At 72.9% G+C, this 57,553-nt stretch carries 51 protein-coding genes and 1 tRNA gene (1 of these 52 only partly in view); 37 read left to right on the forward strand and 15 right to left on the reverse strand.

All coding sequences use genetic code 11. From position 1 onward, the window contains the following. Window positions 1-1,336, forward strand: partial view of a cellulose binding domain-containing protein gene (locus tag O7606_RS25300; protein ID WP_281596489.1) — the 3' portion only. Its footprint begins 74 nt before the window's first position; 1,336 of the gene's 1,410 nt are visible here — the last part of the coding sequence; its start codon lies off the left edge, out of view; the stop codon is at window positions 1,334-1,336. A 92-nt stretch (window positions 1,337-1,428) separates the two neighbouring features. On the opposite strand, the gene O7606_RS25305 is transcribed toward O7606_RS25300, so the two are convergent. Together O7606_RS25305 and O7606_RS25310 are read right to left on the reverse strand one after the other, a co-directional pair. Continuing rightward, entirely contained in the window at window positions 1,429-2,100 is a 672-nt protein-coding gene (locus O7606_RS25305; protein WP_281596490.1) for a DedA family protein, read from the reverse strand. Window positions 2,101-2,375: 275 nt separating this feature from the next. Continuing rightward, window positions 2,376-2,957 carry a ricin-type beta-trefoil lectin domain protein gene (locus tag O7606_RS25310; protein ID WP_281596491.1) on the reverse strand — a complete coding sequence of 194 codons (582 nt, stop codon included), beginning with the start codon at window positions 2,955-2,957 and terminating at the stop codon, window positions 2,376-2,378. Window positions 2,958-3,386: 429 nt separating this feature from the next. On the opposite strand from O7606_RS25310, the gene O7606_RS25315 reads away from it, so the two are divergent. After that, on the forward strand, window positions 3,387-5,027 hold the full coding sequence (locus O7606_RS25315) for an alpha-amylase family protein (protein WP_281596492.1): 1,641 nt from the start codon (window positions 3,387-3,389) through the stop codon (window positions 5,025-5,027). 82 nt (window positions 5,028-5,109) lie between these two features. Beyond that, complete coding sequence (gene fabG / locus O7606_RS25320; protein WP_281596493.1) at window positions 5,110-5,868, forward strand: 3-oxoacyl-ACP reductase FabG; 759 nt, start codon at window positions 5,110-5,112, stop codon at window positions 5,866-5,868. Between the two features lie 97 nt (window positions 5,869-5,965). On the opposite strand, the gene O7606_RS25325 is transcribed toward fabG, so the two are convergent. Then, window positions 5,966-6,385 (reverse strand): hypothetical protein, encoded by a 420-nt coding sequence (locus O7606_RS25325; protein ID WP_281596494.1) that lies wholly within the window; start codon window positions 6,383-6,385, stop codon window positions 5,966-5,968. Continuing rightward, complete coding sequence (locus O7606_RS25330; protein WP_281596495.1) at window positions 6,378-6,773, reverse strand: hypothetical protein; 396 nt, start codon at window positions 6,771-6,773, stop codon at window positions 6,378-6,380. The genes O7606_RS25325 and O7606_RS25330 overlap by 8 nt, the downstream gene beginning before the upstream one ends. Before the next feature lie 224 nt (window positions 6,774-6,997). Here O7606_RS25330 and O7606_RS25335 point away from each other — a divergent pair, with 224 nt between their 5' ends. The 5 genes from O7606_RS25335 (at window position 6,998) to O7606_RS25355 (ending at window position 11,895) form a co-directional block, all read left to right on the forward strand. Further along, on the forward strand, window positions 6,998-7,897 hold the full coding sequence (locus tag O7606_RS25335) for a Gfo/Idh/MocA family oxidoreductase (protein ID WP_281596496.1): 900 nt from the start codon (window positions 6,998-7,000) through the stop codon (window positions 7,895-7,897). Between the two features lie 130 nt (window positions 7,898-8,027). Further along, window positions 8,028-8,681 (forward strand): ECF RNA polymerase sigma factor SigK, encoded by a 654-nt coding sequence (sigK, locus tag O7606_RS25340; protein ID WP_281596497.1) that lies wholly within the window; start codon window positions 8,028-8,030, stop codon window positions 8,679-8,681. Between the two features lie 11 nt (window positions 8,682-8,692). Next, window positions 8,693-9,433 carry an anti-sigma factor gene (locus tag O7606_RS25345; protein ID WP_281596498.1) on the forward strand — a complete coding sequence of 247 codons (741 nt, stop codon included), beginning with the start codon at window positions 8,693-8,695 and terminating at the stop codon, window positions 9,431-9,433. A gap of 87 nt (window positions 9,434-9,520) precedes the next feature. Further along, on the forward strand, window positions 9,521-10,162 hold the full coding sequence (locus tag O7606_RS25350; protein WP_281596499.1) for a fasciclin domain-containing protein: 642 nt from the start codon (window positions 9,521-9,523) through the stop codon (window positions 10,160-10,162). A gap of 86 nt (window positions 10,163-10,248) precedes the next feature. After that, window positions 10,249-11,895, forward strand: a complete 1,647-nt coding sequence (locus tag O7606_RS25355; protein ID WP_281596500.1) for a molybdopterin-dependent oxidoreductase — start codon at window positions 10,249-10,251, stop codon at window positions 11,893-11,895. A 23-nt stretch (window positions 11,896-11,918) separates the two neighbouring features. On the opposite strand, the gene O7606_RS25360 is transcribed toward O7606_RS25355, so the two are convergent. Next, window positions 11,919-12,113 (reverse strand): DUF2795 domain-containing protein, encoded by a 195-nt coding sequence (locus O7606_RS25360; RefSeq protein WP_281596501.1) that lies wholly within the window; start codon window positions 12,111-12,113, stop codon window positions 11,919-11,921. 71 nt (window positions 12,114-12,184) lie between these two features. Between O7606_RS25360 and O7606_RS25365 the strand changes: the two genes are divergently transcribed. Continuing rightward, entirely contained in the window at window positions 12,185-13,441 is a 1,257-nt protein-coding gene (locus O7606_RS25365; RefSeq protein ID WP_281596502.1) for an erythromycin esterase family protein, read from the forward strand. Between the two features lie 53 nt (window positions 13,442-13,494). Here O7606_RS25365 and O7606_RS25370 read toward each other — a convergent pair whose 3' ends face one another. Together O7606_RS25370 and O7606_RS25375 are read right to left on the reverse strand one after the other, a co-directional pair. Further along, window positions 13,495-15,720, reverse strand: coding sequence for an MMPL family transporter (locus O7606_RS25370; RefSeq protein ID WP_281596503.1), 2,226 nt, complete (start codon window positions 15,718-15,720; stop codon window positions 13,495-13,497). Between the two features lie 34 nt (window positions 15,721-15,754). Continuing rightward, the gene (locus tag O7606_RS25375; protein WP_281596504.1) at window positions 15,755-16,300 is read right to left on the reverse strand and encodes a TetR/AcrR family transcriptional regulator; all 546 of its coding nucleotides are present in this window, start codon (window positions 16,298-16,300) and stop codon (window positions 15,755-15,757) included. 220 nt (window positions 16,301-16,520) lie between these two features. Here O7606_RS25375 and O7606_RS25380 point away from each other — a divergent pair, with 220 nt between their 5' ends. Continuing rightward, a complete protein-coding gene (locus O7606_RS25380) occupies window positions 16,521-17,501 on the forward strand; it encodes an ATP-dependent DNA ligase (RefSeq protein ID WP_281596505.1) in 981 nt (326 codons plus the stop codon). Between the two features lie 223 nt (window positions 17,502-17,724). Here O7606_RS25380 and O7606_RS25385 read toward each other — a convergent pair. The 4 genes from O7606_RS25385 to O7606_RS25400 form a co-directional block, all read right to left on the reverse strand. After that, window positions 17,725-17,799 (reverse strand) — tRNA-Arg (locus tag O7606_RS25385). 249 nt (window positions 17,800-18,048) lie between these two features. Then, a complete protein-coding gene (locus O7606_RS25390; protein WP_281596506.1) occupies window positions 18,049-18,768 on the reverse strand; it encodes a winged helix-turn-helix domain-containing protein in 720 nt (239 codons plus the stop codon). Window positions 18,769-19,059: 291 nt separating this feature from the next. Beyond that, window positions 19,060-19,734 (reverse strand): DUF305 domain-containing protein, encoded by a 675-nt coding sequence (locus O7606_RS25395; RefSeq protein WP_281596507.1) that lies wholly within the window; start codon window positions 19,732-19,734, stop codon window positions 19,060-19,062. A 13-nt stretch (window positions 19,735-19,747) separates the two neighbouring features. After that, a complete protein-coding gene (locus O7606_RS25400; protein WP_281596508.1) occupies window positions 19,748-20,566 on the reverse strand; it encodes a DUF3105 domain-containing protein in 819 nt (272 codons plus the stop codon). 99 nt (window positions 20,567-20,665) lie between these two features. Between O7606_RS25400 and argS the strand changes: the two genes are divergently transcribed. The 8 genes from argS (at window position 20,666) to rho (ending at window position 34,507) form a co-directional block, all read left to right on the forward strand. Continuing rightward, window positions 20,666-22,330: an arginine--tRNA ligase gene (argS, locus tag O7606_RS25405; protein ID WP_281596509.1), complete on the forward strand. Its 1,665-nt coding sequence runs from the start codon at window positions 20,666-20,668 to the stop codon at window positions 22,328-22,330. 93 nt (window positions 22,331-22,423) lie between these two features. Beyond that, the gene (lysA, locus tag O7606_RS25410) at window positions 22,424-23,809 is read left to right on the forward strand and encodes a diaminopimelate decarboxylase (protein ID WP_281596510.1); all 1,386 of its coding nucleotides are present in this window, start codon (window positions 22,424-22,426) and stop codon (window positions 23,807-23,809) included. Window positions 23,810-23,817: 8 nt separating this feature from the next. After that, window positions 23,818-25,131, forward strand: coding sequence for a homoserine dehydrogenase (locus tag O7606_RS25415; RefSeq protein ID WP_281599873.1), 1,314 nt, complete (start codon window positions 23,818-23,820; stop codon window positions 25,129-25,131). A gap of 170 nt (window positions 25,132-25,301) precedes the next feature. Continuing rightward, window positions 25,302-26,351: a threonine synthase gene (gene thrC, locus O7606_RS25420; RefSeq protein WP_281596511.1), complete on the forward strand. Its 1,050-nt coding sequence runs from the start codon at window positions 25,302-25,304 to the stop codon at window positions 26,349-26,351. 203 nt (window positions 26,352-26,554) lie between these two features. Beyond that, entirely contained in the window at window positions 26,555-29,824 is a 3,270-nt protein-coding gene (locus tag O7606_RS25425) for an efflux RND transporter permease subunit (RefSeq protein WP_281599874.1), read from the forward strand. A gap of 112 nt (window positions 29,825-29,936) precedes the next feature. After that, window positions 29,937-31,181 (forward strand): MFS transporter, encoded by a 1,245-nt coding sequence (locus O7606_RS25430; RefSeq protein WP_281596512.1) that lies wholly within the window; start codon window positions 29,937-29,939, stop codon window positions 31,179-31,181. A gap of 33 nt (window positions 31,182-31,214) precedes the next feature. Further along, window positions 31,215-32,159, forward strand: a complete 945-nt coding sequence (thrB, locus tag O7606_RS25435) for a homoserine kinase (protein WP_281596513.1) — start codon at window positions 31,215-31,217, stop codon at window positions 32,157-32,159. A gap of 296 nt (window positions 32,160-32,455) precedes the next feature. Next, a complete protein-coding gene (gene rho, locus O7606_RS25440) occupies window positions 32,456-34,507 on the forward strand; it encodes a transcription termination factor Rho (protein WP_281596514.1) in 2,052 nt (683 codons plus the stop codon). A 111-nt stretch (window positions 34,508-34,618) separates the two neighbouring features. Here rho and O7606_RS25445 read toward each other — a convergent pair whose 3' ends face one another. Further along, entirely contained in the window at window positions 34,619-35,515 is an 897-nt protein-coding gene (locus tag O7606_RS25445) for an AAA family ATPase (RefSeq protein ID WP_281596515.1), read from the reverse strand. A gap of 207 nt (window positions 35,516-35,722) precedes the next feature. Between O7606_RS25445 and rpmE the strand changes: the two genes are divergently transcribed. Both rpmE and prfA read left to right on the forward strand, forming a co-directional pair. Continuing rightward, window positions 35,723-35,947, forward strand: coding sequence for a 50S ribosomal protein L31 (gene rpmE, locus O7606_RS25450; protein ID WP_281596516.1), 225 nt, complete (start codon window positions 35,723-35,725; stop codon window positions 35,945-35,947). 90 nt (window positions 35,948-36,037) lie between these two features. After that, window positions 36,038-37,126, forward strand: coding sequence for a peptide chain release factor 1 (gene prfA / locus O7606_RS25455; RefSeq protein WP_281596517.1), 1,089 nt, complete (start codon window positions 36,038-36,040; stop codon window positions 37,124-37,126). Window positions 37,127-37,691: 565 nt separating this feature from the next. Here prfA and O7606_RS25460 read toward each other — a convergent pair. Further along, on the reverse strand, window positions 37,692-39,242 hold the full coding sequence (locus O7606_RS25460) for a GGDEF domain-containing protein (protein WP_281599876.1): 1,551 nt from the start codon (window positions 39,240-39,242) through the stop codon (window positions 37,692-37,694). A gap of 158 nt (window positions 39,243-39,400) precedes the next feature. Here O7606_RS25460 and prmC point away from each other — a divergent pair, with 158 nt between their 5' ends. The 4 genes from prmC to O7606_RS25480 all read left to right on the forward strand — a co-directional run bounded on the left by prmC (window position 39,401) and on the right by O7606_RS25480 (window position 43,857). Further along, complete coding sequence (gene prmC, locus O7606_RS25465) at window positions 39,401-40,312, forward strand: peptide chain release factor N(5)-glutamine methyltransferase (protein ID WP_281596518.1); 912 nt, start codon at window positions 39,401-39,403, stop codon at window positions 40,310-40,312. 52 nt (window positions 40,313-40,364) lie between these two features. Continuing rightward, window positions 40,365-41,006 (forward strand): L-threonylcarbamoyladenylate synthase, encoded by a 642-nt coding sequence (locus O7606_RS25470; RefSeq protein WP_281599877.1) that lies wholly within the window; start codon window positions 40,365-40,367, stop codon window positions 41,004-41,006. Next, window positions 41,007-41,618, forward strand: coding sequence for a phosphotyrosine protein phosphatase (locus O7606_RS25475; protein ID WP_281596519.1), 612 nt, complete (start codon window positions 41,007-41,009; stop codon window positions 41,616-41,618). It begins immediately after the preceding gene. Window positions 41,619-41,736: 118 nt separating this feature from the next. Next, window positions 41,737-43,857 (forward strand): transglycosylase domain-containing protein, encoded by a 2,121-nt coding sequence (locus O7606_RS25480; protein ID WP_281596520.1) that lies wholly within the window; start codon window positions 41,737-41,739, stop codon window positions 43,855-43,857. Here the strand turns inward: O7606_RS25480 and O7606_RS25485 are convergent. Then, complete coding sequence (locus tag O7606_RS25485) at window positions 43,832-45,346, reverse strand: SDR family oxidoreductase (RefSeq protein WP_281596521.1); 1,515 nt, start codon at window positions 45,344-45,346, stop codon at window positions 43,832-43,834. The two genes, O7606_RS25480 and O7606_RS25485, sit on opposite strands and share 26 nt — an antisense overlap. Before the next feature lie 111 nt (window positions 45,347-45,457). Here O7606_RS25485 and O7606_RS25490 point away from each other — a divergent pair, with 111 nt between their 5' ends. The 12 genes from O7606_RS25490 (at window position 45,458) to O7606_RS25545 (ending at window position 55,295) form a co-directional block, all read left to right on the forward strand. Beyond that, complete coding sequence (locus tag O7606_RS25490; RefSeq protein WP_281596522.1) at window positions 45,458-45,859, forward strand: hypothetical protein; 402 nt, start codon at window positions 45,458-45,460, stop codon at window positions 45,857-45,859. 163 nt (window positions 45,860-46,022) lie between these two features. After that, the gene (locus O7606_RS25495; protein ID WP_281596523.1) at window positions 46,023-46,238 is read left to right on the forward strand and encodes a hypothetical protein; all 216 of its coding nucleotides are present in this window, start codon (window positions 46,023-46,025) and stop codon (window positions 46,236-46,238) included. A gap of 27 nt (window positions 46,239-46,265) precedes the next feature. Next, window positions 46,266-47,081 (forward strand): F0F1 ATP synthase subunit A, encoded by an 816-nt coding sequence (gene atpB, locus O7606_RS25500; RefSeq protein WP_281596524.1) that lies wholly within the window; start codon window positions 46,266-46,268, stop codon window positions 47,079-47,081. Between the two features lie 127 nt (window positions 47,082-47,208). Beyond that, window positions 47,209-47,433: an ATP synthase F0 subunit C gene (gene atpE, locus O7606_RS25505; protein ID WP_281596525.1), complete on the forward strand. Its 225-nt coding sequence runs from the start codon at window positions 47,209-47,211 to the stop codon at window positions 47,431-47,433. Between the two features lie 67 nt (window positions 47,434-47,500). Beyond that, window positions 47,501-48,028, forward strand: a complete 528-nt coding sequence (locus O7606_RS25510) for a F0F1 ATP synthase subunit B (RefSeq protein WP_281596526.1) — start codon at window positions 47,501-47,503, stop codon at window positions 48,026-48,028. Further along, entirely contained in the window at window positions 48,028-48,849 is an 822-nt protein-coding gene (locus O7606_RS25515; RefSeq protein ID WP_281596527.1) for a F0F1 ATP synthase subunit delta, read from the forward strand. Before O7606_RS25510 ends, O7606_RS25515 begins: the two co-directional genes overlap by 1 nt. A 95-nt stretch (window positions 48,850-48,944) precedes the next feature. Then, window positions 48,945-50,588 carry a F0F1 ATP synthase subunit alpha gene (gene atpA, locus O7606_RS25520; protein WP_281596528.1) on the forward strand — a complete coding sequence of 548 codons (1,644 nt, stop codon included), beginning with the start codon at window positions 48,945-48,947 and terminating at the stop codon, window positions 50,586-50,588. 10 nt (window positions 50,589-50,598) lie between these two features. Continuing rightward, the gene (locus O7606_RS25525; protein WP_281596529.1) at window positions 50,599-51,528 is read left to right on the forward strand and encodes a F0F1 ATP synthase subunit gamma; all 930 of its coding nucleotides are present in this window, start codon (window positions 50,599-50,601) and stop codon (window positions 51,526-51,528) included. Beyond that, entirely contained in the window at window positions 51,528-52,970 is a 1,443-nt protein-coding gene (gene atpD, locus O7606_RS25530) for a F0F1 ATP synthase subunit beta (RefSeq protein ID WP_281596530.1), read from the forward strand. Before O7606_RS25525 ends, atpD begins: the two co-directional genes overlap by 1 nt. A gap of 336 nt (window positions 52,971-53,306) precedes the next feature. Then, window positions 53,307-54,449, forward strand: coding sequence for an LCP family protein (locus tag O7606_RS25535; RefSeq protein WP_281596532.1), 1,143 nt, complete (start codon window positions 53,307-53,309; stop codon window positions 54,447-54,449). A gap of 90 nt (window positions 54,450-54,539) precedes the next feature. After that, the gene (locus O7606_RS25540; protein ID WP_281596533.1) at window positions 54,540-54,824 is read left to right on the forward strand and encodes a F0F1 ATP synthase subunit epsilon; all 285 of its coding nucleotides are present in this window, start codon (window positions 54,540-54,542) and stop codon (window positions 54,822-54,824) included. A 12-nt stretch (window positions 54,825-54,836) separates the two neighbouring features. After that, a complete protein-coding gene (locus O7606_RS25545; protein WP_281596534.1) occupies window positions 54,837-55,295 on the forward strand; it encodes a DUF2550 domain-containing protein in 459 nt (152 codons plus the stop codon). Between the two features lie 197 nt (window positions 55,296-55,492). Here O7606_RS25545 and O7606_RS25550 read toward each other — a convergent pair whose 3' ends face one another. Beyond that, on the reverse strand, window positions 55,493-56,065 hold the full coding sequence (locus O7606_RS25550; protein ID WP_281596535.1) for a cob(I)yrinic acid a,c-diamide adenosyltransferase: 573 nt from the start codon (window positions 56,063-56,065) through the stop codon (window positions 55,493-55,495). Here O7606_RS25550 and murA point away from each other — a divergent pair. After that, the gene (murA, locus tag O7606_RS25555) at window positions 56,064-57,491 is read left to right on the forward strand and encodes a UDP-N-acetylglucosamine 1-carboxyvinyltransferase (protein WP_281596536.1); all 1,428 of its coding nucleotides are present in this window, start codon (window positions 56,064-56,066) and stop codon (window positions 57,489-57,491) included. The two genes, O7606_RS25550 and murA, sit on opposite strands and share 2 nt — an antisense overlap. The last annotated feature ends 62 nt before the right edge of the window (window positions 57,492-57,553 follow it).

The raw sequence follows: 57,553 nt of genomic DNA on the forward strand, positions 1-57,553 counted from the left end.
ATTGCCTGCCTTCGCCGCCGGAGCCACCGCCACGTTCGTCAAGACCGCCGACTGGGGGACCGGCTGGGAGGGGAGGTACACCGTCAGCAACGGCGGCGGCAGCGCCATCTCCGGCTGGACCGTCGCCTTCGACCTGCCCGCCGGGACCACCGTCGGCACCTACTGGGACGCGCTGCTGACGTCCGCCGGCCAGCGGCACACCTTCACCAACCGCTCGTGGAACGGCGTCATCGCCCCGGGGGCCTCGGTGTCGTTCGGCTTCATCGCCACCGGGTCGGGCACGCCGGTCAACTGCGCGCTCAACGGGGCGCCCTGCGGCGGCGGCACCCCGACCACCCCGCCGACGACCCCACCCACCACCGCCCCACCCACGACAGCCCCACCCACGACAGCCCCACCCACCACGGCCCCGCCGACCAGCCCGCCGCCGACCGGGTCGCTGCCGAGGCACCTGCTCACCGGGTACTGGCACAACTTCGACAACCCGGCCGTCGAGCTGCGGCTGCGCGACGTGCCCCACGAGTACGACGTGGTCGCGGTGGCCTTCGCCGACGCCACCGCCACCCCCGGCGCGGTCGCCTTCGCCGTCGACCCCGGCCTGTCCGCCGCCCTCGGCGGCTACTCCGACGCCGACTTTCGGGCCGACGTGCAGACCCTGCGCTCCCGGGGCAAGAAGGTGATCATCTCGGTCGGCGGGGAGACCGGCCGGGTCGCGGTCAACGACGCCGCCAGCGCTGTCGCCTTCGCCGACAGCGTGCACGGCCTGATCCAGCGGTACGGCTTCGACGGCGTCGACATCGACCTGGAGAACGGGCTGAACCCGACGTACATGGGGCAGGCGCTGCGCTCGCTGCGGGCCAGGGTCGGGGCGGGTCTGATCATCACCATGGCCCCGCAGACCATCGACATGCAGAACCCGACCACCAGCTACTTCAAGCTCGCGCTGGACATCCGGGACATCCTCACCGTGGTGCACACGCAGTACTACAACTCCGGCGCGATGCTCGGCTGTGACCAGCGGGCCGCGTACCCGCAGGGCACGGTGAACTTCATCGTCGCGCTGGCCTGCCTCCAGTTGGAGAACGGCCTCCGCCCGGACCAGGTGGCCCTCGGGCTGCCCGCCGGAGCGGGGGCGGCCGGTGGCGGCATCGTCGCGCCCAGCGTGGTCAACGCCGCGCTGGACTGCCTGGCCAGGGGCGTCAACTGCGGCAGCTTCCGGCCGCCGCGCACCTACCCGGGCATCCGGGGCGCGATGACCTGGTCGGTCAACTGGGACGTCAGCAACGGCAACGGCTTCGCCCGTACCGTCAAGCCGCACCTGGCCACCCTGCCCTGACAGCCGCCGTCGTCGCCGGGCGCGGTGGCGCGCCGGCCGGCGGCGTCGGGGTCACCGGCGCCGCCGGCCGGGATGGCGGTGGCACGGCGCGGTCAGCGGCCGGTGGAGACCGGCTGCTGACCGCGTCGCGCCCGGCGACGGCGGGACTTCTTGACCGCCCAACTGGCGATCATGAGCGCGAAGATCGCCAGGATGCCGTAGTCGAACCAACTGCTGTACTTGTCGATCTGCTCCCAGCGCGAGCCCAGCGAGTAGCCGAGACCGACGAAGATGGCGTTCCACAGGCCGCTGCCCAGCGTGGTGAGCACGCTGAACTCCACGAGCGGCATCCGGTTCGCGCCGGCCGGGATCGACACCAGGCTGCGTACCACCGGGGCCATCCGGCCGAACAGCACCGCCCACCGGCCGTGCCGTTCGAACCAGCGGTCGGCCCGTTCCAGGTCGTCCAGATCGACCAGGGGAAGCTTGTCCAGCCACCGTTTCAGCCGGTCCTCGCCGAGCCCCGCGCCGATCCAGTAGAGGACCAGCGCGCCGAGCAGGGAGCCGACCGTGGCGGCCAGCCAGACCACCACCACGTTGAACCGGCCCTCACCGGCCAGATAGCCGGCCAGCGCCAGCACGATCTCGCTGGGGATCGGCGGAATGATGCTCTCCAGGGCGACCAGCAGCGCCACTCCGGGGGAGCCCATCGCCTCGATGACGCCGGCCACCCAGCCGGTCAGGCCACCCAGTTGACCCGGGTCGACGTTGTCGGCGAGCGACATGCGTCTCCCTCCGCCGGAACCTGTTGATCGGATGGTTCTACCCGGTCCCACCATGATCACACCTCGAACCGGGGCCTGACCCCGCTGACCGGCGGATCAGCGGCGGGCCGGGCCGGCAGCGAGCTGGCGGCACAGACGCCGGTGGAGCCCATCGCTCGCACGACAGTGTCCTCGGCGCACCGGCCGAGGACACTGTCGTGCGAGGCTGACCGGCCGCGAAATCCTGCTCACCACAGCGTGGGTTCCAGGAGTCGCGACGAAAGCGTTCGCGCTATCTAGGAAAGGGGCCGCCACTCGGCGTAGTCCCGGCCCCCCGGCGCCGTGGCGCATGCCTTCACGACGACGAGCGTTCCTGCTCCGGGCACGACCCCGTTGCCGGTGTCGAGGACACTGATGCACCAGTTGGGCGACTTGGCGCTCTTCAGCCATCCCCTGCTGGGGTCATAACTCCAGCTCGCGTTTTTTGCGGCTTCGCAACCCCAGCCGACCACGGAACTGCCCTCGCTCAGGCTCGCGTCCCACACGTTCAGGCAGTTGTAAGGCCAGAACTCGTTCTGGACCCAGCCGGTGGACCCCCCGTTGATCTTCCAACTCGTCCCGGCGCTGATGGTGCACGGCATAATGGCCACCGGGGCGCCGTTGAACTGGTTGTTCTTGTAGATGGCGAGGCACATCCCGGTGGCCGGGTTCCTCAACTGGAAGTAGTCGTCGGCCAGCGCGGCCACCTTTTTCTCCGATGTGGCAGCCTCCGGCTGCGCCGCCGCCCCGGTGGATGGCCCCACCAAAAATCCCAGTGCCAGGACGATCACCCCGAACACACTGCTGATGGTGCGGCGATGACGATCACGACGGCTCATACTTAATCCATTCGCAGAAGTGAATGACTTCACCTAGTGTCCAATCGAGGTTGAGATATTGCAACAGCCGCCCCCTGTCGTTTCTGTGGCGTAATCATTGGGTTTGTGGGCGATGCGGCAGGGCGGTGGTACCGTGTAGGTCGATCGTGCTGTCAATAGGAACTTTACGCGCCTATGGTGAACCTTTGGGCATTAGGAATGACCTCGACCGTTGTAAATTTCGCGAAATGCGCGCCGTGTATTCTCGACGAGTTCCGGCGGTCCGGTCCCGGTCGGCGCGGCCATGCGGCGGTTCCCGCCGGACCAACGGACGGGGAACGAGGTCCCCGCCGCCATCTGCCCTCACCTGCCCACTCCGGCCCCGGTTGCCGTCGCCGCCGAGTCGGCTTCACGTTTGCCGATCGCGGCGATCGGAGAAGGTATGCCGGCATGGGTGACCGGTGGTACTCCGAGGCCGTCGTCTACTGCCTCGACATAGACACGTTCGCGGACTCCGACGGCGACGGGGTCGGTGACATCCAGGGCCTGATCGGCCGCCTGGACTATCTGGCCAGGCTGGGCGTGACCTGCCTGTGGCTGCACCCCGTCCACCCGTCGCCGAACCGGGACGACGGCTACGACGTCACCGACTTCTACAACGTGGACCCACGCTTCGGCACCCTCGGCGACTTCGCGGAGCTGCTGCACCAGGCGCGGAACCGGGGCATCCGGGTGATCATCGACCTGGTGGTGAACCACACCTCCGACGAGCACCCGTGGTTCGTCTCGGCGCGCTCCTCGCCCGACTCGCCGTACCGGGACTGGTACGTCTGGGCCGACCACGAGCCGGCGGACCGGCGGCAGGGCATGGTCTTCCCCGGCGAGCAGCACGAGACCTGGACCTACGACCGTGCCGCGAAGGCGTGGTACTACCACCGGTTCTACAAGTACCAACCGGACCTGAACATGGCGAACCCGGCGGTCCGCGCCGAGGTCAAGAAGATCATGTCGTTCTGGCTCCAGCTCGGCGTCTCCGGGTTCCGGATGGACGCCGTGCCGTTCATCATCGAGCTGACCGAGCCGGGCAACCCGAACTCGGCCAAGGACTTCGAGTTCCTCACCGAGCTGCGCCAGCACGTGCAGTGGCGAAGCGGCGACGCCGTCCTGCTCGCCGAGGCCAACGTCGAGCCGGACGAGCTGCCGCAGTTCTTCGGCGACGTCGGCGGCGCCGGCAACCGGGTGCACATGCTCTTCGACTTCATGCTCAACGGGCGGCTGATGCTCGCCCTGGCCCGGCAGGACCCGGAGCCGGTGATCGAGGCGCTGCGCGACACCCCCACCCTGCCCACCGGCGGGCAGTGGGCCACGTTCCTGCGCAACCACGACGAGATCGACCTCTCCCGGCTCACCGCCGAACAACGCAACCAGGTGTACGAGCAGTTCGGCCCGGACGAGAACATGCGGATCTACGACCGGGGCATCCGCCGCCGGCTCGCCCCGATGCTCGGCAACGACCGACGGCGCGTCGAGCTGGCGTACGCGTTGCAGTTCTCGCTGCGCGGCACGCCGGTGCTGCGCTACGGCGAGGAGATCGGCATGGGCGAGGATCTCTCCCTGCCCGGCCGGGAGGCGATCCGCACCCCGATGCAGTGGTCGTACAAGCCGAACGCCGGGTTCTCCGACGCCGACCCCGAGAAGCTGGTCCGCCCGGTCATCGACAAGGGTGACTTCTCGTACGAGTTGGTCAACGTCACCGCCCAGCGCCGGGACCCCCGGTCGCTGCTCGCCTGGTTCGAGCGCATGATCCGGACGCTGCGCGAGGCCCCGGAGATCGGCTCCGGCTCGACCACCCACATCGACGTGCCGATGCCGCCCGGCGTGCTCGCGCACCGGGCCGACGGCAGCACCGGCACCATGGTCTTCCTGCACAACCTCGGCACCGACGACGCCGTGGTGGACCTCAGCCAGCTCCACGCGGAGGCGGACCTGCCGATCGACGTGCTCGCCGACCGGGACTACGGCGACGTCGGCAAGCTCGACGCCCTGCGGGTCTCCGGTTACGGCTACCGCTGGATCCGCCTCTGCCGGTGACACCGCCAGGCCCGACGGGGCCGTGCGGACGGTCGTGCCGGGTTAGGCTGCGCCGGTCGAAGCTGGTTACCGGGAGGTAGGCATGGCTGGGGAACGCCGGGTCGCGATCGTCACCGGAGCCGCGCGGGGGATCGGCGCGGCCACCGCCCGGCGGCTGGCCGCCGACGGTCTGGCCGTCGCGGTGGTGGACCTCGACGAGTCCGCGACGCGGGAGACCGTCGACGCGATCGCCGCGGCCGGCGGGCAGGCGCTCGGCGTCGGCGCGGACGTCGCGGACCGGGCCCGGGTGGAGGCCGCCGTGGCGCGGGTCGCCGCCGAGCTGGGCCCGCCGACCGTGCTGGTCAACAACGCCGGGGTGCTCCGCGACAACCTGCTGTTCAAGATGACCGACACGGACTGGGACACCGTGCTGGGCGTGCACCTGCGCGGGGCGTTCCTGGTCAGCCAGGCCGCCCAGCGGCACATGGTCGAGCAGCGGTGGGGGCGGATCGTCAACCTCTCCAGCACGTCCGCGCTCGGCAACCGGGGGCAGGCCAACTACGCCGCCGCCAAGGCCGGTATGCAGGGCTTCACCAAGACCCTGGCGATCGAGCTGGGGCCGTTCGGGGTGACGGTGAACGCGGTCGCGCCCGGCTTCGTCGTCACCGACATGACCGCCGCCACCGCCGCCCGGATGAAGGTCGACTTCGCGCAGTTGCAGCAGCACGCCGCCGCCGAGATCCCGGTCCGCCGGGTCGGGCGGCCCGAGGACGTGGCGCACACCATCTCGTTCCTGGTCAGCGAGGGCGCCGGCTTCGTCTCCGGTCAGGTGGTCTACGTGGCCGGCGGCCCCCGCGACTGACCCCGTCCGGCTGCCGGACCGGTCCGCCCCGTCCGGCTGCCGGACCAGCCCGCGAAGGGGCGGCGGCGTGGTCCGGCCGTCGGGTCGACCGGCCCGGTCAGGCCGTCGGGTCGCGGCGGGTGCGCCACAACCAGAACAGGCCGAGCGCCGGCAGCGCCAGCGGAATGTAGCCGTACCCGCTGCCGAACCGCGACCAGACCGTGTCGTCCGGGAACAGCTCCGGGTCGACCACGCTGAGCGCGCCGACCCCGAGGACCCCGACCAGCTCCACCGAACAGCAGGCCAACGCGATCAGGCGGCCGGCCCGGCCGCCCCGGGCCAGCCCCACGGTCGCCACGATGTAGATCACCGCGGCCAGGGCGGAGAGGAGGTACGCCACCCGGGCCTCGTCGAACCGGGTGGCGATCTGGAGCCCGGCGCGGGACGTCGCCGCGATGGCGAAGAGCAGGTAGACGGCGACCAGCAGCCGGCCCGGCCCCCGGCTGGTGCCCCGCGTGGACGACCGGACGTCAACCACCGACGACCGCCCAGGTCTGCTGGAGCCGCACCACCACCACCGGGATCACCAGACAGACCACCCCGACGATCGCCGCGCCCCACCGGGTCGGCTCCATCCGGGCCAGCACCCCGGCCAGCGGCGGCAGGAAGACCAGCGTCACCAGGTAGCCGGCGAACGCGCCCGGCTCGCCCGGGCGTTCCCCGCCACCGAGGGCGACCAGCGCGACCACGGCCAGCGCCAGCAGCGCCGCCTCCAGGACCACCAACCCCACCAGGTGGGTACGGTCCGGCGGCCGGTTCCGCGCCACGGTCACCAGACTCCAGGCGGCCAGGACGAGCGACAGCACGATCACCACGGTCGGGAGGACGCCGTCCACCGGCGAGCCGGCTGCCGCGGCGCTGGTCATCGAGGGCTCCCCGTCGTCGGCTCGGTCACCGGCACAGCGTACTGAGCCGACCGCGCGCCGGGCCGACCGACCGGCCCACCGCGCGGGCGGCCGACCGGGTGGTCGTACCCGGTGGTGGTGGCCCGGGTGGTGGTGGCCCGTTGGTCACCGCGCCGGAGCCCCGGGCCGGCACTAGTCTGCGGAGACGACCGGGTGACCCGCCCGGCGACGGGCGAGGGGGCGACGTGCTGCGGTTCGGGTTGTTCGGCACCGGTCACTGGGCCGCGGAGACGCACGCGGCGGCGCTGGCCGCGCACCCCCGGGCCGAGCTGGCCGGGGTCTGGGGGCGCGACCCGGAGCGGGCCGGCGCGCTGGCCGCCCGGTACGGCGTGCCCGCCCACGACGACGTGGACGCGCTGATCGACGCGGTGGACGCGATCGCGGTGGCGCTCCCGCCGGACGTGCAGGCCGACATCGCCGTCCGGGCCGCCACCGCCGGCCGGCACCTGCTGCTGGAGAAGCCGTTGGCGTTGAGCCTGCCGGACGCCGACCGGGTGGTGGCCGCCGCCGAGGGGTCCGGGGTCGCCTCGGTGGTCTTCTTCACCCAGCGCTTCCACCCGGCTGTGGCGGGTTTCCTCACCTCGGCGGCCGCGGCGGGCGGCTGGCGGCACGCCCGGGTCACCATGTTCGCCTCGATCTTCCAGCCGGGGCACCGGTACGGGGAGTCCGCGTGGCGGCGGGAGCGGGGCGCGCTGTGGGACGTCGGCCCGCACGCGCTCTCCGTCGTGCTGCCGGTGCTCGGCCGGGTGACCCGGGTGTCCGCGACGGACGGCCCGCGCGGGCTGGCGCATCTGCTCCTCACCCACGACGCCGGCGCGACCAGCGCGCTCTCGCTCACCCTGGACGCCCCACCGGCGATGACGATCCAGGAGACGGTCTTCTTCGGCGACGACGGCGCGCAGGCGTTGCCCCGCGTCGAGCGCGCCCCGCTCGTCGCCTTCGGCGCCGCGCTCGACCAGTTGCTCGCGGAGGTCGACGCCGGCGCCCGCGACCACCGCTGCGACGTCCGCTTCGGCCGGGAGGTGGTGGCCGTGCTGGCCGCCGCCGAGACGGCCCGCGCGCAGGCCCGCGCCGTCGACGTCTGACCGGCCGGGCCGGGTCGGGCCGGCTCGGGGTCAGGCCGGCTCGGACCGGCACGGGTCGGACCCATCCGGGCCGGTGGCGGCTCCGAACGCCTACCGTGCTGTCGGACGGAAGCGGACGGAGGGCCCGGCGATGACGCAGGGCGGGACAGGTGCCGGGCGGGTCCCACGGGTCGGCGACCGGCCACCGGACGGGTCGGCGCTGCGGGCGGTCCCGTCCGCCGTGCCGGACGCCACGGCCGAGGCGGACCGGCTGCTCAGGGCGGTCGGGCGCGGCGACGAGGCGGCCTTCGAGCGGCTGTACGGGATCGTCGCGCCCCGGGTGTACGGGCTGGTCCGGCGGGTGCTGCGGGACCCGGCCCAGGCCGAGGAGGTCACCCAGGAGGCCCTGGTGGAGGTCTGGCGGACCGCCGGACGGTTCGACCCGACCCGGGGCTCGGCCACCGGCTGGGTGTTCACCATCGCGCACCGGCGGGCGGTGGACCGGGTGCGGTCCGAGGAGTCCCGGGCGGAGCGGACCCGGCGGGTCGCGGCCGGCTCCGCGCAGACCCCGTACGACGAGGTGGCCGAGGAGGCGGCGGTACGGCTGGAACGTCAGCAGGTCCGTCGCTGCCTGGGCGCGTTGACCGAGGTGCAGCGGGAGGCGATCACCCTCGCCTACTACGGCGGGCACACCTACCGCGAGGTGGCGACCCTGCTGGAGGCCGCGCTGCCCACCGTCAAGACCCGGATGCGGGACGGGCTGATCCGGCTGCGTGACTGCCTCGGCGTGGAGCTGGGCCGGTGAGGGGGGAGACCATGACCGACATCCACGCGCTGGCCGGCGCGTACGTCCTGCACGCGTTGGACGACGTCGAGCGGGCCGCCTTCCGCCGGCACCTGGCCGACTGCGGGACGTGTGCCACCGAGGTGGCCGAGCTGCGCGAGGCGGCGGCCAGGCTGGCCGACCCCACCTGGTCGGTGCCGCCGCCCCGGCTGCGGGACGAGGTGCTGGCCGCCGTCCGCCGTACCCCGCAGGAGCGGCCCGGTCGGGCGGCCCGGCCGGGCCGGGCGGGCGGGGCCGGTCGGTGGCGGCGGCGGGTGGCCCTGGCGGTCGCCGCCGGGGCGCTGGTCGCCGGGGGCGGCGCGGTCACCTGGACCGTCCAGGAGCAGCGGGTACGCCACGAACGCGCCACGGTCACCGCGCTGACGGCGGAACGGGACCGGATCCGTGCCGTGCTGACCGCCCCGGACGCGGTGGTGCGCACCCGGGTGCTGCCGGGTGGCGGTCGGGTCAGCGTGGTGATCTCGTCGACCCTGGACCGGGGCGTGGTGACCCTGGGCGGGTTGCCCCGTCCGGCCGGCGACCGGACGTACCAGCTCTGGCTCTTCACCGGGACCACCCCCGGCTCGGCGGGGGTCCTGCCGGCCGGCGCGGACGCGGGCACGGTGCTGGTCGCCGGGGTGCGGGACCGGACGCTGTTCGGGGTGACCGAGGAGCCGGCGGGTGGCTCGGCCCGGCCCACCACGCCACCGTTGACTGTGATGTCGCTCACCTGAAAAGTCCCGGAAGGGCCCATCCGGTGGGGCTTCGCGGAACGAATCCCGTTCAGACAGCAACGATGCTTTTTCGAAGGGATTCGTGTGATGCGTACCAGGAACCTCGCCACCGTCGCCGCGGTCGCCGCCCTCGCGCTCGCCCTCGCCGCCTGCGGGGGCGAGTCGACCGAGGAGGACACGGCCGCGCCGGCCCCGAGCGCGTCGAGCACGACCTCCGACATGGCCGGCCCGAGCTCCGGGGCGATGGCCGACGGCGAGTTCGGCCCCGGCTGCGCGGCGGTCCCCACCGACGCGGGCGACCCGGGCAGCTTCGCGGCCATGGCGAAGGTCCCGGTCGCCACCGCCGCCTCCGGCAACCCCGTGCTGAGCACCCTGGTCACCGCGGTCAAGCAGGCCGGGCTGGTCGACTCGCTGAACAACACCCAGGCGGCGACCGTGTTCGCCCCGGCCAACGACGCCTTCGGCAAGATCCCGAAGGCCGACCTGGACAAGGTCCTCGCCGACCAGAAGACGCTCACCGACGTGCTCACGTACCACGTGGTGCCGCAGCGGCTGACCCCGGAACAGCTCGCCGGCACCCACCCGACCCTCCAGGGCGGCGAGGTCACCGTGACCGGCGGCGGCACCGAGTTCACCGTCAACGGCAACTCGATGGTGATCTGCGGCAACGTCCAGACCGCCAACGCCACCGTCTACATCGTGGACACCGTGCTGATGCCGAAGTCCTGACCCTCCGTCCCCCGGGCGCCGCCCGGCCCGCCGGGACGACCCCGGCGGGCCGGACCACCCCGGCCAGCCCACCCCGGGAGGTCCCCATGCGTCCGCGGCCACGCTCCACCGACCCCGGTCCGTCACCCCGGTCGGACGACCAGGGCCCGCCCGCCGGCCCCCGGCCGGTCGCCGCCACCGCCGGGGCGGGGGTTCTGGCCGGCTCCACCGGCGCGAAGGCGCTGGCCGGCGCCGCCGGGCTGGGCGTGCTGGCCGGCGTCGCCGGGGTGGTCGTGGCGGAACTCGTCGCCACGGTCACCGGGCCACGGGGCGCGCCCCTCGTCGCGGTCGGCGCCGCCGTCATCGACGCGACGCCCACCCCGGTCAAGGAGTTCGCCGTGCGTACCTTCGGCACGGCCGACAAGCCGTTGCTGCTCGGCGGCATCGGGGCGCTCCTGGTCCTGCTCGCCGCAACGGCCGGGGCGCTGGCCCGGCGGCATCCACCCGCCGGGCTGCTCGGGGCCGTCGGGTTGGGCGCGGTGGCGGCGGTCGCCGCCCTCACCCGCCCGGACGCCCGTCCGGTCGACGTCCTGCCCGCGCTGGCCGGCGCCCTGGTCGCCGCCACCGTCCTGTCGTTCCTGCTCCGGGCACAGCGCGGGAAGTCGTCCCCCGCGCCCGACGACGGCAGCGGCCCCGTACCCGTGCCACGGCGGACGTTGCTGCGGGACGTCCCGCTGGTGCTGGGCGGCATCCTGCTGGTCGGGTCGGGCGCCGCCGCGCTGCGCCGGCTCACCGCGCGGGACGCGGCCCGCTCCCGCGAGGCGGTCCGCCTGCCGGCCCCGGCGAGCCCGGCGTCCCCGCTGCCGGCCGGTGTCGGGCCCGACTTCCACACCCGCAACGCCGACTTCTACCGGGTGGACACCGCCCTGACGGTGCCCCGGCTCGACCCACGCGAGTGGCGGCTGCGGCTGCACGGCATGGTGGACCGCCCGGTCGAGCTGCGCTTCGACGAGCTGCTCGGCCGGGATCTGGTCGAGCGGGACATCACGCTGAGCTGCGTCTCCAACGAGGTCGGCGGCCCGTACGTGGGGACCGCCCGCTGGCTGGGCGCGCCGCTCGCCCCGCTCCTGCGGGCGGCCGGCATCCGGCCCGGAGCGGACCAGCTCGTGGCCCGCTCGGCGGAGGGCATGACCATCGGCACCCCGCTGGAGACCGTCCTCGACGGCCGGGACGTCCTGCTGGCCGTCGGCATGAACGGCGAGCCGCTGCCGTTCACCCACGGCTTCCCGGTCCGGATGCTCACCCCCGGCGTCTTCGGATACGCCGGCTCCTGCAAGTGGTTGGTCGAGCTGGAGGTCTCCACGTTCGCGGCGTTCGACGCGTACTGGGTGCGGCGGGGCTGGGCCCGGCAGGCGCCGGTGCGGACCGCGTCCCGGATCGACCGGCCGACCCCGTTCGCCCGCCTGGACGCCGGCCCGGTCACCGTGGCCGGAGTGGCCTGGGCACAGCACCGGGGCATCGCCGCGGTGGAGGTCGCCGTCGACGACGGGCCGTGGCGGCCGGCGACGCTGCTTCCGGCCCCGTCCACCGACACCTGGGTCCAGTGGCGCTACCGGTGGGCGGCCCGGCCCGGCCAGCACAACCTGCGGGTACGCGCCACCGACCGGACCGGCGCGACCCAGCCCGAGGAACGCCGGCCCCCCTTCCCGGACGGGGCCACCGGCTGGCACACGATCCGGGTGACCGTCGGCTGAGCCGTCTCCCCCGGGCGGGGCTCTCAGCCGGGGAGCGGGCCGATGGCCTCGGTCAGCTCGGTGGCGGAGCCGAACTCCTCGACCGGCAGCGCCCGGAGCGCCTGGAGCGTCTCCGTGCCCGCGCCGTTCTCCTGGGCCCGCCGGACCAGGTCCTCCCGCGACACCGGGTAGTCCAGCCCGTCCAGGTACTCGCGCAACCGCCCGCCGCCGACCGTCATGTGGCCGGCGTACCCGTTGCCGCGCCGGTCACACCGGGGTTTGTCGTCACCCGCCCCGGGTAGCCCTGGCCATGCAGGTCCAGCGGCTCGGCGCGCCGAGCGACTTCGACGCCTTGCTGGAACGCGCCCGGCACGCCCGGATCGTCATGCTGGGCGAGGCGACGCACGGCACCTACGACTACTACCGGCTGCGGGAGCAGCTCACCCGGCGGCTGATCGCCGAGTGCGGGTTCTCGTTCGTCGCCGTGGAGGGGGACTGGCCGGACTGCGACCGGGTGCACCGCTCGGTCACCGCCGCCCCGGGCGGGGCCGCCGACCCGGTCACCGCGCTGGAACGCTTCGAGCGCTGGCCGACCTGGATGTGGTCGAACGCCGAGGTGGCCAGGTTCTGCCGGTGGCTGCGCGCGTGGAACCTGGACCGGCCGCAGGGCGCCCGCGCCGGCTTCCACGGCCTCGACGTCTACAGCCTCTGGGAGTCGATGCAGGCCATCTTCGACTACCTGGGCGAGGAGGACCCGTCGTCGCTGGAGGCCGCTCAGGAGGCGTACCGCTGTTTCGAGCCGTACGGCAAACGACCCGAGGAGTACGCGTTGGCCAGCCGGTTCGTGTCGGCGCGCTGCGAGCAGGAGGTGGTGCGCCTGCTGACGCGTACCCGGGAACAGGCCGCCAACGACGGCGCGGACAGTTTCTCGGCCTGGCAGAACGCGGAGGTGGTGGCCGGCGCGGAACGGTACTACCGGACGATGGTCGGCGGCGGGGACGACTCCTGGAACGTGCGGGACACCCACATGGCGGACACCCTGGACCGGCTCCTGGACCGGTACGGCCCGGACGCCCGGGGGGTGGTGTGGGCGCACAACACCCACGTCGGGGACGCGCGGGCCACCGACATGGTCGAGGGGGGCGTGGTCAACATCGGTCAGCTCGCCCGGGAGCGGCACGGCGACCGGGCGGTGCTGCTGGTCGGGTTCGGTGGGTGGCGGGGCGGGCTGATCGCCGCGCCGCGCTGGGGTTCGGCGGCCGAGGCGATGACCACGCCGCCGGCCCGGCCGGACTCCCTGGAACACCGCCTGCACGAGCTGCTGCCGGAACGGGCGGTGCTGGTGTTCGGCGGCGCGGACCAGCCGGGCTGGGTCACCGACACCGTGGACCACCGGGCGATCGGCGTGGTCTACGACCCGGGGGCCGAGCGGTGGGCCAACTACGTGCCGACCCGGCTGGGGGAGCGCTACGACGCCTTCGTCTGGTGTGACGAGACCACCGCCCTGCATCCGCTGCCGGCGCTGACCACCGTCGGCGAGCTGGAGACCTGGCCGGCCGGCATGTGAAGGGCCGGTCGGGCAGGGGCCCCTCCGGTTTCGGAGGGGCCCCTGCCGGCTGCTCAGGAGCGCGTCGGGCGCTGCTGCCCGTCGAGGTGGGCGCGCAGGCCCTCACCCTCGATGTCCACGTTCGGCAGCGCCCGCCGCAACCAGCGGGGCAGCCACCAGGCGGTGTCACCGAGCAGCGACATCACCGCCGGGACGATCGTCATCCGGACGACGAACGCGTCGATCGCCACGCCGATGGCCAACGCGAAGCCGATCGACTTGATGACCGGGTCGTCGAGGAAGACGAAGCCGCCGAAGACCGACATCATGATCAGGGCCGCGGCGGTGACCACCCGCGCGCCGTGCCCCATCCCGTTGATGGTGGCCTGGGCGGCGGTGTCGCCGTGCACGAAGTCCTCCCGCATCCGGGACACCAGGAAGACCTCGTAGTCCATGGCCAGGCCGAACAGGATGCCGATGAGCAGGATCGGCAGGAAGCTGATCAGCGGCCCGGGGGTGTCCAGCCCGACCAGGTCGGCGAGCTTGCCCTGCTGGAAGACCGCGACGGTGATGCCGAAGGTCGCCGCGACCGTCAGCAGGAAGCCCAGCGCCGCCTTGACCGGCACCAGGATCGACCGGAACACCAGCATCAGCAGCAGGACGGACAGCCCCACGACGAGCAGCAGGTAGACCGGGAGCGCGTCGGCGAGTTTCTCCGACACGTCGATGCCGATCGCGGTGACGCCGGTCAGCAGCACGTCGACGCCGTCGATGCCGTCGACCGCGCGGCGGATGTCGTGCACGGCGGTCTCGGTCGCCTCGTCGGTCGGGCCGGCGGTCGGGATCACGCCCAGCAGCGCGGTCCGGCCGTCCGGGCTGACCTGCGGCGGGGCGACGGCGAGCACCCCGTCGACGGCCTGGATGTCCTGGGCGACCCGGGGCAGGGCGGCCTGGGTCTGCTGCGGGGAGTCCCCGGAGACGACCACCGCGAGCCGGCCGTTGAAGCCGGGACCGAAACCCTCACTGATCAGGTCGCTGGACGTGCGGGCCGCGGTGCCCACCGGCGCGGTGCTCGGGTCCGGCAGCGCCAACCGCATCTCGGTGGTCGGCAGGGCGAGCAGACCGAGCCCGATCAGCCCGGCCAGGATCACCGGGATCCGGAACCTGGTGACCCAGCCCGCCCAGCGGAAGCCGAAGCCGGCCCGGTCCTCCACGCCGCCCCCTGCGGCGTCGCCGCCCGCCGGGACCTCGCCGCCCGCCGGGACCTCGCCGCCCGCCGGGACAGCGGCGCGCAGCTTGCGGGGGAGCACCCGCCGGCCGGCGAAACCGAGCAGCGCCGGCTGGAGGGTGATGGCGACCAGCACCGCCACGGTGACCGTGCCGGCGGCGGCCAGACCCATCACGGTGAGGAACGGGATGTTGACCACGCTGAGCCCGGCGAGCGCGATCACCACGGTCGCGCCGGCGAAGACCACGGCCGAGCCGGCGGTGCCGACCGCCCGGCCGACGGCCTCCTCGGCGGGAAGCCCGGCGAGCAGGTTCTGCCGGTACCGGGACGAGATGAACAACGAGTAGTCGATGCCGACGGCCAGGCCGAGCATCAGCGCCAGGATCGGGGCGGTGCTGGTCAGGTCCACCACGCCGCTCAGCGCGAACAGCCCGGCCATCCCGACGCCGACCCCGATCAGCGCGTTGAGCATGGTCATTCCGGCGGCTACCAGCGAGCCGAACGTCACCACCAGCACGATCAGGGCGACCAGCACGCCGAGCGCCTCGGTCGAGCCGACCTCCGGCTCGGCGTTGAGCACCTCGCCGCCGGGCGCGACCTGCCATCCCTGGCTCTCGGCCCGCGCGCCGACCTCCGCGTACGCGTCGCGCTGCTCCTCGGTGACCTCATCCGCGCCCCCGGCGAACTGCACCTGGATCAGCGCGTACCGGCCGTCGGGGGTGATCGCGCGGGACTGGACCGGGTCGACCGCGCCGACCACGCCGGGCAGCTCGCCGGCCTCCCGGACCAGCTCGCCGATCACGGCCTGCCCCTCGGGCGTGCCGAGCTGGCCGGCCTCGGGAGCCTTCACCGCGATGGTGCCGGTGGCGCCGCTGGCCGCCGGGAACTCCCGGGCGAGCAGGTCGATGGCCTCCTGTGACTCGGTGCCGCGCATGGTGAAGTCGCTCGACGTGGTGCCACGGAACAGCGCCGCGGTCAGGCCGAGCCCGACGAGCACCACGAGCCAGAGCGCTACGACGAGGCGTCGTCGACGCAGTGAACTCCGGCCGAGCCGGTACAACAGGGTCGCCATGGTCTTCCTTGTCCTCGCAGGTTGGTCGGTCGGATCAGTCGGGTGGGGCAAGCGCCCGCCGGACGACGGTCAACAGGGCGGCCCGCAGCTCGGCGTCGCCGAGATCGGGGAACTCCGCGCAGGCGGCCGGGATACCGGCCAGCACGATCAGCGCGGCGATCCGGTCCTCGGCCCGCCCGGAGCCGCCGGCGAACGCGTCGAGCAGCCGCTCGGAGCAGCGTTGGATGGGCGCGAAGGCGGGATGCTCCAGCAGCTCCGGGAACTCCCCGTGGAGCAGGGCTATCTCCCGGCGGAACCGCAGGGTCAGCTCGACGAAGCCCTCGGTGGCGGTACGGCGCGCGGCCCCGCCGGACAGGCCGGTGAGCTGCGCGTCCAGGGCGAAGAGGGTGGCGATGGCCGGAGCCATCAACTCGGTGAGCAGGCTCTCCTTGTTGGCGAAGTGGTAGAGCACCGCCGCCTTGGAGCAGCCCGCCTCCCGGGCGATGTCCTGCAACGAGGTGCCCTTGAAGCCGCTCACCGCGAACTGTCGCGCCGCGGCGGCGAGGATCTCGTCCCGCGTTCCCGGTACCGCCCGTGCCACCGTCGTCCACCTCCTGCACCGAGCATGCCTGACCGATCGGTCAGCACCTGACCGATCGGTCAGGAGATCATGGTGGTCTTCGCCACATTCCCGTCGGACCGGACAAGCCGTACCACCGTCGACGGGTACCCGGCGCCCTCCGAGTCCGGGCCGGACCGGACACCGGCCACGCCCGGCGGGTCCGGTTGCGCCCGGCCCGCCCGGGCAGGAAGGTGGACGGATGGCCGGCGCCGACGAGACCCGGGACGGGGTGTCCCTGACCAACCTCGACCAACCACTGTTCTCCGGGGCCGGCGTCACCAAACGGGACCTGGTCGACTACCTGGACGCGGCGCGCGACCGGATCCTCCCGGGACTGCGCGGCCGACCGCTCTCCGTGGTACGCGCGCTGCGCGGGCAGGCCCCGTTCATGCAGAAGAACCTGCCGAAGTACGCCCCCGACTGGGTACGCCGGACGGCGGTGTGGGCGGAAGCGTCCCACCGCGAGGTGTCGTACGCCCTCTGCGACGACCGTCGGACCCTGCTCTGGTTCGCCAACCAGCGGTCGGTCGAGTACCACCCGACCCTCACCACCGTCGACGACCCGCACCGCCCCACCCACCTCGTGCTCGACCTCGACCCGCCGGAGGGCGACTCCTTCGCGCTGGTCGTGGCCGCCGCCGAGCTGGTCCGCCAGGCGCTGGCCGACGCGGGGCTGACCGGGGCGGTCAAGACCAGCGGCGCCAAGGGCGTGCACATCCTCGTGCCGGTCGGGGCGGACGTCGACGCGGCCGACAGCGCCGCCGCCACCCGGGCGCTGGCCGCCCGTGCCGCCCGACTCGACCCGGCGCTGGCCACCACCGCCTTCATCCGCGAGGACCGCGGTGGACGCGTCTTCGTCGACTCCACCCGGGCCGGCGGGGCGACCGTGGTCGCCGCGTACAGCCCCCGGCTGCGGCCCGGCGTGCCGGTCTCGTACCCGGTCGACTGGGCCGACCTGGCCCAGGTCACCCCCGCTGACCTCACCATCCGGACGGTGCCCGCGTCGACCGGTCCGGAGGACGACCCCTGGGCGGGGCGGATGCCCGCGCCGCAGCGCCTCCCCGCCGACCTGGTCGCCGAGGGACACACCATCCCGGTCGCCCGGGTGCAGGCCATGCACGAGGGGAAACGCCGCGCCCGCGCCCGCCGCGCCGCCGAGGCGGCCACCCCCGACCAGTGACGCCGGGCAGCGCGTCACTTCCGGTCCCCGAAACGTCAGGAAGGAACCCCCGGTCGGCGCGTGGCGATGGATGCGAGGCCGCGCCGGACGCCGGCACCACTTCGGCACAGACACCAGCCCACAGCAGCCGACACCGGCTGACGGTCGGGATGAGGCCGGACACACGAGTAAGGCCGCTGACCTGGTTTGCCCTGGTCAGCGGCCTTTTCGTGCTGGTCTGCTCTGGTGCCCCCGGCAGGATTCGAACCTGCGCCCCCGCCTCCGGAGGGCGGTGCTCTATCCCCTGAGCTACGGGGGCTCAGCGACGCGAGAAGAGTAGCAAACACCCCCCGGGAGCGCCGAATCGGTATCCGGTGGCGCGCCGTCGCTCGGCCCCGACGCCGCGGCCAAGACCACCGGCTTCCCGGACCGGAGCCGCGGGCCGGCCCCGGTGATCAAGAGCCTTGCGCGCTGCTCAGTGGCGCCGGAGGCTCGAAGCTCCTGATCACCGACCGGGACGTCATCGAGCGGGCCGGCGGGCGCGGTAGCCGGCGGGGCCGGGACGTCGTCAGGCGGCGGGGCCGAGTCGACCCGCTCGGGCGACGAGGGCGCGTCCGCAACTCGGCAACGGGTGCAGCGCGATCCGCCGGGGCAGCCGGCGTGGCCACTCGTTGCGGGGCCAGGAGCCGTCGACGATCACGTGCACCGTCCGCTCGTCCGCGCCGCTGAGCCGGAGCACGAAGTCCCGGGGGAGCGGCGGGTCCACCGACGGCGTGGTGATCATGAAGCGGACCCGGCCCCGGGAGGAGACGGCCGAGACCACGTCCGCGGCCGGCATGGTGCCGCGCAGGCGTACCCGGCCGAGCCAGTAGACCTCGGACAGGTGCTCCTGGGCCGCTTCGGTGATCGCCGGGTACTCGGTGCGGACCCAGTGTTCCACCGCGCCGACGCAGAGCCCGCAGGCGCGTTCCCGGGGTTCCCGGGGGCCCAACCCCCACGCCCGCAGGTACGCCCCGACGGCCCCCGCCTCCAGCGGCAGGTCGTACCGGCGCTGGATGAGGCTGGTCAGGCTCTGTCGGGTCCAGAGCTCCTCGGCCAGGCCGAACGCGTCGGGGTGGACGCCCCGCAGCGCGTCGATCAGGTCCAGTTCCTGTTCGCGGCTGAGCGGTCCCGACTCGCCCGGCCGTTGTCCGCGACGGACGGCTGCCACCGCTCCGTCACCGCCGATCGTGTGGCGTCGGCACCAACTGGTGACCGACCGTCGTGCGTCTCTGAGTGCAACCCCCACACTCTGCGCAACGACCTCCAATCCCCCCGGGTCACGATATCTGGGCACGAAAACCCTGAAATCGTCGAATCGGTCAAAGGGTGCAAGTCTCTTTCTTGATCCACTCAGCTCGGGGAGGTTTCCGGGAAACGGGGTGGTCCGTCCGGCGCGACGCCCCCGTTTCCGCGATGTGAACCAGGCGTCCGCCCCGGCGGCCCCGCCCCGGCCGGGCGGGACGGGTGAGCGGGGGTAGACGACGATCGCCGCCCCGGACACGGGGCGGCGATCGTCGGTGGGCAGGAGGTACGGGAGTCAGCCGCGTAGCCGGTCCCGGGCCGCCCGGAGGTTGTTCAGGTCCTTCTGCTGGGTGTTCTTCATGACCTGGGCGGTGCGCAGGACCTCGGGATCGCCGCCGTGCTCCAGCACCGCGTCGATCATGTGCACGCCGCCGATGTGGTGGTCGATCATCATGTCCAGGAACAGGATGTCGCCCTCGGTGCCCCGGGCTTCGCGCAGCCGGGCCATCTCGTCGGGGGTGGCCATGCCGGGCATCAGCCCGTCCCGCATCATCTTCGTGCCGTCCGGCATCCAGGACATCCGGGGCTGGGAGCCGGTCGGGTCGAGGTCCCAGGACCGCAGCCACGCCTGCATCATGCCGATCTCGCCCTGCTGCCCGGTGGCGATGTCGCCGCCGATCTGACGTACCTCGCCGTCGGCGCCCTGGTCGAACGCGATGAGCCCCATCTCCACCGCCTGGGCGTGGTGGGTGGTCATGTCCCGGGCGAAGCCCGCCTCCGCCGAGGCGTCCCCGGGGCGGGTGAGGCGGGGGGTGAGCAGGCCCCCCGCGTACCCGAGGAGAAGACCGACCACGACGGCGACGGCCAGCGCCAGGGTGCCCCGACGGCGGCCGGCGCCGCCCGTCGGGCCGCCCGCGCCGGCGGCGGTCGTCGCCCCGGGCGTGGTCTGCGTCGTCGTCGGTGCGGTCATCTCCGGTCCGTCCTCACTGCTGCGGCATCTGCTGCTGGAGTTCGCGCGGGGTGGTGCCGGTCGCGGTGATGCCCTGGCCGCAGTTGGCGTTCGGGCCCTCGATCGACGCGTTGATCCGCAGCGTCTTGATGAACTCGTCGATCCGGCTGTCGTCGGCGTTGTCGACCTTGAGCTGGAAGCCCCACGCCTGGAGCGAGATCGGCTTGTCCAGCCCCTCGAACGGGCTGAGCATCGTCTTCTCCTGGCCCTGGACCTTCTCGGCGAGCTTGGCCACCTGGTCGGCGGGCAGGTCGGGACGGTAGGTGATCCAGACCGCGCCGTGCTCCAGGCTGTGCACCGCGTGCTCGTTGGCGATCGGGGCGTCGTAGACGTTGCCCTGGCAGTTCTGCCAGGCGGCGTTGTGCGGACCGGCGACCGGCGGGAGGACCGAGTACTGGATCGCGCCGGTCTTGTGGTCGCCACCCTTGACCAGGTCGGGGTCGCTCTCCCGGAAGTTACTGACGCCGTCGATGTCGCTGGCCCGCTCCTCCCACGGCTTGGAGCCCTGGAACGCGGCCCAGCCGCCGTAGCCGATGATCGCGACGGCGAGCACGGCGACCGCGACGCCGAGGGCGATCGGGCCCCACGCCCGGCCCTGGCTGACCTTCACCGGGGCGATCGGCTTCTTCGGGCCCTTGCCCTTGCCCTTGCCGCCGCCCGCCGGGCGGGCGCCACCGGCGGGTCGCTCGGCGGCGTTCTTCGCGTCGGCCGCGGGCCTGCCGGCCGCCGGCTTCTTGCCGGTGCTGACCACGGACGGACGGCGCTGGTCGCCGCCCGGGGTGCTGATGCTCATGGTGCCTCGTCAGGTCGGTCGGTCAGGGGAGTGTGGCGGGCCGGTTGACGCGCAGGGTCGCCCACGAGTGACCGAGTCTACCCCCGATAACATGGTTAAGTGACTCCCGCAGAACTCGCCGAGGTCGTTCTCTCCGCTGCCCACGCCGTCTTCACCGAGCGCGGGCTGGACCGTGCCGCCCTGCCGGAGCGGACGGCGGTGGAGCGACCCCGTAACCCGGAGCACGGTGACTACGCCTCGACCGTCGCCCTGCAACTGGCGAAGAAGGTCGGGCAGCCGCCGCGGGAGCTGGCCGCCGCCCTGGCCGAGCAGCTCGGGCGGGCCCCGGGGATCAAGTCGGTGGAGATCGCCGGCCCCGGCTTCCTGAACATCCGGCTCGACGCCGCCTCCGCCGGGGCGCTGGCCCGGTCGATCGTCGAGGCCGGCCCGGCGTACGGCCACAGCGACCGGCTCGCCGGCACGAAGATCAACCTGGAGTTCGTCTCGGCCAACCCGACCGGCCCGGTGCACATCGGCGGGGCCCGGTGGGCGGCCGTCGGCGACGCGATGGGCCGGCTGTTGCGGGCCACCGGCGCGCAGGTCGGCACCGAGTACTACGTCAACGACGCCGGCACCCAGATCGACCGGTTCGCCGCCTCGCTGCTCGCCGCCGTCCGGGGCGAGCCGGCCCCGGAGGACGGCTACAGCGGGGCGTACATCGCCGAGATCGCCGAGCGGGTGCGGGCGGCCCGGCCGGAGGCGCCGACCCTGGACGACGCGGCGGCCCACCGGGTCTTCCGGGACGAGGGCGTCGCGCTGATGCTTTCGGAGATCAGGTCGTCGCTGGGGCAGTTCGGGGTGGAGTTCGACCTCTACTTCAGCGAGCAGGGCCTGCACGACCGGGGTGAGCTGGAGCGGGCCCTGACCCGGCTGCGGGCACAGGGCCACGTCTACGACACCGACGGGGCGGTCTGGCTGCGCACCACCGACTTCGGCGACGACAAGGACCGGGTGCTGCGCAAATCCAACGGCGAGTGGACGTACTTCGCCGCGGACTGCGCGTACTACCTGGACAAGCGGCTCCGGGGTTTCGACCGGGCGGTCTACATGCTCGGCGCGGACCACCACGGCTACGTCGGCCGGATGCGGGCGATGGTGGCCTGTTTCGGTGACGACCCGGCCCGGAACCTGGAGATCCTCATCGGCCAGTTGGTCAACCTGGTCCGCGACGGCGCGCCGGTGCGGATGAGCAAGCGGGCCGGCACGGTGGTGACCCTGGAGGACCTGGTCGACGCGATCGGCGTGGACGCCGCCCGGTACGCGCTGGCCCGCTACTCCTTCGACTCCCCGATCGACATCGACGTGGAGCTGTGGACCCGGGCCAGCCGGGACAATCCGGTCTACTACGTGCAGTACGTCGCGGCGCGGACGGCGAGCGTCGCCCGCAACGCCGCCGAGGTGGGCCTGGCGCGGGGCGACGCCGCGGCGTTCCGCCCCGGTCTGCTCGACCACGAGAAGGAGAACGAGCTGCTCAAGGCGCTCGCCGAGTTCCCGGCCGTGGTGGCCACCGCCGCCGAGTTGCGGGAGCCGCACCGGGTGGCCCGCTACCTGGAGGACCTCTCCGGGGCGTACCACCGGTTCTACGACAACTGCCGGATCCTGCCGCGTGGCGACGAGGAGGTCACCGACCGGCACCGGGCCCGGCTCTGGCTGAACGACGCCACCCGTACGGTGATCGCCAACGGGCTGCGCCTGCTCGGCGTCTCCGCCCCGGAGAGGATGTGACATGCGGACCCGAGAAGTGACCCGGCCCGCCCGGTCCACCCGGCCCGCCCGGTCCGCTCCGTCGACCCGGCCGACCTGGAACGGAGGCTGCTGATGCGCGCGCACGAGGCCGGCGCCCTGCACGGCGACATCGGCAGCCGGGGGCCGGCCTGGCTGCGTACCCCGGTCGACGTCAACGACCTGGTGCCGCAGCTCTGGCCGCGGCGGGTGGCGCGCGGCGCGGACGGCGAGCTCACCGTCGCGGGCCTGGACGTCCGTTCGATCACCGCCGAGTTCGGCACCCCGGTGTACGTGCTCGACGAGGACGACCTGCGCTCCCGCTGCCGGGACTTCCGGGCCGCCTTCCCCGACGAGGACGTCTACTACGCGGGCAAGGCGTTCCTCTGCCGGGCGGTGGTGCGGATGATCGCCGAGGAGGGGCTGTTCCTCGACGTCTGCACCGGCGGGGAGCTGGCGGTCGCGCTGGCCGCCGGGATGCCGCCGGAGCGGATCGGCTTCCACGGCAACAACAAGTCGGTCGCCGAGCTGGCCCGGGCGCTGGACGCCGGGGTGGGCCGGATCATCCTCGACTCGTTCACCGAGATCGACCGGCTCACCGCGCTGGCCCGGGACCGCGGGGTCCGCCCCGGGGTGCTGATCCGGGTGACCGTCGGGGTGGAGGCGCACACCCACGAGTTCATCGCCACCGCCCACGAGGACCAGAAGTTCGGCTTCTCGCTGGCCGGCGGGGCGGCGATCGCCGCCGCGCTGCGCGTCCTCGACGAGGACGTGCTGGAGCTGCGCGGCCTGCACTCGCACATCGGCTCGCAGATCTTCGACGCCAGCGGCTTCGAGGTCTCCGCCCGCCGGGTGCTGGGCCTGCAGGCGCAGATCCGGGACGCGCGCGGGGTGGAGCTGCCCGAGCTGGATCTCGGCGGCGGCTTCGGCATCGCGTACACCACGCAGGACGACCCGGCGACCCCGCAGGACCTGGCGAAACGGCTCCGCAAGATCGTCGACGGGGAGTGCGCGGCGGAGCAGCTCGCCGTGCCGCGGCTGTCCATCGAGCCGGGTCGGGCGATCGTCGGGCCGGCGGTGTTCACCGTCTACGAGGTCGGCACGGTCAAGGACGTCGACGGGATCCGCACGTACGTCAGCGTCGACGGTGGGATGAGCGACAACATCCGTACCGCGCTGTACGACGCGTCGTACTCGGCGACGGTGGCCTCCCGGTCGTCGACGGCCGAGCCGATGCTCGCCCGCGTGGTGGGAAAGCACTGTGAGTCCGGGGACATCGTGGTGAAGGATGAATTCCTGCCCGCCGACGTGCAGCCCGGAGATCTTGTCGCGGTGCCGGGCACCGGCGCCTACTGCCGGAGCATGGCCAGCAACTACAACCACGTGCCCCGACCCCCGGTCGTGGCGGTGCGCGACGGTCGGGCCCGGTTGATCGTCCGCCGGGAAACCGAAGCGGACCTGCTCGCATTGGATGTTGGATGACGTCACCCCTGCGCTTGGCGATACTCGGCTGCGGCACCGTCGGGAGCGAGGTGGTGCGGCTGCTGCACGAGCAGTCCGCCGACCTGGCGGCCCGGATCGGCGCCCCGTTGGAGATCGCCGGGATCGCGGTGCGCCGGCTCGGCCGGGACCGCGGCGACCTGCCGGTCGACCCGGAGCTGTTCACCACCGACGCGGTCGGGCTGATCAAGCGTGACGACGTGGACGTGGTGGTGGAGGTGGTCGGCGGCATCGAGCCGGCCCGGAGCTGGCTGGTCGACGCGCTGCGCGCGGGCAAGAGCGTGGTGACCGCGAACAAGGCCCTGCTCGCCGAGGACGGCGCGGCGCTGCACGACGCGGCGGCCGACGGCGGCGCGGATCTCTACTACGAGGCGTCGGTGGCGGGGGCGATCCCGCTGTTGCGTCCGCTGCGCGAGTCGCTGCACGGGGACCGGATCAACCGGGTCACCGGCATCGTGAACGGCACCACCAACTTCATCCTCTCCGCGATGGACGCCACCGGGGCCGGCTTCGCCGAGGCGCTGGAGGAGGCCACCGAGCTGGGGTACGCCGAGGCCGATCCGACCGCCGACGTGGAGGGCTTCGACGCGGCGGCGAAGGCGGCGATCCTGGCCTCGCTGGCGTTCCACACCCGGGTCGGCGCGGCCGACGTGCACCGGGAGGGGATCACCGAGGTCACCGCCGCCGACATGGCCAGCGCCAAGGCGATGGGCTGCACGATCAAGCTGCTCTGTCTGGCCGCCCGGGGCGTCGACGCGGCCGGCCGGGGGTCGGTCAGCGTCCGGGTGCACCCGGCGATGATCCCGCGCAGCCACCCGCTGGCCAGCGTCGGGGACGCGTTCAACGCGGTCTTCGTGGAGGCGGAGGCGGCCGGGCCGCTGATGTTCTACGGCCGGGGCGCGGGTGGCGCGGCCACCGCCAGCGCGGTGCTCGGCGACATCGTGGCGGTCGGCCGTAACCGGCTGGCCGGGGTACGCGCGCCCAGCGAGTCCGCCTACGCGGACCTGGTGGTGCGGCCGATGGGTGAGGCGTTGACCCGCTACCACGTCAGCCTGGACGTGGCGGACAAACCGGGCGTACTGGCCGCGGTGGCCGGGGTCTTCGCCCGGCACGACGTGTCGATCGCCACCGTCCGCCAGGCGCCGGCGGGCGCCGAGCCGGCCGGTCGGGGCGTGGACGCGGTGCTGGTGATCGTGACGCACGTGGCCCCGGACGCCGCGCTGGCCGCCACCGTCGAGGAGCTGCGCGGGCTGGACGCGGTCCGGTCCATCGCCAGCGTGCTGCGCGTGGAGGGCGGCGCGTGAGCCGAAGCGTGCCGCGTGGGGCTGGGCGGCGCGGCACGGGCGGCGCGTGAGCTGAGCCGGCGTCCCGCCAGGTGGGTAAGCCCGGGACCGGTGTCCCGTTGACCGGGATACTGGTCCACGCTGGCCAGGCCCTGCGACTCGGCGGGGTCGCACGACGCGAGGAGAGCGATATGTGGCGGGGTCTGATCGAGGAGTACCGGGAGCGGCTGCCGGTCACCGAGGCCACGCCCGTCGTCACGCTGCACGAGGGGAACACCCCGCTGCTGCCCGCGCCGGTGCTCTCCAGCCGGCTCGGCTGCGACGTCCACCTCAAGGTCGAGGGGGCCAACCCGACCGGCTCGTTCAAGGACCGGGGGATGACCCTCGCCGTCTCCAAGGCGATCGAGGCCGGCAACAAGGCGATCATCTGCGCGTCCACCGGCAACACCAGCGCCTCCGCCGCCGCGTACGCGGCCCGCGCCGGCCTGACCTGCGCGGTGCTGGTGCCGCAGGGCAAGATCGCCCTCGGCAAGCTGGCCCAGGCGCTGGTGCACGGCGCGAAGCTGATCCAGGTGCAGGGCAACTTCGACGACTGCCTCTCGATGGCCGCGAAGCTCGCCCAGGACTACCCGGTGGCGCTGGTCAACTCGGTCAACATCGACCGGCTGCACGGGCAGAAGACCGCCGCCTTCGAGATCGTCGCGGCCCTCGGCGACGCCCCGGACATCCACTGCCTGCCGGTCGGCAACGCGGGCAACATCTCGGCGTACTGGATGGGGTACTCCGAGGAGCTCAGCGCCGGGGTCGCCACCCGGGCCCCCCGGATGTACGGGTTCCAGGCGGCCGGGGCCGCCCCGATCGTCGGCGGCCGGGTGGTCGACCAGCCGTCAACGATCGCCACCGCGATCCGGATCGGCAACCCGGCGAGCTGGACGAAGGCGATCGACGCCCGGGACGCCTCCGGCGGGCTGATCGCCGCGGTGACCGACCGGGAGATCCTCGACGCGTACCGGCTGTTGGCCCGGGAGGTGGGCGTCTTCGTCGAGCTGGGCAGCGCGGCCAGCGTGGCGGGGCTGCTCCAGCAGGGCGCGGCGGGTCGGGTGCCGGCCGGCTCCACCGTGGTCTGCACGGTCACCGGTCACGGCCTCAAGGACCCGGAGTGGGCGATCTCCACCGCCCCGTCCCCGATCACCATCGCCAACGACCCGCTGGCCGCGGCCCGCTCCCTGGATCTGGTCTGACCGGTACCCGCGACAGGCCCGGTCCGGCCGGGTTCCGCGACGTCACGACCCGTCCCGCGCCGGTCGTGACGACGGTGTCGTGACGCCCGGAGAAGGGTGACGACAATCTCGTTTCGCGCGGGCGGGGCAGTGCGGGCGGCGTAACCGGGGTGGGGCAGACTACCCGTACCGAGCCGACCCTTACCCCAGGAGTGAGCCTGCCGATGTCGCTGCTCGCCAGATTGAGCCTCGCCAACCGGGGGCTGGTCGCCCTCATCGCGGTGGTGATCACGGCGTTCGGGGCGTTCGCCGTGCCGTCGTTGAAGCAGCAACTGCTGCCGTCGCTGGAGTTCCCGGCGGCGTTCGTGGTCGCGACCTACCCCGGCGCCGGCCCGGAGGTGGTCGAGTCACAGGTCACCGAGCCGATCGAGAACAGCCTCCAGGGCATCCCGGGGATCGAGAAGATCACCTCCACGTCCCGTGAGGGCTCCGCCAGCATCGTCGTCGAGTACGTCTTCGGCACCGACGTGGACGACGTGGTCAGCAAGATGCAGACCGCGATCGGTCGGCTCGGGAACCAGCTCCCGGCGGACGTCGACCCGCAGGTCATCGCGGGCAGCACCGACGACCTCCCGGCGGTGGTCATCGCCGCCGCCGGCGGCGACGACCCGACCGCGCTGGCCGGCCAGCTCGACCGCGCGGTGGTGCCCGAGCTGAAGGCGGTCGAGGGCGTCCGCGGCGTCGAGGTCACCGGCACCCGGGACGAGCTGGTGGTGATCACCCCCGACCCGGCGCGACTGGCCGCGGCGGGGCTCCAGCCCACCGCGCTCGGCGCCGCGTTGCAGACCAACGGGGTCACCGTGCCGGCGGGCGCGGTGGCCGAGGCCGGCCGGTCGCTGACCGTCCAGGTCGGCACGCCGCTGTCCAGCCTGGACGACCTGCGCGGCATCGTGGTCGCGCCCAGCTCACGGGGCTCGGCGGTGGTCCGCCTGGGCGACGTGGCGACGGTCGAGCAGCAGCTCGCCCCGCCGACCTCGATCACCCGCACCAACGGCCGGGACAGCCTCGGCATCGCCGTCACCGCCGCGCCGGACGGCAACGCGGTGGCCATCTCGCACGACATCCGGGACCTGCTCGCCGAGCTGGAGGAGGCCTCCGGCGCCGAGCTGACCGTGGTCTTCGACCAGGCGCCGTTCGTCGAGAAGTCGATCGAGAGCCTGACCACGGAGGGGCTGCTCGGCCTGGTCATGGCGGTCATCGTCATCCTGGTCTTCCTGCTCTCCGTCCGGTCCACCCTGGTCACCTCGGTCTCCATCCCGCTGTCGGTGCTGGTGGCGCTGCTGGCCCTGTGGTCCGGGGACTACTCGCTGAACCTGCTCACCCTCGGGGCGCTGACCATCGCCGTGGGCCGGGTGGTGGACGACTCGATCGTGGTGCTGGAGAACATCAAACGCCACCTGGAGTACGGCGAGCCGAAACGCGAGGCGATCCTCACCGCCGTCCGGGAGGTCTCCGGCGCGGTGACCGCCTCCACCCTCACCACGGTCGCGGTGTTCGCCCCGATCGCCCTGGTGGGGGGCTTCGTCGGGCAGCTCTTCGCGCCGTTCGCGATCACCGTCACGGTGGCCCTGCTGGCGTCGCTGCTGGTCTCGTTGACCATCATCCCGGTGCTGGCGTACTGGTTCCTCCGGCCGGTCGACGGCGACGTCGACCACGAGGCGGTCCGCCGCGAGGCCGAGGAGAAGGAGCTGCGCAACCCGTTGCAGCGGGCGTACCTGCCGGTGATCGGGTTCGCCACCCGGCGGCGGTGGGCCACCGTGGCGATCGGGCTGGTGGTGCTGCTGGGCACGTTCGCCCTGTCCACCCGGCTGGAGACCAACTTCATCGACGACTCCGGCCAGGACACCCTGAACGTCCAGCAGAAACTGCCGGTCGGCACCGGCCTGGTCGGCACCGACGCGGCGGCCGAGCGGGTCGAGGAGGTGCTGGCCCGCACCGACAGCGTCGAGACGTACCAGGTGACCATCGGTGGCGGCGGGCTGCCCTGGGAGGGCGGCGGCGGCAACAGCGCCGCCAACTACGTCCTGGCCCTCGACGAGGACACCGACACCGACCGGCTCAAGGAGGACCTGCGCCGGGAGTTCGACGCGCTCGGGGACGGCGTCGGCGAGATCAGTTTCCCCAGCGGCCAGGGTGGCGGGTCCGCCAACCAGATCGCGGTGATCGTCCAGGCCGGCGACCCGGAGACGCTGACCCGCGCCACCGAGGAGGCCCGCGCGGCAGTGGCCGGGCTGGCCGGCGTCGAGGACGTCTCGACCAGCCTGGCCGAGCGGGTGCCCCGGGTGGACGTCACCGTCGACCGGGCCGCCGCGGGCCGGTACGGGCTCACCGAGGCGGCGGTGGGGCAGGTCGTGGCCCAGGTGTTCCGGGGCAGCCCGATCGGCCAGGTCACCCTCGACGGTGGACAACGCAACGTGGTGTTGCGGTTCGCCGGTCGGCCGCCGACCTCGCTCGCGGAGCTGCGTGCCCTGCCGATCGGTCAGGTGACCCTGGACGACATCGCCACCATCCAGCAGGTCGAGGGGCTCCAGCAGGTCACCCGGATCGACGGTGAGCGCAGCGTCACGGTCACCGGCACGGCGACCGGCTCCAACCTCGGCGCCACCACGAACGAGCTGCGACAGAAGCTCGCCGACATCGACGTGCCGGGGGCGACCCTGACCGTCGGCGGGGTGAGCGCCGACCAGGAGGAGGCCTTCGCCGACCTGGGGCTGGCCGTGCTGGCCGCCATCGCCATCGTCTTCCTGATCATGGTGGCGACCTTCCGCAGCCTGGTGCAGCCGCTGATCCTGCTGGTCTCCATCCCGTTCGCGGCGATCGGCGCGATCGGCCTGCTGCTGGTCACCGGCACCCCGTTGGGCGTGCCGGCGCTGATCGGCGTGCTGATGCTGGTCGGCATCGTGGTCACCAACGCGATCGTGCTGATGGATCTGATCAACCAGTACCGGGCGCAGGGCATGGGCGTGCAGGAGGCGGTGGTCGAGGGCGGCCGGCGCCGGCTGCGCCCGATCCTGATGACCGCGGTGGCGACGATCTTCGCGCTGCTGCCGATGGCGTTCGGCCTCACCGGCGAGGGCGGCTTCATCTCCCAGCCGCTGGCGATCGTGGTGATCGGCGGTCTGCTCAGCTCGACCCTGCTCACCCTGGTGCTGGTGCCGACGCTCTACACCATGGTGGAGGGCGTCAAGGAGCGGCGGCGGGCCCGGCGGTCGGCCCGCGCCGGCGGGGCCGACACCCCGCCGGCCGGCGACACCCCGCCCGGCGCGTCCGAGCCGGCCACGGTGGCCGCCGGCGGCGCGGCGGGCGAGGCGTCCACCAGCGGCGGTACGGCCACCCGCCCGGCCCCGTCGGCGGCGCTCGTCGACGGCACCGACCAGTTCGAGGTGCTGCGGCTGCCCAGGAGCCGGCAGTCGCCGATCCCGCCGCAGGACTGAACGTCCCGGTCCTCCTCCGGCCGGCCGTGCCCGCCGGAGGAGGACCCTCGTTCGATCGTGGACCCGACTCACGCCCCGCCTCCGGTGATCGTCGCGGGTAGCGTGTGGGTACGTGGCCTCGACACTTTCGGTCCTCACCCGGAACCGCGACTTCCGCATCCTCTTCCTCGCCGAGTTGGTGGTCTTCGGCGCGGACTGGTTCGTCATGGTGCCGCTGCTGGTGCTCCTGCCGGAGTTGACCGGCAGCGGGGTGTGGGGCGCGCTGGTGCTCGCCCTGGACACCGGGGTCCTGGCGTTGCTGCTGCCGTACACCGGCACCATCGCCGACCGCTTCGACCGCCGGAAGATCCTCATGTCGGCGAACGCCGCCGCCCTGGCCGGCGCGCTGCTCCTGCTGGCGGTACGCGGCGCCGGCGCGGCCCTGGTGGCCATGCTGGCGATCTCGGTGATCGCGGTGGCGAAGGCGTTCTACTCGCCGGCCGCCCAGGCGGCCCTGCCGAACGTGCTCGACCCGGACGAGTTGGCCGCCGGCAACGCGGTCGCCGGGTCGGCGTGGGGCACGATGACCGTGGTGGGCGCATCCCTCGGTGGCGTGATCAGCGCCGCCTTCGGCCCGTACGCCTGCTTCTGGATCGCGGCGGTCGGCCTGGTGGTGGCGGCGGGGTTGACCGCGTTGATCCGCCGGCCGTTGCAGGCGCCCCGCGACCGGGCCGAGCCGGCCCAGCGGACCTGGGTGGCGATCGCCGAGGCGCTGCGGTACATCGGGCAGCGGCCCCGGGTGCTGGCCCTGGTCACGGTGAAGTCGGCGGTCGGCCTCGGCAACGGGGTGCTCACCGTCTTTCCCCTGCTCGCCGGCCTGTACGGGGTGGGCGCGATCGGCACCGGACTGTTGTTCGCGGTGCGGGGCGCGGGGGCGCTGGTCGGTCCGATCCTGATGCGCCGGGTGCTGACCAACCGCCGCTGGCTGCTGACCGGGCTGGCGCTGTCCATGTCCACGTACGGGCTGGCCTACGTGGGGGTGTCGCTGACCACCTGGTTCCCGCTGGTGCTGGCGCTGGTGTTCGTGGCGCACTTCGCCGGCGGCAGCAACTGGGTGATGTCGAACTTCGCCCTTCAGGGTGAGGTGCCGGACCGGCTGCGCGGCCGGATCTTCGCCACCGACATGATGCTGGCCACGCTCGCCATCTCGGTCAGCCAACTGGTGGTCGCGGCGCTTGTGGACTCCGTCGACGAGCGGGTGGTGCTGGCCGGGTGCGGGCTGACCACCGTGGTGTACGCCGTCGGCTGGCGGATCGCCACCCGCAGGCTGTCGCTGTCCGACCGGCCCTCGGTGACCGACCCGGTGACCTCCGGCTGAGCCCGGTCACCGGCCGACCCCTAGCATGAACGCGTGCCCGTGAACTTCGCCACCGGCCCGGTCCGTGTCCGGGTGCCCGCGACCAGCGCCAACCTGGGTCCCGGGTTCGACGCGTTGGGTCTCGCGCTCGGCCTGTACGACGACGTGGCCGCCGAGGTGACCGCCGGCGGGGTACGGGTGGGGGTGACCGGTCAGGGCGCCGGCGAACTGCCCCACGACGACGGCCACCTGGTGGTGACGGCGATGCGGGCCGCCTTCGACGTCCTCGGCGACCAGCCCGCCGGGCTGTCTGTGGAGTGCGTGAACCGGATCCCGCAGGCCCGGGGGCTGGGCTCCTCGTCGGCGGCGATCGTGGCCGGGGTCCTGCTGGCCCGGGCGCTGGTGGTCGACGGGACGGACCGGCTCGACGACGCCGGGGCGCTGCGGCTGGCCGCCGAGATCGAGGGCCACCCGGACAATGTCGCGCCCTGCCTGCTCGGCGGCTTCACGGTGGCCTGGACGGAGCCGTCCGGGGCGCGGGCGGTGTCGCTCACGCCGGCCGAGGGGGTGTGCCCGACGGTGTTCGTGCCGGACGAGCGGGGGCTGACCGCGACCGCCCGGGCGGCGCTGCCGTCGACGGTGCCGCACGCCGACGCCGCGCTGACCGCCGGTCGGGCCGCGCTGCTGGTGCACGCGCTGACCGCCGCGCCGGGGCTGCTGCTGCCGGCGACCGAGGACCGGCTGCACCAGCACTACCGGGCGGCCGGCATGCCGGCGACGTACGAGCTGGTCAGCGCGCTGCGTGCGGCCGGTGTGGCGGCCGTGGTCAGTGGGGCCGGGCCGACCGTGTTGGCGCTGGCCGAGCCCCCGGCGGACCTGGAGTCGGGAACAGGATGGCAGGTCTGGCGGTTGCCGGTGGATGTCGGCGGAGCACGGGTCGCACGGGGTAGACTGGGACACGCCGAGCGGGACCCTGTTGCCGCAGGTCGCATGAGTTGATTACGCTCTAGACTTAGCACAGCCGCGAAGCATGCGATCTCTCTGCGGGTCGGCGCACCCCCGAAGCTCTCGGCGGTCAGTCCGTCTCACCCCTGCCTAGGCCTACGCCGCACCGCAGTCTCCACAGGTCGCCGCAGACGGCGAGACCTGCTCACCGGCGTGGGTGAGGCGGGAACCCGACCGGCTGCTGTGTCACACTCCCGCGGCGCGTCATGCGACACGGGTGCACCGAGGCCGCCCGGCCACCTGAGCTTTTCGACTCCGGGCAGCCCCGGCCTATCGAGGGAAGGAATCCATTGAGCGACACCACCGACGTGACGTCGGATGTTTCCAACGTCGCTGGCGAAGCCACCGCCGCCGCCCCCGTCCGTCGTCGGCGCAGTGGCACGGGCCTGTCGGCGATGCTCCTGCCGGAGCTGCAGAGTCTGGCCGCGTCGCTCGGCATCTCGGGCACCGCGCGGATGCGCAAGGGCGAGCTGATCAGCGCCATCACGGAGCGGCAGTCCGGCGGCGCCGCCGCCGGGGCGCCGCGTCCCCGGGCCGAGGTCGCGGCTGCCGCCGCCGCCCCGGTCCGCGAGGAGGTCCGGGCCGAGGTCCGGGCCGAGGCGCCGGCGGAGCCGACCGCCCCGCCGGCCGAGGCCGAGCCCGCCCGCCCGCGTACCCGGCGTGGCCGGACCACGGCCGAGCGGGCCGCGGCGGCTGCGGCTGCCGCGCCGGCGCCGGTCGAGGCGGAGCCGCGCGAGGCGGCTCCCGAGGTCACCGACCGGACCGAGCGGGCGGAGCGCACCGACCGGGCGGAGCGGACCGACCGGGCGGAGCGGACCGACCGGACCGACCGCGCCGAGCGGGGCGACCGCAACGAGCGCGCCGAGCGCGGTGACCGGGGCGACCGCAACGAGCGCGCCGAGCGGGGCGACCGTGGCGAGCGGTCCGACCGCAACGACCGGGGCGACCGGGCCGACCGGGGCCAGCGCGCCGACCGCAACGACCGGGACCAGCGCAGCGACCGGGACCAGCGCGCCGACCGCAACGACCGCGATCAGCGCAACGACCGCGACCAGCGCAACGACCGGGGCGACGACGGGGACGACGACGGCGAGGGCGGCGGCCGGCGCGGTCGGCGCAGCCGCTTCCGGGACCGCCGGCGGGGCCGGGGCGAGCGCAACGAGACCGGCGGCGACACCGGCGGCGGGCGCGAGCCCCAGGTCAGCGAGGACGACGTGCTCGTCCCGGTGGCCGGCATCATCGACGTCCTGGACAACTACGCGTTCGTCCGGACCACCGGCTACCTGGCCGGCCCGAACGACGTGTACGTCTCCATGTCGCAGGTGAAGAAGTACGGCCTGCGGCGCGGCGACGCGATCACCGGGGCGGTGCGGGCGGCCCGCGACGGCGAGCAGCGGCGGGACAAGTACAACCCGCTGGTCCGGCTGGACTCGGTCAACGGCATGGAGCCGGAGGAGGCCCGCCGTCGTCCGGAGTTCTACAAGCTGACCCCGCTCTACCCGCAGGAGCGGCTGCGGCTGGAGACCGAGCCGCACATCCTCACCACCCGGGTCATCGACCTGGTCACGCCGATCGGCAAGGGCCAGCGGGCGCTGATCATGTCGCCGCCCAAGGCCGGTAAGACCATGGTGTTGCAGGCGATCGCCAACGCGATCACCCACAACAACCCGGAGTGCCACCTGATGGTGGTGTTGATCGACGAGCGGCCCGAAGAGGTCACCGACATGCAGCGCTCGGTCAAGGGCGAGGTCGTCGCGGCCACGTTCGACCGTCCGCCGCAGGACCACACCACCGTCGCCGAGCTGGCGATCGAGCGGGCCAAGCGCCTGGTCGAGCTGGGGCACGACGTGGTCGTGCTGCTCGACTCGGTGACCCGGCTCGGCCGGTCGTACAACCTGGCGGCGCCGGCCAGCGGCCGGATCATGTCCGGTGGTATCGACTCGACCGCGCTGTACCCGCCGAAGCGTTTCCTCGGCGCGGCGCGGAACATCGAGAACGGCGGCTCGCTGACCATCCTCGCCACCGCCCTGGTGGAGACCGGTTCGGTGATGGACACGGTGATCTTCGAGGAGTTCAAGGGCACCGGCAACGCCGAGCTGAAGCTGGACCGGAAGATCGCCGACAAGCGGGTCTTCCCGGCCATCGACATCCACACCTCCGGCACCCGTAAGGAGGAGATCCTGCTCGCGCCGGAGGAGTTGGCCATCACGCACAAGCTCCGCAAGGTCCTGCACTCGCTGGACTCGCAGGCGGCGCTGGATCTCCTGTTGGACCGGCTCAAGCAGTCCCGGACCAACATCGAGTTCCTGATGCAGATCGCCAAGTCGACGCCGGGCGAGTAGCCGTCGGACGGACGACACGAGAGGGCCCGGCCGGTCACGGCCGGGCCCTCTCGTCGTGTCGACCCTTCCGTCGTGTCGGCCCGGCAGGCCGCGTCGTGGTGGGAAGCGCCGTCAGAAGTCGCCCTCGGCGACCTGGAAGACGGTCAGCCCGAGCTCCCGCCACATCGTCACCACCTGCCGGCGGTCGTCGAAGACGCCGACGATCCGGTACCGGTCCCGCAGCTCACGGTCGTAGATCTCGCGTTTGACGACCGAGTCCCGACGGTTGTCGCCGACCGCCCGCATGTGCAGCGCCAGGTAGGGCACGTCGACGTGCCGGTCCAGCCAGGCCACGGTGGCGGCGCGGGCCGAGGCGTCCCGGCCGGAGCAGAACACCACCCCGTACCCGGCCCGGTACATGGCCCAGACCGCCGCGATCACCGCCTCGTTGGGGGCGTCCTCGCCGACCCGGGTCATGTCGTACGGGCTGCGGGAGACGGCGAGCGCCACGGTGCCGTCGAGGTCGACCAGGACGATCTCCGTCAGGGCCGGGGCCGACGGGCGGACCCGGGCCGGCCGGCCGGGCGGCGGGCCGGGGACCGGCAGCGGCAGCGGTCGGTCGGCCAGGAACCGGTCGTGCAGCCGTTGGATGACCTCCGCGCCGACCCGGTCGTCGGCCGACCGCGCGGCGTCCCGTCGCAGGCACTCGGCCAGCGGTACGTCGGTGAAGTCGTGCACCTCGAAGGTCGCCCCGTGCCGGGCGGCCAGTCGGGCCCACTCGCGCAGGGCGCGGGCCCGCAGGTTGGTGTCGTCGACGCAGACGTCCACCCGGGCCCGCAGCAGCGCCTCGACCTGTGCCCGCTGGGCGGTGGTCACCTGCGCTTCGGCCCATTCGGTGAAGAGCCGCTCGCCGTGCAGCATCCGCCGCAGGTCGTCCCGGTTGACCCGGACGACGGACGGTTGCAGGGCGCGCGCGAAGGTGGTCTTGCCGGAGGCGGGCAAACCCCGGGTGGCGATGAGACGGGTCACCCCGGTCACGGTAATGGGCCCGGTCGGGGCGGGAATGCGGCTGGTCGGGAGCACGTTGGGGGAGCTGTGCGGCCCGGTTCACGGGTCGGCGCGAGCCCATGGCACACTGGTCAATCGGCCACCGGTTCCGGTTCACGCCGTTTTTCCCGCGTACGGCACAGGCGCGGGCGGCGACCCGGCGACCACCCACGAGAGGACCGAGGCGACATGAAGCCCAACATCCACCCGGAGTACGTGAGCACCGAGGTCACCTGCTCCTGCGGCAACTCCTTCACGACCCGCAGCACCGCCAAGGGCGGCTCGATCCACGTCGAGACGTGCAGCGCCTGCCACCCGTTCTACACGGGCAAGCAGCGGGTGCTCGACACCGCTGGTCGGGTCGCGAAGTTCCAGCAGAAGTACGCCAAGGTTCAGGCGAAGAAGGCCAAGTAGCCACAGGTCCGACGCCCGCGTCCGGTTTCCCGCCGGGCGCGGGCGTCGTCCGTATCTGCCCGATTCGCGCCGACCGCAGGGAGTACGAGCATGAGCAGCGAGCGCCTCGCCGCCCTCCTCGACGAGTACGCCGAGTTGGAGAAGCGGCTCGCCGACCCGGCCATCCACGCCGACCAGGGCACGGCCCGTCGGGTCGGGCGGCGTTACGCCGAGCTGGCGCCGCTGCACAAGGCGGCCGGCGAGCTGGAGCAGGCGCGTGCCGACCTGGCCGCGGCCCGGGAGCTGGCCGCCGAGGACCCGTCCTTCGGCGTCGAGGTGGAGTCGATCGCGGCGACCCTGCCGGCGCTGGAGGAACGCCTCGCCGAGCTGCTGATCCCGCGTGACCCGCACGACGCCAAGGACGTGATCGTCGAGATCAAGGCCGGCGAGGGTGGCGAGGAGTCCGCGCTGTTCGCCGCTGACCTGCTGCGGATGTACACCCGGTACGCGGAGCGGCACGGCTGGCTCACCGAGGTGCTCGACGCGCAGGACTCCGACCTGGGCGGGGTCAAGGACGTCTCGCTGGCGATCAAGACGAAGGGCGTGCCCGAGGGGGGCAACGGGGTGTGGTCGCGGCTCAAGTGGGAGGGCGGCGTGCACCGGGTGCAGCGGGTCCCGGTCACCGAGTCGCAGGGGCGGATCCACACCAGCGCGGCGGGCGTCCTGGTGCTGCCCGAGGCCGAGGACGTCGACGTGACGATCGACCCGAACGAGCTGCGCATCGACGTCTTCCGGTCGTCCGGCCCGGGTGGGCAGTCGGTGAACACCACCGACTCGGCGGTGCGGATCACCCACGTGCCGACCGGCATCGTGGTCTCCTGCCAGAACGAGAAGTCCCAGCTCCAGAACCGGGAGCAGGCGATGCGGATCCTGCGGGCCCGGTTGCTCGCCGCCGCCCAGGAGCAGGCCGACGCCGCCGCCTCCGACGCCCGCAAGGCGCAGGTACGCACCGTCGACCGGTCGGAACGGATCCGTACCTACAACTTCCCGCAGAACCGGATCACCGACCACCGGATCGGCTACACCGCGTACAACCTGGATCTGGCCCTCGCCGGCGAGCTGGACGGCGTCCTGGACGCCCTCGCCGAAGCCGACCGGGCCGCCCGGCTGGCCGGCGACACCGAACTCGCCCGCCGCTGACCCGCCGCTGCTCCTCCCCGACGATCCCGTCGCCCACGAGGCGCCCGACCGTGCTACGCGTGGCCGTGCTGGACGTGGGCCAGGCCGTGCCGGATGGGCGTCGCGCCGGTGAGCCCGGTCCTGCTCGCCCCGCTAGCCCGCCGCCGCAGGTGCCCGCGTGTCATTACTGTGAGTAATGCTATGCCCGGTCGCTGACACCCAACCGCAGACTTTGCTCTGCACCCAGGTACGCGCCAGTCACCATCAGTGGCCGCTGCTCGCCGGGAGTCGGAGCCGACCTGCGAACATCACTCCCTGGTCAGATCTGGTGTCGCGGATATGGGTGCAGAGCAAAGCGTCAGGGAGGCTTGGCCTTTGGTGGGCCGGATGTCACAGAGCGTGAAAGCTAGCTGCCTGGGCGGTGGGCTACCGAACGTGTTTTTCTCCTCGGCTGCCGGCCGGCTCCGGTCGGTGGCGCTGGTCGGTGGCGCTGGTCGGTGGCCTCCCGTCAGCCGGCCCCCGTCAGCCGGCCCCCGTCAGCCGGCCCCCGTCAGCCGGCCCCCGTCGGCCGGCCCCCGTCGGCCGCTCAGTGGGCGCGAGGGCTCGACTTGGCCCGGAGCAGTTGCCGGTCCGCCGCGTCGAAGGCGGCCCGGATGGCGTCGCGGGCCAGCGGGCCGGGCGAGCTGACCTCGGCGAACCCGATGGTGACCCGGACCGGGGTGCCGGGCACCAGGGACTCCCAGTCCTCGGTCCGGATCGCCGCGTCGATCCGGCGGGACACCTCGTCGGCTTCCTCCAGCCCGGTGCCGGAGAGCACCACCACGAACTCGTCCCCGCCGTAGCGGGCCACGAAGTCGCCGCGCCGCATCACCCGGTTGATCACCCCGGCCACCCGTTGCAGCACCAGGTCGCCCGAGTGGTGCCCGTGCCGGGTGTTGACCGCCTTGAAACCGTCGAGGTCGCAGACCCCGAGGACCACGCGTTCGCCCCGGTTGACCATGCCGGCGACGTGCCGCTCCAGCCGCCGCCGGTTGGGCAGCCCGGTCAGCGGGTCGGTGAGCGCCTCACCCTCGAAGCGGGCCGCCTCCCGGCGCATCTGCTCGTGGTCGATGCGGGCCGCGACGCCGTCGATGTAGACGTCGCGTAGCCGGTCCATGCGCTGTGCGGCCAGCCGGAACGCCAACCGGTCCGCCCGGTGGGCCTCGGCGTGCTCCCCGGCGTGGGTCAGCGCGATGCTGCGCAACCGGGCCGGTTCGGCGGCGCCGAGAGTCTCGGTGGAGACCGAGACGGCGTCCAGCCGGGTGAGCGCCTCGATCGGCCGGCCCCGGGAGATGGCCAGGCAGACGTGACCGAGCTGCCGGAAGTCACGCGGCCGGGCGCTGTCCCCGCCGAAGCCGAGCAGCCGGACCGGTTCGTCCTCGGCGTCGCCGGTCAGCCGGTCACCGAGACTGGCCCGGCGGGCGGCGGCGTAGCCGTACGCGGCCAGACTGCTCGGGCGTAGCCGCCCCGCCCGGCCGGTCCGCCGGAACCGGTCCAGGTCGGCGGCGATGTCCCGGAGCACCCGGAGGCAGCCGTCGCTGTCGCCGTGGTGGTCGAGCGCCACCGCGCTGCGCAGCCGGATGCCGGGCGCGGCGAAGATCTCCTCCGGGATGCCCGCGGCCAGGCCCATCTGGCGGGCCTTCTCGATGGCGGTGAGGGCGTACCCGTGGAAGCTGAGGTAGGAGTACGCCATCGCCAGGTCGTGCCAACCCCACGCGGCCTCCCGGTCCGGGTCCTCCACCCGGTCGAGCATCCGGGCGGCCCGGACCAGGTGCGTCACGCACCTGTCGAGCGCGCCCTGGTGGTGTGCGGCCAGCGCGGCCAGCGCGTTGAGGTGCCCGTGCAGGTACGGCTCGGCGAGATCCCGGACCGCGGTGGACGCCTCCTCGATGGCCCGGGTGAACTCGGCAGTCCGACCGAGGTTGATCAGCGCGGACAGCCGTTGGACCCGGGCGTCGGCCCGGGCGTACGGGTCGTCGGTCGTGGCGATGACCTGCTCCAGGAGGACGCACGCCTCGGCGGACCGGCTCGCCTCCATCAGGTCACGCGCCTGCGTGAGAGCGCCAACCTGGTCGGTGACCCGGTCGAGCCAACCCACCCGCAGCCTCCCGTCCGCGCCGGACGCCGGCGCCGCACCATGGTCGCCGGGGAAGACACACCGGCCGGTCACGCGCCCGACCGGGGTCCACCGTCGCGGGCACACCGGAACGGACGCGCGCGTTCGGGGTGCCGTGCGCGACGCTTCATGATTATGTCGTGACCTCCACGCCGCGACAGCCGTCCGAAGGGACGAACAACCGACACCCCGTACCGCCTGCCCTCGTCCGGACGACCCGACTTCTCGCCGCGGCGGGCATCGAGACGGCCCGGCCCGAGGCGGAGCTGCTCGCCGCCCACGTGCTGGGGGTGTCCCGGGGGCGGCTGCTGCTGGTCGACGGGTTCACCGCCGAGCAGCTCGCCCGGCTGGACGAGCTGGTGGCCCGGCGGGCGGGCCGGGAGCCGCTCCAGCACCTGACCGGACGGGCCGGTTTCCGGCGTCTGGACCTCACGGTCGGCCCCGGGGTCTTCGTGCCCCGGCCGGAGACCGAGCTCGTCGTCGAGTGGGGGCTCGGGCAGGCCCGGCAGGTCGCCCGGCCGCTGGTGGTGGACCTGTGCAGCGGTTCCGGGGCGATCGCGCTGGCGGTGGCCCAGGAGGCGCCGACCGCCGTGGTGGTGGCGGTGGAGCGGTCCCCGGCGGCGCTGACCTGGCTGCGGCGCAACGCGACCGAGCGGGCCGCCGCCGGGGACCGGCCGATCCGGGTGGTCGACGCGGACGTCACCGACCCGGCGCTCCTCGACGACCTGGCCGGGCGGGTGGACGTCCTGCTCTGCAACCCGCCGTACGTGCCGCGCGGCACCGAGGTGCCGGCGGAGGTGGCCGGGCACGACCCCGCCGAGGCGGTCTTCGGCGGCGCGGACGGCCTGGACGTGGTCCGTCCGGTGATCGGGCAGGCGGCCCGACTGCTGCGGCCCGGCGGGGCGCTGGCGATCGAGCACGACGACACGCACGGCCTAGTGGTGCCGGAGCTGCTCGCCGCCGACGGCCGCTTCGACTCCGTCGCCGACCGTCCCGACCTGACCGGGCGTCCGCGTTTCGCCACCGCCCGCCGCCGCATGCCACCCGGCTGACCCGCGCCGCGATCCACCGGCGGACCGCGGCGTGGCAGACTGACTCCTCGTGATGCTCTACGACTGCCGGTCGCTGGCCGATCGGGACCGCGGCATCGCCGCGGCCATCGAGGCCGTCAAGAACGGCGAGCTGGTCGTCCTGCCGACCGACACGGTGTACGGGATCGGCGCGGACGCCTTCACCCCGTTCGCGGTGAAGGCGTTGGCGGACGCCAAGGGCCAGGGTCGCCAGGCGCCCCCGGTGCTGATCGGCTCCCGGCACACCCTGGACGGTCTGGTCTTCACCCTGCCCCGGGCCGCCCGGGACCTGGTCGAGGCGTTCTGGCCGGGCGCGTTGACCATCATCGTGGAGCACTCGCCCAGCCTCCAGTGGGATCTGGGGGACGCCGGCGGGGTGGTGGCGGTGCGGATGCCGTTGCATCCGGTCGCGCTGGAGGTGTTGCGGGAAACCGGCCCGATGGCGGTCTCGTCGGCGAACAAGGTCGGGCAGCCGGCGGCGGTCACCGCCGAGGAGGCCCGCGACCAGCTCGGGTACGCGGTTCGCGCGTACCTGGAGGCCGGTCCCTGCCCGGACCCGGTGCCGAGCACGATCGTCGACCTGACCGGTGAGACGCCCCGGCTGCTGCGGGAGGGCGCGATCGGCCTGGCGGCCCTGCGTGAGGTGGCGCCGGACATCGAGAGCCGGGTGGGGTAGGTGCCGCCGTTCACCGTCCTGCACGTCTGCATGGGCAACATCTGCCGTTCCCCGATGGCCGAGCGGCTGCTGACGCTGGCGGTCCGGGAGCGGTTGGCCCGGGCCGGGGCCGATCCGGCCACCGCCGACGAGCTGCTGCACAGCAACAGCGCCGGCACCGGTGGCTGGCACGCCGGTGACGAGATGAACCCGCCGGCCGCCCGGCAGATCACCGCCCGGGGCGGTGACGTCGTCGGGTTCGCCGCCCGCAAGCTGCGCTCGGAGCACATCGACGCCGCCGACCTGGTGCTCACCGCCACCGCCGACCAGCACGAGTACGTGCTGGCGCTGCGCCCGGACGCGGCCGGCCGCACCTTCGTGCTGGGCGAGTTCGGTCGGCTGCTCGGCGTGGTGGAGGCCGCCGCGCTGCCGTCGGCCGGGGTGTCCCCGACGGAGCTGTACGCCCGTGGGGTGGCCCTGGTCGCCGCCGCCGACGCGGCGCGGGAGGGCGCGCACGCGCTGCCCGGTGACGATCTGGACGACCCGTGGGGCCGTGGTGACCAGTGTTTCAGCCGGGTCGCCGACGAGATCGAGGAGACGGTGCAGCCGCTGGCCGCCGTACTGCTGCCCTGAGTTTCCCTATTACTCCCACTCCGCGAGTTTTCTGCGGGTTTGCGGAAAAAGGCGAGTCGGTGGGAGGTTCGGCGGCATGCTGAACGGGTCCTGACCAGGCTCCTGCGGGGGAGAGCTGATGATCCAGGCCCGTCTGCACAAGCTGTTCACCGTGCTGCTCGCCGGCACGCTGGCCGGGCTGGTCCTGGCCGGCGCGGCCCTGCCGCTGGCCCTGGTGCTCGGGTTCGGCTTCGGCGCGCTCGCCACCCCGTACGCGGAGCTGCCGAACAGCCTGCGCACCCCACCGACCGCGCAGCGGTCCGACCTGTACGCCGCCGACGGCGTCACCCTGATCACCTCGTTCTACCTGGAGAACCGGGTGGACGTGCCGCTGGCCGAGGTGGCCCCGGTGATGCGCCAGGCCGTCGTGGCCGCCGAGGACGCCCGCTTCCACCAGCACCGCGGGGTGGACCTGCGGGGCGTGCTGCGGGCGTTCGCCGCCAACCGGGGCGGCGGCGGGGCCCGGCAGGGCGCCTCCACGCTGACCATGCAGTACGTCCGGAACGTGCTCAGCAGCGATCCGACGCTCAGCGACGAGTCCCGGCGGGCGGCCGCCGAGATCAGCGCCGCCCGGAAGATCCAGGAGGCCCGGTACGCCCTGGCGATCGAGCGGGAGCTGAGCAAGGACGAGATCCTCGGCCGGTACCTGAACATCGTCTACTTCGGCGCGGGGGCGTACGGCGTGGCGGCGGCCAGCCGGCGGTACTTCTCCAAGTCCCCGGCCGACCTGACGCTCGCCGAGGCGGCCCTGCTGGCCGGGCTGGTCCGGTCACCGCACACCGACGACCCGATCAACGGCGACGCCGACTCGGCGCTGCGCCGCCGGGCGTACGTGCTGGACCGGATGGTGGCCACCGGCATGGTGCCGGCCGCAGCGGCCCAGGCGGCCGGCGCCGAGCAGCTCGCGTTGCGGCCCAGCGTGGCCCCGGACAACTGCGCGGCGGTGCCGGCCGAGCACGCCGACTGGGGTTTCTTCTGCGACTACTTCCTCACCTGGTGGAACCGGCAGCCGGCGTTCGGCGGCTCGACCGACGAGCGGCAGCGCACGCTGCGCCGGGGCGGCTTCCGGATCGTCAGCTCGCTGGACCCGGACGTGCAGCAGGCCGCCCACGAGCAGGTACGGCGGGTCTACCCGACGGACAGCCGGCACGCCATGCCCACCGCCGTGGTGCAACCGGGCACCGGCCGGATCCTGGCGATGGCGGTCAACCGGAACTACAGCCTCGACGCCAACCCGGACGGCTGGCTCAACCGGCCGAACACGGTGAATCCGCTGGTGGCCGGCGGTGGTGACATCGTCGGGTACCAGGCCGGCTCGACCTTCAAGCTGTTCACCCTGCTGGCCGCCCTGGAGGCCGGGCTGCCGCTGGACACCCGCTTCGACGCGCCGTCGCGCCTGCTCACCCGGTGGCGGATCGACGACCCGGCGGTGAGCTGCGGCGGTTACTGGTGCCCGGGGAACGCGAACCCGCCGTGGATGGACGGCCAGCGCAGCATGTGGACGGCGTTCGGGCGGTCGGTGAACACCTACTTCGCCTGGCTGACCGAGCGGGTCGGCGCGGACCGGGCGGTGGAGATGGCCGAGCGGCTCGGCATCGTGCTCCGCGCCGAGAGCGACGCCCGGCTGGCCCGCTACGGCGCCCGGGAGTGGGGGCCGTTCACCCTGGGCGTGGCCGCCACCACCCCGCTCGACCTGGCCACCGCGTACGCGACGGTGGCCGCCGAGGGGGTCCGGTGCGCCCCGCTGCCGGTCGCGCTGATCGTCGACCGGGCCGGTCGTCCGGTCGACGCCGGCCGACCGGACTGCCGGCGGGTGCTCGACCCGGACGTGGCCCGCGCGGCGACCGACGCGGCCCGCTGCCCGGTCGGTGACCAGTCGACGTACGGGCGCTGCGACGGCGGCACCGCGCCCGGCCTGCGGGACCTGCTGGGTCGGCCGGTGGCGGGCAAGACCGGCAGCTCCGAGAAGTTCGCCACGGAGACCGTGGTGGCGTTCACCCCGCAGGTGGCGGTGGTCTCGATGGCCGCCAACCCGGAGGACCCGGTCCGTGACCCGGTCGGGCCGTACGCGCAGCCCAGCATGGTCGACGCGGTCGGCGGGATCATGGCGGTCGCGCTGCGCGGCGAGCCGGTCCGGGACTTCGTCCCGCCCAGCCAGCGGATCGCGTACCAGCTCAGCCTGCCGCACCTCGGGGAGTAGTCGGGTGACCGGGCGTCGGCCCGGCCGCGCGGGCGGCCTGCTCGGCGGCGCGGGCGATGTTGCGGGCCATCCCGCCGAACACCAGCGCGTGGAACGGGGCGACCGCCGCCCAGTAGGCGTGTCCGGCCAGGCCACGCGGCAGGAAGACGGCGCGTTGGACGTACCGGCTGACGCCGTCGTCGGTCTGGTCGGCGCGCAGCTCCAGCCAGGCCCGGCCGGGCAGCCGCATCTCGGCCCGCAGCCGCAGCAGCGACCCGGGGACGATCTCCTCGACCCGCCAGAAGTCCAGCGCCTCGCCCACGTACAGCCGTTCGGGGTGCCGTCGGCCGCGGCGCAGCCCCACCCCGCCGACCAGCCGGTCCAGCGCGCCCCGCACCGACCAGGCCAGCGGGAACGAGTACCAGCCGTGTTCGCCGCCGATGCCCTCGATCACCCGCCACAGCGCCTCCGGCGGCGCGTCGACCCGGCGTTCCCGCCGGTCGGTGTAGGTGGAGCCGCCGGACCACGCCGGGTCGCTCGGCAGCGGCTCGGCGGGCGCGTCCGGTCCGCTCGCGGTGGACCAGCGGGTCTCCACCTCGGCGTCGCGGACCCTGGTCAGGGCCAGCCGGACGGCCTCGTCGAAGCCGGTCAGGCCGCCGGGCGGGTCGGGCACGTGCCGGGCGATGTCGTGCTCGTGCGCGACCGCCTCGTGGACCAGGCTCTCCACCAGCGGCCGGGCGATCCGGTTCGGCACCGGGGTGACCACGCCGACCCAGTGCGACGACAGCGACGGGGTCAACGGCCGGACCGGCAGGATGAGCCGGCGGCGCAGCCCGGCCACCGCCGCGTACCGCTGCATCGTGTCCCCGAAGGTGAGCACGTCCGGTCCGCCGACGTCGAAGGCCCGGCTCACCTCCGGCGGCAGCGTGGCGCAGCCGATCAGGTAGCGCAGCACGTCGCGGACCGCGATCGGCTGGATCCGGTTGCGGACCCAGCGCGGGGTGACCATGACGGGCAGCCGCTCGGTGAGGTGGCGCAGCATCTCGAACGAGGCCGACCCGGACCCGATGATCACCGCCGCCCGCAGCACCACGGTCGGCACCCCGCTGGCCAGCAGGATCCGCCCCACCTCGGCGCGGGAGCGCAGGTGCGGCGAGGGGTGGTCGTCCGCCGCCGGCTCCGGCCCGCCCAGGTAGACGATCCGGCGTACGCCGGCCGCGCGGGCCGCCGTGGCGAAGTTGCCGGCCGCCTCCCGGTCGGCGGCCTCGAAGTCGGCCTGGCCGAGCGAGTGCACCAGGTAGTACGCCACCTCGACGTCGGCGAACGCGGCCGGCAGCGTCTCCGGCCGGCGCAGGTCGCCCTCGACCACCTCGGCACGCGCCGCCCACGGCACGTCACGGAGCCGACCGGCGGCGCGGACCAGGCAGCGTACGGTGTGCCCCTGGGCGAGCAGGCGCGGCGCGAGCCGCCCGCCGAGGTAGCCGGTGGCCCCGGTGACCAGGCATCTCATGGCTCCAGTCTGCGGCCCCATAGACTCGGGCGCTGTGGACTACGTGACGCCCACCTTCCGGGGGCCGGATTCCGACCAGCTCAGCGCCTTCCTCCCCGGGGCGGACGTCCGGTGATCCGCCGGCGACTGCGGCACCTGGCCCTGCCGCTGCTGACGTCGGCGGCGCTGCTGGTGCTCGCCACGCTGGTGGGGTGGCTGGTCGACGGTGGCGCCGGCGCGGCCGGCGGCGCGGCGGGCGTGGCTCTGGTCACGGTCAGCTACGGGCTGTCGAGCCTGGCGCTCGCCTGGGCGGACTCGGTGCACCCGAAGCTGGTGATGAGCGTCGGGCTGGCCACCTACGTCACCAAGTTCCTGGTGTTCGGCGTGGTGCTGCTCGGCCTGGTCGACAGTGGCTGGGGCGGTCGCCGGACGATGGCCGTCGCGGTGGTGGTGGCGACCGTCTGCTGGGTGTCCGCCCAGGTGTGGTGGACGTTCCGGCGCCACCGCCCCGAGGCGGAGCCCACGGGTGGTTGAGCCCGACTGTCGGGTTGCCGTCGCCACGCCGGGGATGGAGTTCCGTCGGGCGCGGGATAGGCGTAGCCTATCCGCCAGCCGAGGCTTCCCCGACCCACACGACAAGGTTGTGCGGGGGGTGACTCACAGCCTCGTTCCAGCGGCTGATACCGTTCGCTGCGTCATGGCCGACGACCGATCCGACAAGCCTTCCGCACCTTCGGGTGCTGATGCGGGTTGGGCCGCGCTCGGTTACCTCCTCGGCGGCATGACCGTCTGGGGCGGGGCCGGCTGGCTCGTCGACCGTTGGCTGGATCTTCCGGATGTCGGGTTGCTGATCGGGCTGATCGGCGGCACGGCCGCGGGGGTCTACCTGACCATAAAGAGGCTGGGCGCCTGACCATGCCCGACCGACGGAGGGTTCGAGTTGATTGAGCTGCCGACCTATGCCGCCGCGGACATCCGGGCCGCCGAGTTCCCCCCTGGCGTTGACAGCTTCAACTACCGCAGCCTGATCCCGGGGCTGGAGGGGACGGCCTGGGAGCCGGCCTTCACGAAGATCGCTCTCCTGGCCTGGGTCGCGGTCGCGGTCATCATCCTGTTCTTCCTGGTCAGCTACCGGAACCCGCAGTTGGTGCCGACCAAGCGGCAGTGGCTGGCCGAGTCGGTCTACGGCCTCGCCCGGGACAACGTCGCCCGGGACATCATCGGGCACAAGGGCGTCCGGTTCGCGCCCTACCTGGCGACGCTGTTCGTGTTCATCCTGCTGACGAACCTCTGGGGCATCGTCCCGTTCGCGCAGATCTCGCCGAACTCGCACATCGCCTTCCCGATCGTGCTGGCCCTCTCCAGTTGGCTGCTCTACGTCGGGGTCGGCATCCGCAAGCACGGGTTCCTCGGCTACATCAAGGCCAGTTGCTGGGTCAGCGGCGCGCCGCTGTGGGTCCAGCCGATCCTGGTGCCGATCGAGTTCGTGTCGAACCTGCTGCTGCGCCCGGTCACCCTGGCGGTCCGGTTGTTCGCCAACATGTTCGCCGGCCACATGATCCTGCTGGTGTTCACGCTCGGCGGTGTCGCGCTGCTCAACGCGGAGTCCGTCTTCCTCAAGCCGGTCGCGCTGCTGAGCTGGGCCATGGCGATCCTGATGACCTTCTTCGAGCTGGGCATCCTGATCCTGCAGGCGTACGTGTTCACCCTGCTCACCGCCACGTACCTGCAGAGCTCGCTGGCCGACGAACACTGAGCCGTCGCCGGGCGACCGATCAGACCCCCCTGGTACGCACAACTGAAAACCCCCTGTACGCACAACTGAAAAGTTCACCTACACGAACGTGTGACGGTCACGCGTTCCCCGCAGGAGGAAACCAACCATGTTCCTGGCCGAGATCTCAGGCAACGTCAACGTCATCGGCTATGGCATCGCGGCGCTCGGCCCGGGCATCGGTGTGGGTCTGGTGTTCGCCGCCTACATCCAGGCGACCGCCCGCCAGCCGGAGAGCGCCAGCCTGACCCGGGTCTACATGTTCATGGGCTTCGCCGTGGTCGAGGCGCTGGCCCTGCTCGGTCTGGTGCTCGCGTTCGCCCTCGGCGGCTGAGACCCAGCCAGCGCTTAGCTGAACCGGCCGGCCCGTGGTGGTCGGCCGCTGGCGAAGGGGAGTGTCCATGTACCTAGCAGCGGAAGAGGGCGGGAACATCCTGCTCCCGCCCGTGGCGGAGATCATCGTCGGTCTCGTCGCGTTCGGCCTGGTCCTGTTCGTGCTGAGCAAGTTCGTCTTCCCCCGTATGGAGACGATGTACCAGGCCCGGGTCGACGCGATCGAGGGTGGCATCAAGCGCGCCGAGGCCGCCCAGGCCGAGGCCAACCAGCTCCTGGAGCAGTACCGCGCGCAGCTCGCCGAGGCGCGTACCGACGCCGCGAAGATCCGCGACGACGCCCGCGCCGACGCCGAGGGCATCCGCCAGGACATCCTCGCCAAGGCGCGGGAGGAGTCCGACCGGATCATCGCGGCCGGCAAGGAGCAGCTCGCCGCCGAGCGGGCCACCATCGTCCGTGAGCTGCGTGCCGAGGTCGGCGCCATCGCGGTCGACCTGGCCAGCCGGATCGTCGGGGAGTCGCTGGCCGACGAGGCCCGCCGCAAGGGCACCGTCGACCGGTTCCTCAACGACCTCGAGAGCACGGGAGCCCGTTGATGCAGGCCGCCAGCCGGGAGTCGTACCGGGCCGCGAACGAGCGCCTGGCGACGTACGCGCGCGGCGCGCAGCCGGAGGCCGTGGCCGCCACGGCCGACGACCTGCTCGCCGTGGCCGGTCTGCTGGGCCGGGAGCCCCGGCTGCGCCGGGCCCTGTCCGATCCGGCCCGCGACGGCGCGGACCGGGCCGGGCTGCTGGGCGACATGCTCCGCGGCAAGCTCGGCGCCGACGCGCTCGACCTGCTCGCCGGGCTGGTCGCCGGCCGTTGGTCGGCGCCGTCGGAGCTGCTCGACGGCGTCGAGCGGCTCGGCGTGGAGGCGCTGCTGGCCAGCGCCGACGCCGCCGGTGAGCTGGGCGAGGTCGAGGACGAGCTGTTCCGGTTCGGGCAGCTCGTCGCCGGGCAGCAGGCGCTGTCCTCCGCGTTGACCGACCCGACGGCCCCGGCCGGGCAGCGGGCCATCCTGGCCCGGGACCTGCTCGCCGGCAAGGCCCGCCCGGTCACCGTCCGCCTCGTAGAGGTGGCGTTGGGCGGGTTCGGTGGGCGTTCCTTCGCGGGCGCGCTCACCCGGCTGGTGGAGCTGGTCGCCGACCGGCGGGACCGGCAGGTCGCGTACGTGACCGTGGCGGCCCCGTTGACCGACGAGGAGGAGGGCCGACTGGCCGCCCGCCTCGCCGCGATCTACGGTCGGGAGGTCTCCGTCAAGCAGACGGTGGACCCCGAGATCCTCGGTGGCGTGCGCGTCCGGGTCGGTTCCGACCTGTACGACGGCACCGTGCTGCGCCGCCTCAACGAGACCCGAAACGCGCTCGCGAAGCGCTGACCCGCTTCCACCGCTGCGCGCCCCTGAATGACAGACGCCATTCGGACCGGTCGGTACTAGGTATCCCGGGCCCCTGATACTTAAGGAAGCAGAGGATGGCCGAGCTGACCATCTCGACGGAGGAGATCCGCGGCGCCCTGGAGCGCTACGTCTCCTCCTACTCGCCCGACGTCTCCCGCGAGGAGGTCGGCACCGTCGCCGACACCGGTGACGGCATCGCCCACGTCGAGGGCCTGCCCTCGACCATGACCAACGAGCTCCTGGAGTTCGAGGACGGCACGCTCGGCGTGGCGCTGAACCTCGACGTCCGGGAGATCGGCGTCGTCGTTCTCGGTGACTCCGCGAAGCTCGAGGAGGGGCAGCGGGTCAAGCGCACCGGCCGGGTGCTCTCGGTGCCGGTCGGCGACGCCTTCCTGGGCCGCGTGGTCAACGCGCTCGGCCAGCCGATCGACGGCCTCGGCGACATCGCCAACGAGGGCTACCGGGAGCTGGAGCTCCAGGCCCCGAACGTGATGTCCCGGCAGTCCGTCGACGAGCCGCTGCAGACCGGCATCAAGGCGGTCGACGCGATGACCCCGGTCGGCCGGGGCCAGCGGCAGCTCATCATCGGCGACCGGAAGACCGGCAAGACCACCGTCGCGCTGGACACCATCCTCAACCAGCGGGACAACTGGCGCTCCGGCGACCCGAAGAAGCAGGTCCGCTGCATCTACGTGGCCATCGGGCAGAAGGCCTCCACGATCGCCTCGATCAAGGGCATCCTGGAGGACGCGGGCGCGATGGAGTACACCACCATCGTGGCCTCCCCGGCGTCCGACCCGGCCGGCTTCAAGTACCTCGCCCCGTACACCGGCTCGTCCATCGGGCAGCACTGGATGTACGGCGGCAAGCACGTCCTGATCGTCTTCGACGACCTGAGCAAGCAGGCCGAGGCGTACCGGGCCGTGTCGCTGCTGCTGCGTCGCCCGCCGGGCCGTGAGGCGTACCCGGGTGACGTCTTCTACCTGCACTCGCGGCTGCTGGAGCGCTGCGCGAAGCTCTCCGACGAGCTGGGTGGCGGCTCGATGACCGGTCTGCCGATCATCGAGACGAAGGCCAACGACATCTCGGCCTTCATCCCGACCAACGTCATCTCGATCACCGACGGCCAGATCTTCCTGGAGACCGACCTGTTCAACCAGGGCGTCCGGCCGGCGATCAACGTCGGCACCTCGGTCTCCCGGGTGGGTGGCGCCGCGCAGGTCAAGCCGATGAAGAAGGTCGCCGGATCGCTGCGGCTGAACCTGGCCCAGTACCGCGAGCTGGAGGCGTTCGCCGCCTTCGCCTCCGACCTGGACCGGGCCTCCCGGGCCCAGTTGGAGCGCGGCGCCCGCCTGGTCGAGCTGCTCAAGCAGCCGAACTACTCGCCGTTCCCGGTGCAGGAGCAGGTCGTCTCGGTCTGGGCCGGCACCGAGGGCAAGCTGGACGACGTCCCGGTCGGCGAGATCCGGCGCTTCGAGTCGGAGTTCCTCCAGTACCTCCGGCACCGGCACGAGGGCGTGCTGGCGTCGATCGGCGACGGCAAGTGGGGCGACGACATCATCTCCTCGCTCGACTCGGCGATCGGCGAGTTCAAGCAGACCTTCCTCGGCAAGGCCGACGAGCCCCGGATCAACGAGACCCCGGCGCCGGCCCTGGAGGGTGACGAGAACCGCGAGACGGTCACCGCCTACCGCGGCGGCGACGCCGAGAAGCAGTAGGGCTGAGCAGATGGCGGCCCAGGTACGCGTTCTTCGTCAACGGATCCGTTCGGCGAAGGGGATGAAGAAGATCACCAAGGCGATGGAGCTCGTGGCGACGAGCCGGATCGCCAAGGCCCAGGCCCGGGTGGCGGCGTCCCTGCCGTACGCCCAGGCCATCACCGGCGTGCTCACCGCGCTGGCGTCGAACGCGCGGATCGACCACCCGCTGCTGACCCCGCGCGAGCGGGTGCGGCGGGTCGGCGTCCTGCTGGTCACCGCCGACCGGGGCCTGGCCGGTGGGTACAGCTCCAACGCGATCCGGACGGCGGAGTCGCTGATCACCCGGCTGCGGGACGAGGGCAAGGAGCCGGTGCTCTACGTCATCGGCCGTAAGGGCGTCGGTTTCTACCGGTTCCGCAGCCGGCCGATCGAGGCGAGCTGGACGGGCTTCTCGGAGCAGCCGGACTTCGCCTCGGCGCGGGAGGTCGGCCAGACGCTGATCACGGCGTTCACGGCCGGCGCGGACGACGCCGACGGCGGGGCCGGGGCGGACGGGGTGCTCGGCATCGACGAGCTGCACATCGTCTACACCGAGTTCAAGTCCCTGATGACCCAGATCCCGGTGGCCAGGGTCATCGGCCCGATGCAGGTCGAGGACCGGCCGCGTTCCGAGGGTCTGCTGCCGGCGTACGAGTTCGAGCCGGAGGCGGAGGCGCTGCTCGACGCGCTGCTGCCGAGGTACATCAACACGCGGATCTACGCGGCGTTGCTGGAGTCGGCGGCGAGCGAGTCGGCGGCCCGGCGGCGGGCGATGAAGAGCGCCACCGACAACGCCGAAGAGATGATCGAGAAGTACACGCGTGAGATGAACTCGGCCCGCCAGGCCGGGATCACCCAGGAGATCAGCGAGATCGTCGGCGGCGCGAACGCGCTGGCCGCGTCGGGAAGTGAAGTGTGATGACTGTATCCGCAGTGGAGACCAAGACGGCCACCGGTCGCGTGGTCCGGGTCATCGGCCCGGTCGTCGACGCCGAGTTCCCGCGTGACGCGATGCCGGCGCTGTTCAACGCCCTGAACGTGAACGTCAACCTGTCCGGCGGCGAGAAGACGCTGACCCTGGAGGTCGCCCAGCACCTGGGTGACAACCTGATCCGCGCCATCTCGATGCAGCCGACCGACGGCCTGGTCCGGGGCGCCGAGGTGCGCGACAGCGGCTCGCCGATCAAGGTGCCGGTGGGCGACACGGTCAAGGGTCACGTGTTCAACGCCATCGGCGAGTGCCTCAACCTCACCGAGGGCGAGACGCTCGACCCGGACGACCACTGGGGCATCCACCGCAAGGCCCCGGCCTTCGCGGACCTGGAGCCGAAGACCGAGATGCTGGAGACCGGCATCAAGGTCATCGACCTGCTCGCCCCGTACGTCAAGGGCGGCAAGATCGGCCTGTTCGGCGGCGCGGGCGTGGGCAAGACGGTGCTCATCCAGGAGATGATCACCCGGGTGGCCCGGAACTTCGGCGGCACCTCGGTCTTCGCCGGCGTGGGTGAGCGCACCCGTGAGGGCAACGACCTCATCGCCGAGATGACCGAGTCCGGCGTCATCGACAAGACCGCGCTGGTCTACGGCCAGATGGACGAGCCGCCGGGCACCCGGCTGCGGGTCGCGTTGTCCGCGCTGACCATGGCGGAGTACTTCCGGGACGTGAAGAAGCAGGAGGTGCTGCTCTTCATCGACAACATCTTCCGCTTCACCCAGGCCGGCTCCGAGGTCTCCACCCTGCTCGGCCGGATGCCGAGCGCGGTGGGTTACCAGCCGACCCTGGCCGACGAGATGGGCGAGCTCCAGGAGCGGATCACCTCCGTCCGGGGCCAGGCCATCACCTCGTTGCAGGCGATCTACGTGCCGGCGGACGACTACACCGACCCCGCCCCGGCCACCACGTTCGCCCACCTGGACGCGACCACCAACCTGGAGCGGTCGATCTCCGACAAGGGCATCTACCCGGCGGTGGACCCGCTGGCGTCCTCGTCCCGGATCCTTGCCCCCGAGTTCGTGGGCGCCGAGCACTTCGCGGTGGCCACCGAGGTCAAGCGAATCCTCCAGAAGTACAAGGATCTCCAGGACATCATCGCCATTCTCGGTATCGAGGAGCTGTCCGAGGAGGACAAGCTCACCGTGGGCCGGGCCCGGCGGATCGAGCGGTTCCTGTCGCAGAACACCTACGCCGCCGAGCAGTTCACCGGCGTGCCGGGTTCGACGGTCCCGATCAAGGAGACCATCGAGGCGTTCAGGAAGATCAGCGAGGGTGAGTACGACCACTTCCCCGAGCAGGCCTTCTTCATGTGCGGCGGTCTCGAGGACCTGGAGCGCAAGGCCGCGGAGCTGATGAAGGAGGACTGACCTCCGGGTCAGCCCTGACCGTCCGGTCAGCTTTGTCCGAGGCCGTCCCGGTTCACCCCGGGACGGCCTCGGTTCGTTTTTTCCGGACCGGGCCGGCGCCTTTTCTGCAAGTCACGGCCCGGTGTCGCGGTTTTCCGATCCGTTTCGACGGTCCCGGGTCCTTTTCCGTAGAGCATTTGGTCACACGGCGTGTCGAGTTGACAGCCCCACGTCGCTCGATGCGACAGTTGCCCACGCGGCGAGGTACCGTCTATCGCGGCATTCACACATTGAGCCTCACGTCTGCAGTGTTCCGGTGGCTCGCGCCCGTCTCCCCCATGGGCGTGATGAATGGAGATGCTCATGGCTCGCAGGGGTAAACGGGGCGTTCGCCGGTCGGTGTGGACCGGGGTGCCCAGGTGGGCGCGGATCTGCACCGTGTTCGGCACGGTGCTGCTCATGCTCAGCGGGGCGGTGCTGGTGGGCTACGAGGCGCTGCTGTCCCGCTACGAGGGGGCGGTGGGCCGGGGCGACCTCTTCGGCGACAAGGCGGCCGGCGCGCAGGAGCGACGCAACGACATCAAGGGTCCGCTGAACATCCTGCTGGTCGGGGTGGACCCCCGCAAGCCGACCGACGCCCCGCTCGCCGACTCGATCATGATCATGCACCTGCCGGCCGAGCTGGACCGGGCGTACCTCTTCTCGATGCCCCGTGACCTGCGGGTGGAGATCCCCGCCTTCCCGAAGTCCGGCTACGACGGCGGCCCCGACAGGCTCAACGCCGCGATGTCGTACGGCAGCCGGGTGCCGGGGCGCAACCCGGACCAGAACACCGGCTTCGAGCTGCTGGCCAAGACCCTCCAGAAGGAGACCGGCATCGCACGCTTCGACGCCGGGGCGATCATCAACTTCAGCGGCTTCCTGAAGATCGTCGACGCGATGGGCGGCGTCGAGATGTACGTCGAGCGGGAAGTCAAGTCCGAGCATCGCAAGCCGGACGGCACCCACCGCGAGCTGCGCCCCGGCGGCGGCGGCTACCTCGGTCCGCAGGCCGTCTACCCGAAGGGCACCCACCGGCTGGAGGGCTGGCAGGCGCTGGACTACGTCCGGCAGCGGTACCCCAAGAACGGCGTCCCGGACGGCGACTACGGCCGCCAGCGGCACCAGCAGCAGTTCGTCAAGGCGATGGTGAACCAGGCGTTCAGCGCCGACGTGGTGACCAACCCGATCAAGCTCGACCGGGTGCTGCGGGCCGCCGGGCAGTCGCTGGTCTTCAGCGGCCGGGGCAACAGCATCTCCGACTTCGCGTTCGCCCTGAAGGGCATCCGGCCGGATTCGATCACGTTGGTCAAACTGCCGGCCGAGGGCATCGGCACCGGCTCGGGGTACCGGGGGGAGCGGTTCCTGCCCGAGGCGGACGACTTCTTCGCCTCGCTGCGCAACGGGACGGTCGACGCCTTCATGCTCGAACACCCCGACTTCCGGAACACCACCAAGTAGGGCGTGTCGCAGCTCTCCGTACCCGCGTTAGGGAGTCGTGAGGGCCGCGACTAGACTTTCGGCATCCCGCCGCCGCAGCAAGGAGACAGCGTGGCACAGCAGCTTCACGTCGAGCTCGTAGCCGTCGAGGAGAAGGTCTGGTCCGGCGAGGCCGAGATGGTCGTCGCCCGCACGACCGAGGGCGAGCTGGGTGTGCTGCCGGGGCACGCGCCGCTGCTCGGCCAGCTCGCCGAGCCCGGCCAGGTGCGGATCAAGCTGGCCGGTGGCGAGCAGGTCGCCTACGACGTCGCCGGTGGCTTCCTGTCGGTGAGCGCCGAGGGCGTCACCGTGCTCGCCGAGAGCGCGACCCCGGCCTCCGCCGCGCAGAGCCACTGAGCCAAGCCGCCGATGGAGATCGTGGAAGGGATCGGAATCACGGTCGCCGTCCTGATCGTGGCGGCTTTTTTCCTCTTCCTCCGGCGGGCGCTGGTCAGCCGCACCGGTGGCACGATCCGGCTCAACGTCCGGGTCACCACCCTGCTCGACGGCCGTGGCTGGTCGCCCGGCCTGGGCCGGTTCTCCGGTGACGAGCTGCGCTGGTTCCGGATGTTCAGCTTCGCCCTCCGCCCCAAACGGGTGCTCACCCGGCAGACCCTGGTGGTCCGTCGCCGGCGGCTCCCCGAGGGTCAGGAACGCTTCTCGATGCCGGTCGACTGGGTGATCCTGAGCTGCACCAGCGAGCAGACGCCGATCGAGATCGCCATGGCGCGGTCCACGGTCACCGGGTTCCTCTCCTGGCTCGAAGCCGCCCCGCCCGGGGCGGCTTCGCCGCGTCTGGCCACCACCCAGGACTGGCCCGCCGCCTGATCCCGGGTCCGCGCGCCGTACCGGTCACCACCACCCGGCCCGGCCCGCCGCGGGGCGCGCCGACTCCGTGGCCCGGCGGCCGGGGAAGAGCCGGCCGCGCCGACCGTGGCCCGGCGGCCCCGGGAAGAACCCGCCGCGGGGGCGGATGACCGGGGCCAGGCCGGGTATCCACCCGCCGACGTGGCGTCGGCCCTGGGTCAGCGCCTACCGCCCGGCACCCATAGCACATCTCCGTCCGGATTTGCCGTCCTTGACAGGATGAAGAGCAGGTCGGAGAGCCGGTTGAGATACTTTGCCGGGAGGGTGCTGGTTCGTTCGGGGTCGTGGCTCACCAGAGCCCAGGCCGCCCGCTCGGCGCGCCGGGCGACGGTCCGGGCCACGTGCAGCAACGCCGCGCCGGCGGTGCCGCCGGGGAGGATGAAGGAGTCGAGCTTGCCCAGGCGCGCGTTGTACTCGTCGCACCAGCCCTCCAGCCGCTGCACGTACTCCTCGGTCACCCGCAGCGGCGGATACTCCGGCTCCGGCTCGACCGGGGTGGCCAGATCGGCCCCGACGTCGAAGAGGTCGTTCTGGATCGCGGCCAGCACGGCCCGCAGCCCCTCGTCGAGCTGGCCCAGCGCCAGCGCCACCCCGATCGCCGCGTTGCACTCGTCGACGTCGGCGTACGCGGCGATCCGCGGATCGGTCTTCGGCACCTGCTCGTTGTTGCTCAACCTGGTCGTGCCGGCGTCGCCGGCCCTGGTGTAGATGCGCGTGAGGTGGACGGCCATGACGCACAGCCTACGGATACCTGACCTGACTTTTCCCACCCGGCCGGACGAGACGACCCCGTCCCGGCCGGACGCCGCCGACCAGCCGGCCGGGGAACTCGACGTCATCCGGGTCGGCGGCACGGCGCGGCTGACCGGCACGGTGCACGTGGTGGGGGCGAAGAACTCCGCGCTCAAGCTGATGGCCGCCGCGCTGCTCGCCCCCGGGCGGAACGTGATCACCAACGTGCCCCGGATCACCGACATCGCGATCATGGGTGAGGTGCTGCGCCGGCTCGGCTGCGGCGTCCGTTTCGACGCCGACCAGCCGGTCGACCCGATGGCCGCGCGCGGCGGGGTGGCCCGCTCCCGGTCGGTCACCATCGACGTGCCGGAGCGGCCCGGCGCCGACGCCGACTACGACCTGGTGCGCCGGCTGCGGGCCTCGATCTGCGTGCTCGGACCGCTGTTGGCCCGCCGGGGGTACGTCCGGGTGGCGCATCCGGGCGGCGACGCGATCGGTTCCCGGGGGTTGGACATGCACGTCTCCGGGCTCACCCGGATGGGCGCGGAGATCTCCGGCGAGCACGGCTTCGTCGTCGCCGCCGCCCCGCGCGGGTTGCGCGGGGCCGAGATCGTGCTGGACTTCCCCAGTGTCGGCGCGACCGAGAACCTGGTCATGGCCGCGGTGCTCGCCGACGGCGTGACCGTGATCGAGAACGCCGCCCGGGAGCCGGAGATCGTCGACATCTGCGCGATGTTGATCCGGATGGGCGCGCGGATCACCGGCGAGGGGACGTCGACGGTCGTCGTCGAGGGGGTGCCGGAGCTGCGTCCGGTGCGACACGCCACGGTGGGGGACCGGATCGTCGCCGGAACGTGGGCCTTCGGCGCGGCGATGACCCGGGGGGACGTCACGGTCACCGGGGCCGATCCGGCCTTCCTGGAGGTCGCCCTGGACAAGCTGGTCTCGGCCGGCGCGCTGGTCGAGACCAGCGCCGACGCCTTCCGGGTACGGCTGGACGAGCGGCCGAGGGCGGTGGACGTGGTCACCCTGCCGTACCCGGGGTTCGCCACCGACCTGCTGCCGATGGCGATCGGTCTCGCCTCGGTCAGCGACGGCGCCTCGCTGATCACCGAGAACATCTTCGACGGCCGGTTCATGTTCGCCAACGAGATGATCCGGCTCGGCGCGGACATCAAGACCGACGGTCACCATGCCGTGGTACGCGGCCGCGACCGGCTCTCCGGCGCGCCGGTGCGGGCCACCGACATCCGGGCCGGGGCGGGGCTGATCATCGCCGGGCTCTGCGCCGACGGGGTCACCGAGGTCTCCCACGTGCACCACGTCGACCGGGGGTATCCGGACGTCGTGGCCGATCTGCGGGCGCTCGGCGTCGACGTGGCGCGTGGCCGCGCGCCGCAGGAGCCCGACCTGACCATCTGACCCGGCCCGCCCGTCGGCCCTTAACCATCGCTAAGGCGCGCCCGCTAGGGTGCGGGGGAGAG

This window comes from Micromonospora sp. WMMD882 (genome assembly GCF_027497255.1).
GTDB lineage: Bacteria > Actinomycetota > Actinomycetes > Mycobacteriales > Micromonosporaceae > Micromonospora.

Coding starts and splice junctions, on each gene's coding strand:
- O7606_RS25305 (WP_281596490.1), bottom strand. CDS start 2,100: ATGTCGCTCGCCGACAACGTCGACCCGGGTCAACTGGGTGGCCTGACC.
- O7606_RS25310 (WP_281596491.1), bottom strand. CDS start 2,957: ATGAGCCGTCGTGATCGTCATCGCCGCACCATCAGCAGTGTGTTCGGG.
- O7606_RS25315 (WP_281596492.1), top strand. CDS start 3,387: ATGGGTGACCGGTGGTACTCCGAGGCCGTCGTCTACTGCCTCGACATA.
- fabG (WP_281596493.1), top strand. CDS start 5,110: ATGGCTGGGGAACGCCGGGTCGCGATCGTCACCGGAGCCGCGCGGGGG.
- O7606_RS25330 (WP_281596495.1), bottom strand. CDS start 6,773: ATGACCAGCGCCGCGGCAGCCGGCTCGCCGGTGGACGGCGTCCTCCCG.
- sigK (WP_281596497.1), top strand. CDS start 8,028: ATGACGCAGGGCGGGACAGGTGCCGGGCGGGTCCCACGGGTCGGCGAC.
- O7606_RS25345 (WP_281596498.1), top strand. CDS start 8,693: ATGACCGACATCCACGCGCTGGCCGGCGCGTACGTCCTGCACGCGTTG.
- O7606_RS25350 (WP_281596499.1), top strand. CDS start 9,521: ATGCGTACCAGGAACCTCGCCACCGTCGCCGCGGTCGCCGCCCTCGCG.
- O7606_RS25355 (WP_281596500.1), top strand. CDS start 10,249: ATGCGTCCGCGGCCACGCTCCACCGACCCCGGTCCGTCACCCCGGTCG.
- O7606_RS25360 (WP_281596501.1), bottom strand. CDS start 12,113: ATGACGGTCGGCGGCGGGCGGTTGCGCGAGTACCTGGACGGGCTGGAC.
- O7606_RS25365 (WP_281596502.1), top strand. CDS start 12,185: ATGCAGGTCCAGCGGCTCGGCGCGCCGAGCGACTTCGACGCCTTGCTG.
- O7606_RS25370 (WP_281596503.1), bottom strand. CDS start 15,720: ATGGCGACCCTGTTGTACCGGCTCGGCCGGAGTTCACTGCGTCGACGA.
- O7606_RS25380 (WP_281596505.1), top strand. CDS start 16,521: ATGGCCGGCGCCGACGAGACCCGGGACGGGGTGTCCCTGACCAACCTC.
- O7606_RS25395 (WP_281596507.1), bottom strand. CDS start 19,734: ATGACCGCACCGACGACGACGCAGACCACGCCCGGGGCGACGACCGCC.
- O7606_RS25400 (WP_281596508.1), bottom strand. CDS start 20,566: ATGAGCATCAGCACCCCGGGCGGCGACCAGCGCCGTCCGTCCGTGGTC.
- lysA (WP_281596510.1), top strand. CDS start 22,424: ATGCGCGCGCACGAGGCCGGCGCCCTGCACGGCGACATCGGCAGCCGG.
- thrC (WP_281596511.1), top strand. CDS start 25,302: ATGTGGCGGGGTCTGATCGAGGAGTACCGGGAGCGGCTGCCGGTCACC.
- O7606_RS25425 (WP_281599874.1), top strand. CDS start 26,555: ATGTCGCTGCTCGCCAGATTGAGCCTCGCCAACCGGGGGCTGGTCGCC.
- rpmE (WP_281596516.1), top strand. CDS start 35,723: ATGAAGCCCAACATCCACCCGGAGTACGTGAGCACCGAGGTCACCTGC.
- prfA (WP_281596517.1), top strand. CDS start 36,038: ATGAGCAGCGAGCGCCTCGCCGCCCTCCTCGACGAGTACGCCGAGTTG.
- O7606_RS25470 (WP_281599877.1), top strand. CDS start 40,365: ATGCTCTACGACTGCCGGTCGCTGGCCGATCGGGACCGCGGCATCGCC.
- O7606_RS25480 (WP_281596520.1), top strand. CDS start 41,737: ATGATCCAGGCCCGTCTGCACAAGCTGTTCACCGTGCTGCTCGCCGGC.
- O7606_RS25485 (WP_281596521.1), bottom strand. CDS start 45,346: ATGAGATGCCTGGTCACCGGGGCCACCGGCTACCTCGGCGGGCGGCTC.
- O7606_RS25495 (WP_281596523.1), top strand. CDS start 46,023: ATGGCCGACGACCGATCCGACAAGCCTTCCGCACCTTCGGGTGCTGAT.
- atpE (WP_281596525.1), top strand. CDS start 47,209: ATGTTCCTGGCCGAGATCTCAGGCAACGTCAACGTCATCGGCTATGGC.
- O7606_RS25510 (WP_281596526.1), top strand. CDS start 47,501: ATGTACCTAGCAGCGGAAGAGGGCGGGAACATCCTGCTCCCGCCCGTG.
- O7606_RS25515 (WP_281596527.1), top strand. CDS start 48,028: ATGCAGGCCGCCAGCCGGGAGTCGTACCGGGCCGCGAACGAGCGCCTG.
- atpA (WP_281596528.1), top strand. CDS start 48,945: ATGGCCGAGCTGACCATCTCGACGGAGGAGATCCGCGGCGCCCTGGAG.
- O7606_RS25525 (WP_281596529.1), top strand. CDS start 50,599: ATGGCGGCCCAGGTACGCGTTCTTCGTCAACGGATCCGTTCGGCGAAG.
- atpD (WP_281596530.1), top strand. CDS start 51,528: ATGACTGTATCCGCAGTGGAGACCAAGACGGCCACCGGTCGCGTGGTC.
- O7606_RS25535 (WP_281596532.1), top strand. CDS start 53,307: ATGCTCATGGCTCGCAGGGGTAAACGGGGCGTTCGCCGGTCGGTGTGG.
- O7606_RS25545 (WP_281596534.1), top strand. CDS start 54,837: ATGGAGATCGTGGAAGGGATCGGAATCACGGTCGCCGTCCTGATCGTG.
- murA (WP_281596536.1), top strand. CDS start 56,064: ATGACGCACAGCCTACGGATACCTGACCTGACTTTTCCCACCCGGCCG.
- O7606_RS25550 (WP_281596535.1), bottom strand. CDS start 56,065: ATGGCCGTCCACCTCACGCGCATCTACACCAGGGCCGGCGACGCCGGC.